Annotated in this window: 43 protein-coding genes (1 of these 43 only partly in view); 7 read left to right on the forward strand and 36 right to left on the reverse strand. The window is 71.5% G+C overall.

Features of this window, described 5'->3' with window-relative positions; translation table 11 throughout:
* Positions 1 to 262 precede the first annotated feature (262 nt).
* The 18 genes from ABZ477_RS15680 to ABZ477_RS15765 form a co-directional block, all read right to left on the reverse strand.
* Positions 263 to 4,006, reverse strand: coding sequence for a carboxypeptidase regulatory-like domain-containing protein (locus ABZ477_RS15680; protein WP_360135063.1), 3,744 nt, complete (start codon positions 4,004 to 4,006; stop codon positions 263 to 265).
* Between the two features lie 234 nt (positions 4,007 to 4,240).
* The gene (locus ABZ477_RS15685; protein WP_360135066.1) at positions 4,241 to 5,761 is read right to left on the reverse strand and encodes an aldehyde dehydrogenase family protein; all 1,521 of its coding nucleotides are present in this window, start codon (positions 5,759 to 5,761) and stop codon (positions 4,241 to 4,243) included.
* 26 nt (positions 5,762 to 5,787) lie between these two features.
* A complete protein-coding gene (locus ABZ477_RS15690; RefSeq protein WP_360135069.1) occupies positions 5,788 to 6,840 on the reverse strand; it encodes a LacI family DNA-binding transcriptional regulator in 1,053 nt (350 codons plus the stop codon).
* On the reverse strand, positions 6,837 to 8,015 hold the full coding sequence (locus ABZ477_RS15695; protein ID WP_360135072.1) for a fumarylacetoacetate hydrolase: 1,179 nt from the start codon (positions 8,013 to 8,015) through the stop codon (positions 6,837 to 6,839). The genes ABZ477_RS15690 and ABZ477_RS15695 overlap by 4 nt, the downstream gene beginning before the upstream one ends.
* 13 nt (positions 8,016 to 8,028) lie before the next feature.
* Entirely contained in the window at positions 8,029 to 8,811 is a 783-nt protein-coding gene (locus ABZ477_RS15700; RefSeq protein WP_360135075.1) for an enoyl-CoA hydratase/isomerase family protein, read from the reverse strand.
* Positions 8,808 to 9,944, reverse strand: coding sequence for an extracellular solute-binding protein (locus ABZ477_RS15705; protein WP_360135078.1), 1,137 nt, complete (start codon positions 9,942 to 9,944; stop codon positions 8,808 to 8,810). The genes ABZ477_RS15700 and ABZ477_RS15705 overlap by 4 nt, the downstream gene beginning before the upstream one ends.
* Before the next feature lie 91 nt (positions 9,945 to 10,035).
* Positions 10,036 to 11,646, reverse strand: a complete 1,611-nt coding sequence (locus tag ABZ477_RS15710) for a helix-turn-helix domain-containing protein (protein WP_360135081.1) — start codon at positions 11,644 to 11,646, stop codon at positions 10,036 to 10,038.
* 16 nt (positions 11,647 to 11,662) lie between these two features.
* A complete protein-coding gene (menC, locus tag ABZ477_RS15715; RefSeq protein WP_360135084.1) occupies positions 11,663 to 12,769 on the reverse strand; it encodes an o-succinylbenzoate synthase in 1,107 nt (368 codons plus the stop codon).
* Positions 12,766 to 13,572: a GNAT family N-acetyltransferase gene (locus ABZ477_RS15720; protein ID WP_360135087.1), complete on the reverse strand. Its 807-nt coding sequence runs from the start codon at positions 13,570 to 13,572 to the stop codon at positions 12,766 to 12,768. Before ABZ477_RS15720 ends, menC begins: the two co-directional genes overlap by 4 nt.
* Positions 13,569 to 14,690 (reverse strand): M20 family metallopeptidase, encoded by a 1,122-nt coding sequence (locus ABZ477_RS15725; protein WP_360135090.1) that lies wholly within the window; start codon positions 14,688 to 14,690, stop codon positions 13,569 to 13,571. Before ABZ477_RS15725 ends, ABZ477_RS15720 begins: the two co-directional genes overlap by 4 nt.
* Positions 14,687 to 18,094, reverse strand: coding sequence for a serine hydrolase (locus ABZ477_RS15730; RefSeq protein ID WP_360135093.1), 3,408 nt, complete (start codon positions 18,092 to 18,094; stop codon positions 14,687 to 14,689). The genes ABZ477_RS15725 and ABZ477_RS15730 overlap by 4 nt, the downstream gene beginning before the upstream one ends.
* Positions 18,091 to 18,861, reverse strand: a complete 771-nt coding sequence (locus ABZ477_RS15735; protein WP_360135096.1) for an ATP-binding cassette domain-containing protein — start codon at positions 18,859 to 18,861, stop codon at positions 18,091 to 18,093. Before ABZ477_RS15735 ends, ABZ477_RS15730 begins: the two co-directional genes overlap by 4 nt.
* Positions 18,858 to 20,789, reverse strand: coding sequence for a dipeptide/oligopeptide/nickel ABC transporter permease/ATP-binding protein (locus tag ABZ477_RS15740; protein WP_360135099.1), 1,932 nt, complete (start codon positions 20,787 to 20,789; stop codon positions 18,858 to 18,860). Before ABZ477_RS15740 ends, ABZ477_RS15735 begins: the two co-directional genes overlap by 4 nt.
* Before the next feature lies 1 nt (position 20,790).
* The gene (locus ABZ477_RS15745; protein ID WP_360135102.1) at positions 20,791 to 21,783 is read right to left on the reverse strand and encodes an ABC transporter permease; all 993 of its coding nucleotides are present in this window, start codon (positions 21,781 to 21,783) and stop codon (positions 20,791 to 20,793) included.
* A 61-nt stretch (positions 21,784 to 21,844) separates the two neighbouring features.
* Positions 21,845 to 23,443 carry an ABC transporter substrate-binding protein gene (locus tag ABZ477_RS15750; protein WP_360135105.1) on the reverse strand — a complete coding sequence of 533 codons (1,599 nt, stop codon included), beginning with the start codon at positions 23,441 to 23,443 and terminating at the stop codon, positions 21,845 to 21,847.
* A gap of 79 nt (positions 23,444 to 23,522) precedes the next feature.
* Positions 23,523 to 24,914, reverse strand: a complete 1,392-nt coding sequence (locus ABZ477_RS15755; RefSeq protein WP_360135108.1) for a serine hydrolase domain-containing protein — start codon at positions 24,912 to 24,914, stop codon at positions 23,523 to 23,525.
* A 222-nt stretch (positions 24,915 to 25,136) separates the two neighbouring features.
* Positions 25,137 to 26,021, reverse strand: a complete 885-nt coding sequence (locus ABZ477_RS15760; protein ID WP_360135111.1) for an EamA family transporter — start codon at positions 26,019 to 26,021, stop codon at positions 25,137 to 25,139.
* On the reverse strand, positions 26,018 to 27,289 hold the full coding sequence (locus ABZ477_RS15765) for a serine hydrolase domain-containing protein (RefSeq protein ID WP_360135114.1): 1,272 nt from the start codon (positions 27,287 to 27,289) through the stop codon (positions 26,018 to 26,020). Before ABZ477_RS15765 ends, ABZ477_RS15760 begins: the two co-directional genes overlap by 4 nt.
* An 81-nt stretch (positions 27,290 to 27,370) precedes the next feature.
* Here ABZ477_RS15765 and ABZ477_RS15770 point away from each other — a divergent pair, with 81 nt between their 5' ends.
* Positions 27,371 to 27,682: a DUF2470 domain-containing protein gene (locus tag ABZ477_RS15770; protein ID WP_360135117.1), complete on the forward strand. Its 312-nt coding sequence runs from the start codon at positions 27,371 to 27,373 to the stop codon at positions 27,680 to 27,682.
* A gap of 46 nt (positions 27,683 to 27,728) precedes the next feature.
* Positions 27,729 to 28,382 (forward strand): biliverdin-producing heme oxygenase, encoded by a 654-nt coding sequence (locus tag ABZ477_RS15775; RefSeq protein WP_360135120.1) that lies wholly within the window; start codon positions 27,729 to 27,731, stop codon positions 28,380 to 28,382.
* 2 nt (positions 28,383 to 28,384) lie between these two features.
* Here the strand turns inward: ABZ477_RS15775 and ABZ477_RS15780 are convergent, their stop codons facing one another.
* Positions 28,385 to 29,767, reverse strand: a complete 1,383-nt coding sequence (locus ABZ477_RS15780; protein ID WP_360135123.1) for a DEAD/DEAH box helicase — start codon at positions 29,765 to 29,767, stop codon at positions 28,385 to 28,387.
* Between the two features lie 108 nt (positions 29,768 to 29,875).
* On the opposite strand from ABZ477_RS15780, the gene ABZ477_RS15785 reads away from it, so the two are divergent.
* Both ABZ477_RS15785 and sulP read left to right on the forward strand, forming a co-directional pair.
* A complete protein-coding gene (locus ABZ477_RS15785; protein WP_360135126.1) occupies positions 29,876 to 31,072 on the forward strand; it encodes a hypothetical protein in 1,197 nt (398 codons plus the stop codon).
* Between the two features lie 161 nt (positions 31,073 to 31,233).
* Positions 31,234 to 32,988 (forward strand): sulfate permease, encoded by a 1,755-nt coding sequence (gene sulP, locus ABZ477_RS15790; protein ID WP_360135129.1) that lies wholly within the window; start codon positions 31,234 to 31,236, stop codon positions 32,986 to 32,988.
* Between the two features lie 109 nt (positions 32,989 to 33,097).
* On the opposite strand, the gene ABZ477_RS15795 is transcribed toward sulP, so the two are convergent.
* From ABZ477_RS15795 to ABZ477_RS15805, 3 genes are all read right to left on the reverse strand, one after another.
* Positions 33,098 to 35,074 (reverse strand): cytochrome c oxidase assembly protein, encoded by a 1,977-nt coding sequence (locus ABZ477_RS15795; RefSeq protein WP_360135132.1) that lies wholly within the window; start codon positions 35,072 to 35,074, stop codon positions 33,098 to 33,100.
* A gap of 214 nt (positions 35,075 to 35,288) precedes the next feature.
* The gene (locus ABZ477_RS15800; protein WP_360135135.1) at positions 35,289 to 35,576 is read right to left on the reverse strand and encodes an HU family DNA-binding protein; all 288 of its coding nucleotides are present in this window, start codon (positions 35,574 to 35,576) and stop codon (positions 35,289 to 35,291) included.
* A 196-nt stretch (positions 35,577 to 35,772) separates the two neighbouring features.
* Positions 35,773 to 36,360 (reverse strand): TetR/AcrR family transcriptional regulator, encoded by a 588-nt coding sequence (locus ABZ477_RS15805; protein ID WP_360135138.1) that lies wholly within the window; start codon positions 36,358 to 36,360, stop codon positions 35,773 to 35,775.
* Positions 36,361 to 36,560: 200 nt separating this feature from the next.
* On the opposite strand from ABZ477_RS15805, the gene ABZ477_RS15810 reads away from it, so the two are divergent.
* The gene (locus ABZ477_RS15810; RefSeq protein ID WP_360135141.1) at positions 36,561 to 37,391 is read left to right on the forward strand and encodes an alpha/beta hydrolase; all 831 of its coding nucleotides are present in this window, start codon (positions 36,561 to 36,563) and stop codon (positions 37,389 to 37,391) included.
* A 146-nt stretch (positions 37,392 to 37,537) separates the two neighbouring features.
* On the opposite strand, the gene ABZ477_RS15815 is transcribed toward ABZ477_RS15810, so the two are convergent.
* From ABZ477_RS15815 to rpmB, 4 genes are all read right to left on the reverse strand, one after another.
* Entirely contained in the window at positions 37,538 to 38,650 is a 1,113-nt protein-coding gene (locus ABZ477_RS15815; RefSeq protein WP_360135144.1) for an alpha/beta hydrolase, read from the reverse strand.
* A gap of 172 nt (positions 38,651 to 38,822) precedes the next feature.
* On the reverse strand, positions 38,823 to 39,128 hold the full coding sequence (gene rpsN, locus ABZ477_RS15820; RefSeq protein ID WP_360135147.1) for a 30S ribosomal protein S14: 306 nt from the start codon (positions 39,126 to 39,128) through the stop codon (positions 38,823 to 38,825).
* 3 nt (positions 39,129 to 39,131) lie between these two features.
* Positions 39,132 to 39,302 carry a 50S ribosomal protein L33 gene (gene rpmG / locus ABZ477_RS15825; protein WP_091485856.1) on the reverse strand — a complete coding sequence of 57 codons (171 nt, stop codon included), beginning with the start codon at positions 39,300 to 39,302 and terminating at the stop codon, positions 39,132 to 39,134.
* Positions 39,302 to 39,538 (reverse strand): 50S ribosomal protein L28, encoded by a 237-nt coding sequence (gene rpmB, locus ABZ477_RS15830; protein WP_228179498.1) that lies wholly within the window; start codon positions 39,536 to 39,538, stop codon positions 39,302 to 39,304. Before rpmB ends, rpmG begins: the two co-directional genes overlap by 1 nt.
* A gap of 345 nt (positions 39,539 to 39,883) precedes the next feature.
* On the opposite strand from rpmB, the gene ABZ477_RS15835 reads away from it, so the two are divergent.
* A complete protein-coding gene (locus ABZ477_RS15835) occupies positions 39,884 to 44,800 on the forward strand; it encodes a hypothetical protein (protein ID WP_360135151.1) in 4,917 nt (1,638 codons plus the stop codon).
* Between the two features lie 189 nt (positions 44,801 to 44,989).
* Here the strand turns inward: ABZ477_RS15835 and ABZ477_RS15840 are convergent, their stop codons facing one another.
* The 8 genes from ABZ477_RS15840 to ABZ477_RS15875 all read right to left on the reverse strand — a co-directional run bounded on the left by ABZ477_RS15840 (position 44,990) and on the right by ABZ477_RS15875 (position 51,991).
* On the reverse strand, positions 44,990 to 45,652 hold the full coding sequence (locus tag ABZ477_RS15840) for a DNA-3-methyladenine glycosylase (RefSeq protein ID WP_360135379.1): 663 nt from the start codon (positions 45,650 to 45,652) through the stop codon (positions 44,990 to 44,992).
* A complete protein-coding gene (locus tag ABZ477_RS15845; RefSeq protein WP_360135153.1) occupies positions 45,652 to 47,106 on the reverse strand; it encodes a hypothetical protein in 1,455 nt (484 codons plus the stop codon). The genes ABZ477_RS15840 and ABZ477_RS15845 overlap by 1 nt, the downstream gene beginning before the upstream one ends.
* 25 nt (positions 47,107 to 47,131) lie before the next feature.
* Positions 47,132 to 47,848: a TIGR03943 family protein gene (locus ABZ477_RS15850; protein WP_360135155.1), complete on the reverse strand. Its 717-nt coding sequence runs from the start codon at positions 47,846 to 47,848 to the stop codon at positions 47,132 to 47,134.
* Positions 47,849 to 47,861: 13 nt separating this feature from the next.
* The gene (locus ABZ477_RS15855) at positions 47,862 to 48,800 is read right to left on the reverse strand and encodes a permease (RefSeq protein ID WP_360135381.1); all 939 of its coding nucleotides are present in this window, start codon (positions 48,798 to 48,800) and stop codon (positions 47,862 to 47,864) included.
* A 70-nt stretch (positions 48,801 to 48,870) separates the two neighbouring features.
* Positions 48,871 to 49,287, reverse strand: coding sequence for a transcriptional repressor (locus ABZ477_RS15860; RefSeq protein ID WP_360135157.1), 417 nt, complete (start codon positions 49,285 to 49,287; stop codon positions 48,871 to 48,873).
* Positions 49,288 to 49,296: 9 nt separating this feature from the next.
* The gene (locus ABZ477_RS15865) at positions 49,297 to 50,220 is read right to left on the reverse strand and encodes a metal ABC transporter permease (RefSeq protein ID WP_360135159.1); all 924 of its coding nucleotides are present in this window, start codon (positions 50,218 to 50,220) and stop codon (positions 49,297 to 49,299) included.
* Entirely contained in the window at positions 50,217 to 51,044 is an 828-nt protein-coding gene (locus tag ABZ477_RS15870) for an ATP-binding cassette domain-containing protein (protein ID WP_360135161.1), read from the reverse strand. Before ABZ477_RS15870 ends, ABZ477_RS15865 begins: the two co-directional genes overlap by 4 nt.
* Positions 51,041 to 51,991, reverse strand: coding sequence for a zinc ABC transporter substrate-binding protein (locus ABZ477_RS15875; protein WP_360135163.1), 951 nt, complete (start codon positions 51,989 to 51,991; stop codon positions 51,041 to 51,043). Before ABZ477_RS15875 ends, ABZ477_RS15870 begins: the two co-directional genes overlap by 4 nt.
* Before the next feature lie 119 nt (positions 51,992 to 52,110).
* Between ABZ477_RS15875 and ABZ477_RS15880 the strand changes: the two genes are divergently transcribed.
* Positions 52,111 to 52,749 (forward strand): hypothetical protein, encoded by a 639-nt coding sequence (locus tag ABZ477_RS15880; RefSeq protein WP_360135165.1) that lies wholly within the window; start codon positions 52,111 to 52,113, stop codon positions 52,747 to 52,749.
* A gap of 55 nt (positions 52,750 to 52,804) precedes the next feature.
* Here the strand turns inward: ABZ477_RS15880 and ABZ477_RS15885 are convergent, their stop codons facing one another.
* Together ABZ477_RS15885 and ABZ477_RS15890 are read right to left on the reverse strand one after the other, a co-directional pair.
* Complete coding sequence (locus ABZ477_RS15885; protein WP_360135167.1) at positions 52,805 to 56,239, reverse strand: alkaline phosphatase family protein; 3,435 nt, start codon at positions 56,237 to 56,239, stop codon at positions 52,805 to 52,807.
* 146 nt (positions 56,240 to 56,385) lie between these two features.
* Positions 56,386 to 57,671, reverse strand: the 3' portion of a protein-coding gene (locus tag ABZ477_RS15890) for a dihydrolipoamide acetyltransferase family protein (RefSeq protein WP_360135169.1). Its footprint extends 97 nt past the window's final position; 1,286 of the gene's 1,383 nt are visible here — the last part of the coding sequence; its start codon lies beyond the right edge, outside the window; it ends in the stop codon at positions 56,386 to 56,388.

Below are 57,671 nucleotides of genomic sequence, written 5' to 3' on the forward strand. Positions count from 1 at the left end.
CGCTCGCGGGCGGTCCCGCTCCGCCAGAGGCTCCGCGCGACGACGAAGTCGGCGCGTGGAGGGGCGGAGTGGCCGATTCCCGTCATCCCCTCCAAATGCCCAGACGCGCCGACGAAGTCGGTGCGTGTGGGCATTTCGTGCGGATGCCGTAGGAACCGCTCCCGCTCGCGGGCGGTCCCGCTCCGCCAGAGGCTCCGCGCGACGACGAAGTCGGCGCGTGGAGGGGCGGAGTGGCCGATTCCCGTCATCCCCTCCAAAGCCCCTACGGGACCGCTTCGACTGCGAGCGTGACCTTCGGTGTGCTCGTGCTGAGCCTCGACACGGTGGGGTAGCCCGAGAGCCTGCCGGTGACGCGCACCGTGAGCTCCTTGTTGACGTGTGCCGTCGTCACCGTGAGGCTGCGGGCCGTGGCGCCCGTGATCGCGACGCCGTCGGCGTACCACTGGTACGTCAACGCAGTGCCGGTGGTCCACACGCCGGGTGACGCGGTCATCGTCGAGCCGACGGCCGGGGTTCCGGAGACGGTGGGTGAGCCCACGAGCGCCGACTTCGCCGTGGCGGCGCTGACCTTGGAGACCTTTCCGTAGCCGGATTGCGTGCCAGTCACCTTCACCGTCAAGGACCTGCCGACGTGGTCGGGCGCGACGCGAAGAGTCGGACTCGTGGCGCCGGGAACCGCGGCGCCGTTCGCGTACCACTGGTAGGTGAACGTCGTGCCTTTCGACCACGTGTTGGGCGAGGCGGTCAAGGTGGACCCCACGGCCGGGGTGCCGGAGATGGTCGGCAGCGCCCACCGGGTGACCCTCAGCGTCGGCGCGGATGTGCGCTGCGTCGTCGGGTATCCGCTGAGGCGACCCGTGACACGCACGGTGATCTGCTTGTCGGCGTGCGAACCGGTGAGGGTCAGGCTCGTCGATGTGGCACCGCTGATCGCGACGCCGTTCGCGTACCACTGGTACGCGTACGTGGAGCCGGTCGTCCACGTCCCCCGGACCACGGTCATGGTCGACCCGACGGCCGCGACGCCGGAGATCGACGGGGACGGCGAGCGATAGACCCGGGCGGTGCCCGACGACATCTTGGTGAGAGTCGAGTAGCCCTCGAGCGATCCCGTCACCCTCACCGTCATCGATGAGCCCGCCTGCACCGACGTCAGGAGGAAGGTCGACCGCGTCGCCCCGGCGACCGCAGTCCCGTTCGCGTACCACTGGTAGGCGAACGAAGTACCAGGCGTCCAGATCCCGGGATCGGCCCTCAGCGTCGCGCCGGTGGCAGCGGCTCCGGTGATCCTGGGGGACCCCACGGTGGCGATCTTCAGGGTCCGCGCCGAATCCCGAGTGGCTGTCGGGTAGTCGGGCGCGGTTCCCGTCACCCGTACGCTGATCTGCCGACCGGCGTGCGCGCTGGACAGCTTGAGTGTCGTGGCGGTCGCACCCCGGATCGCAGTGCCCGATGCGAACCACTGGTACTTCAGAGCGGAACCTGTCGCCCATGCCCCGGGCTTCGCGGTGAGGGTCGACCCGACCGCGCGCGTACCTGAAACGGTCGGCGTGCCCGTCAGGTAGACCTTCGAGGTCTGCGCCGAGCTCCTGCTCGTCGTCAGGTGCCCCGGTTTGGATCCCGTGACGCTCACACTGATCCTCTTGCCTGCCTGCTCGGCGCCGAGCACCAGCGCGGCGTCCGTCGCACCGTCGATCGGCACCCCGTTCGCATGCCACTGGTACTCGAAGACGGTGTCGGCGGTCCACGCACCCGGGTCCACGCTGAGCGAAGAGCCCGTGGCCGCGGATCCGCTGATCTGCGGCGTCGCCGACGCGAGCACAGCGGCCGCCACAGGAGCCGAGGCGGCGGATTCCCGCGAACCCGGCGCATAGCCCGGCGCGGTCGCCGTCACTCGCACCGAGATCGTCTTGCCCACCTCAGCGGGACCGAGCACCAGCGAGCTGCTGGTCGCGCCTTCGATGATCGAGCCGTCAGCTCGCCACTCGAACCCGAGCGTGGCGTTCGTCGGAGAGGTCGAAACGCTCGTGCTGAGCGTCGATCCGAAGGCGGCGGTGCCGGACAGTCTGGGAACGCCCACGCTGACCGGCTTGGGCTGAAGCTCGGCGTCTATCCCGGTCGCCGGCTCCCCGTCGGCGATCGTGATCGCCTGCGCACCTTCGGCGCTCGGGCTGTCGTTCCACCACTCCTCCGCGAGGGCTGTCGCCGACGCCGAGAACCTCACGGTGTACACGCCTGCGGTGAGACCGCCGAGGTAGTACCTGCCGGAGTCGTCTATCCCCCGGTTCGTGAAGTAGACAGGGCCGGTCGGCGTGACCTTGTAGAAGAACGCGACGGCTGATCGCACGGGCGCGCCGTCGGGCCCGGTGACGGTCCCGCCGATGGATGCGCCGGCCGCGAGCGCAGCATCCATCCCCGTCAGCGACTCTCCCGTCGCGACCTCGAAGGTCTCGGCGAGACCCTCCTCCGCGGCGCCGCCCCACCATTGGTCCAGGTGGTTCGACTCGGTGAACTTGAGCGTGTAGGTCCCGGAGCGCAGCTCATCGAGCCAATAGCGGCCGTCGTCGAGGACGTAGGCCGACTCGATGAACGTGTGCCTCCCGTCCTCGACGGAGTAGAGCCGAACACCGGCTTGAACGCCGTCCCCATCTGAACCGGCGACGGTGCCCTGGATCATGGCCTCGGGTGTGAGCGCGGCATCCATGCCGTCGAGATGCCGGCCGGCCTGGATGCTGAACCACTCGCGGCCGGACTTTTCAGGTGAGTCGGGCCACCACTCGGAGAAGTGACCCGGCGGGGAGTTGAAATGCAGCTTGGGCCGCGGTGCGAACTGCAGCGTGTAGCTGCCCCCGGCGAGCCTCGTGAATCGGTATGCACCGGTCTCGTCCGTGTGCGCATCCGCGATCCATCCCTCGCCGTCTCGAGACAACGACACCGTCGCGCCGGCCAGCGGGAGGTCATCGCGTCCGGTCACGATTCCCGAGAGCGACCCACCCGCTTCGAGCGCGACATCCTCCCTGACTGTGGCGCCCGCGCCCAGCGTGAACGAGTCCGACCGGCGCTCGAGGTAGTTCGCTCCCTCGGGGGGCCGGAAGCCGAGATGGTACTCACCCGCCGCGAGGTGGTCGAAGACGTAGTGACCCTGCGCGTCCGTCTGGGCGTAGAGCGTGAACTCGTCGTACGGGTATGCGGGGTCTCCGTCGCCGATGGCCCGGACGAAGGCGCCGATCAGCGGGGCGCCGGCCTCGTCGGTGACGACGCCCTCGATGGCGGCGCCGCGCGGGAGGCGGACGTCGATGCCGGTCATCGTCTGATCGCGCGCGACCGGGAACCGGGTCGCTCCGTCCCGGTACGGCGCATCGGGCCACCATTGGCTCACGAGGTCGGAGCCGGTGGGCGGCGCGGCGAGGACGACGTATGAGCCTGGGTCCAGGGTCGCGAACCGATATCTCCCGGATTCGTCGGTCGGCACGGCGCCCACCAGGCGCCAGGAGCTGATCCCGCTGACGTCATAGAGCTTGACCGCGGAGCCGGGGACAGGTACGCCCGAAGGGTCGGACACGACTCCCGAGACCGAGGCGCCCGCCGAAAGCTGAGCGTCCATCCCCGTGAGGGCGGCGCCGGCCTGGACATCGAAGGTGTCCGCTACGGCCGCGCCGATCTGGTCGTTCCACCACTCGCCCACGTGCCCGGCAACGGGGTAGAACCGGAGGGTGTAGGCGGCCGGTTCGACATTCTCGAAGCGGTACGACCCGCTGGCGTCCGTCGTCGCGTAGGCGGTGTACGCGTGCCCGTTGCCGAAGTCCTCCATCAGATAGACCCCGGCGCCCGCAAGAGGCTGCCCCGCGGAGCCCGTGACGACGCCCGAGACGGAGGCCGCCGGACTCGGATCATCCGCGGCTGCCGGGTGTGCGACCGCGAGCGCGAGGAGTGCCGCGAGGACGACGGCGAGCGTGGTTCGGAGCAGGCTGCGAACAGGGATGCCGGGGGCGCCGGTGCCGGGCAAATCGGGTCTCCGCGGGGTGACGATGGCGGGGGGGTCAGGCGATCGTCGCGACGGGGGGATTCGGACGAGGCGACACGATCACATCACATGCCGGTCCACAACCGATAATCGCGCGCGGCGTGCGGTCGCTGAGCTGTCGAAGCGTCGAGGTCGAGTAACCGCACCCGTCGGGTTCCGACCCCTCGACACGCTCGGGGACCGGACCCTTCCGCCGCCTCGAGCGATGTGCGGGACCTAGGCGGTCGGGACCTCCAGCACCCCATCCACCCGCCGGACAATCCCTCGGTAGTCGTCGCGCAGCTCGGCGGGCAGGAGCTCCGCCGGGGCGTTCTGCCAGGCCAGGGGTCGGAGGAAGCGGCGCATCGCCGTGATCCCGACCGATGTGTGGAACGAGTTCGTGGCGGGCCAGGGGCCGCCGTGGTGCTGGGCCCACGAGACGCGGACGCCCGTCGGGTAGCCGTTGAACACGATGCGGCCCGCGGCCTCCGAGATCCTCGGCAGGAGGCCCGAGACCAGGGCGTAGTCATCGGGGTCGGCGTGGAAGGTCGTCGTGAGCGAATCCGGGACCGCCTCGAGCGCCTCGAGCAGCTCCGATGTGTCCGTGTAGTCGACGAGCAGCACGAGCGGGCCGAAGGCCTCGACGGTGTGATCCGGCGTGAGCTCGCCCGCGGGCACCCGCAGCACGCGCGGCGCGACCGAGAACCCGTCGCCGGCCCCGTCGCCGGTCGCCCCCAGGAGGGACGAGACTCCGGGTGCCTCGCCCAGCTCGCGCTCCGCCTCGCGGAAGGACGACAGGACGCGGTCGTTGAGGAGCACACCCGGATCGGCCGCGCCCATCGCGGCGACGAGGTGCTCGGCGAACGCGTCGGCGGCCTCACCCGCCGGCAGGAACGCGATGCCGGGCTTCGTGCACAGCTGCCCGCCCGAGCCCGTGACCGAGCCCGCGAGTCCCGCGGCGATCTCGGCGCCGCGCGCGGCGAGGGCCGCCTCCGCGACGATGAGCGGGTTGACGCTCTGCAGCTCGCCGTAGAACGGGATCGGCCGCTCCCGCTCCTCGATGACGGCCCGCAGGTGGTTCGCGGCCCCGAGCGAGCCTGTGAACCCGACCGCCGCGACACCGGGATGCCCCACGAGCTTCGAGCCGGCCGCCTGGCCGTAGACGATCCCCACGGTCCCATCCGGAGCGCCCGCGCGGCGAGCACCCTCGCTCAGCGCCTCGAAGCTCGCCCGCGACGTCAGGGGGTGGGCGCTGTGCGCCTTGGCGATGACGGGGTTTCCCGCCGCGAGCGCGGACGCGGTGTCGCCGCCGGGGACGGAGAAGGCGAACGGGAAGTTGCTCGAACCGAAGACGGCGACGGGGCCGATGGGGACCAGCATCCGTCGGACGTCCGGCTGCGGCCCCATCGGCGTCTCGCCGGCGTGATCGATCGCCGCCTCGAGGAAGCCGCCGTCGCGGACGGCCTCGCCGAACAGCCGGAGCTGGTAGGTCGTGCGGGTGAGCTCGCCGTTGAGCCGGGCCGACGTGAGCCCCGTCTCGGCGGCCGCCGTGTCGACGAGGTCCTCGCGGCGCTCCTCCAGGGCGTCGGCCAGCGCGTCGAGCAGGTCGGCGCGCCACGGTCGCGGCCGCTGCTCGATCTCCTTCGCGGCGCCGAGCGCGCGCTGGACGATCTCGGCGACCTCGGCGTCTGACGTCGCCTGGATGTCGGTGTCGGTGCGCACGCCCGTGCGCGGGTCTGTCGTGGTCAGCGTCGACATGGGTCCTCCATGGGTGGTCTTCAAGGTCACGCGCTGTCGCGCACGATGGGGGTGAAGCCGAGGTCGAGCGAGACGGGCGCGGCATCCGGATCCGCGATGCGCTCGAGGATGAGCTCTCCGGCCCGCCGGCCGATCAGGTCGTCCGGCGTCTGGACGGTCGTGAGCGCGGGGTGCAGGTGCCGGCTGATCTCGAAGTCGCCGAAGCCCGTGATCGCGATGTCTCCCGGCACGGCCAGTCCGCGCCGCTGCGCCTCGAGGATCGCGCCGGTCGCGAAGATGTCGCTCGCGCAGACCAGGACGTCGGACTCGGGATGCTGCTCCCGCACCTGCCCGAGCAGCCACGCACCCGCCTCGACGCTGATCCCATGCTCCGCCGTGTCGAGCACCCGCACGGGCTCACCGGGCAGCAGGCGCCGAACAGCATCCTCGAAGCCGTCACGCCGAGCGCGGGCGCGCGAGTCGACGCCGGTGAGCCAGCCCGCGAAGGTGGGATGCCGGTATCCGGCCTCGACGATGTGTTCGACGATCGCCGTCAGGGCGTCGCGATTGGAGAAGCCGACGATGCAGTCGATGGGGTCGTCCGACCAGTCCCACGTCTCGACGACCGGGATGCGCGCGCGACGGAGCATCTCGCGCGTGCCCTCCGTGTGCGACGCGCCGACCATGACGATCCCGTCCGGCCGGCGTCCGAGGAACGCGCGGACGATCTGCTCCTCGCGCGCCTCGTCGTAGCCCGAGGTCCCGAGGAACAGCTGCACGCCGGCGGCCGACAGCTCGGCCTCCAGCGCATGGACGGTGTCGGCGAACACGGAGTACGACATCGCGGGCATGACGGCCGCGACGGTGCCGCTGCGGTTGGAGGCGAGGTTGCTCGCAGCGCGGTTCGGGACGTAGTTCGTCTCGTCGACGGCGCGCATGACGGCCTCGTAGGCGGCGAGCGAGACCTGCTCCGGATCGCGGATCGCGCGAGAGACCGTCGAGGGCGAGACGCCGGCGAGCGCGGCGACCTCGTCGAGCGTCACCGTGCCCGTGTTGCGGCGCGTGAGCCGTGGCGGCGCGGACGGCTCGGCATCCGTCATAGAAGCCCTCTCGCCGCGAGGTTGGTCATGAGCGCCGTGACCCCGAACGTCCACGGCTCGCACTCTTCGCTGTGCCGCACGACGTTGCTCAGCGTGCCGAGTGCCCGCGAGCGGATCGCGACGATGTCGTCCAGCCTATGCGTGAAGCCCTTTCCGGGAGCGTCGCGGTCGTCGATGGGCGCGAAGAGCGTCCCGAGCATCAGCACGGCCCCGTCGGGGTACTGGTGGTGGGGCCCGATGAGCTGCGCGACGAGGTCGAGCGGGTCGCGGCTGATCTGGCGCATGTCGGATGCCGCGCGAAGCGCGAATCCGTCGGCGCCCTGCACCTCGACGCTGACCTCCATGGCCCGGACCTCGTCGATGCCGAAGCCGTCGTCGAACAGGCGGATGAACGGGCCCGTCGCGCAGGACGCGTTGTTGTCCTTCGCCTTGGGGAGGAGGAGCGCGCTCCGGCCCTCGATGTCGCGGAGGTTGACGTCGTTCGCGAGGGTCGCCCCGACCGCGACGCCCGTCGACGAGACGACGAGGGCGACCTCGGGCTCCGGATTGTTCCACGTGGAACGCGCGAGCACGCCGATCTGCTCCCCCGTGCCGCGCGACGACAGCGGCAACGCCTTCGTGAAGATCTCGGCATCCGGACCGATCCCCACCTCGAGATACTGCGACCAGAGGCCCTCGTCCATGAAGAACCGCTTGAGCTCGGCGGCGCGCTCGGATCCCGGCACGATGCCCCGGAGATCGCCGCCGATCCGGTCGGCGATGACGGCGCGCAGCGCCGCGGCCGCCTCGAGGTCGCCGCGCGCCCGCTCCTCGATGACGCGTTCGATCATCGACACGGCGAAGGTCACGCCGGCGGCCTTGACGGCCTGCAGGTCGTGGGGTGCGAGCAGCCACGGGGACGCGGCATCCCGCCGGTCGAAGGCCGTGTTGGCGTAGATCTCCTCGAGCGACCCGAGCACCTCGCCCGCGGCATCCCGAGCCGCCGCGGCGGGGTCGGCCTCCTCCGCGAGCGCGCTCACGGTCGCGAACGCCGGCGCGAGGGAGCGGATGGAGTCACCCTCGACGACGACGGGCGTGGGGCCGCCCACCTCGGGCTGCCAGATCCGGCCGATCAGGAGGGCATCGCCGGCATCGGCGGGCAGGGCATCGGCGAGGGCGGGGAACCAGTCGGTCATCGTCGTCTCCGGATCAGCGGCCGTGGAAGACGGCCGGACGCTTCTCGGCGAAGGCGGCGCGCCCTTCGGCGGCGTCCTCCGTCGCGAAGCAGATGGTCTGCAGGTCGCGCTCGTAGCGCATGGCGTCATCGAACGGCATCGTGTAGACGGCCCGCAGATTGGCCTTCGCCGTCTGCGCCGCGATGGGCGGCCGCGACGCGATCACCGTCGCGAGCTCCCACGCCCGCTCGAGCAGCCGCTCGCGCCCGTGCACCTCGCTCACGAGGCCCCACTCCTTCGCCGTGGCGGCGGGGATCGGGTCGCCCGTCAGCAGCATGAGCGCCGCGTTGCTCGGCCCCGCGCTCTGCGCGAGGAAGGCGCTCATGCCGCCCCCGCCGATCCAGCCGAGCTTGATCTCGGCCGCCGCGAGCTGCGCGTTGTCGGACGCGAGCCGGATGTCGCACAGCATCGCCGTCTCGACGCCGCCGCCGAAGGCGTAGCCGTTGATCGCGGCGATGAGGGGCTTGCGCACCTCCCGCAGCGCGTCGCAGTAGTCGCCGCGATTGCGGAACTGCCACGGCGTCGCGTACTCGTCGAGGGTCCGGATGTCGGACCCCGCGCAGAACGCGCGCTCACCGGCGCCCGTGATGATGCCGACGCGGACGTCGTCGTCGTCGTTGATGGCGTGGGCGAGGCGCGCGAGCTCCTTCGACATCTCCGGGGTGACGGCGTTGAGCTTCTCGGGCCGGTTGAGGGTGACGAGCACGACGTGCCCGTCGGTCTCGACCATTACCTCGTCGATGCGGCTGCTGATCATCGTGCGTGCTCCTCCGCGGTCGCGTTGACCGCTGTGCGCTGGATCTCGGTGAGTCGTGCGAGCACGCCTGCAGGCGCGCTGCGCTCGCGGACGGCGTCGCGCACGACGCGGGACATCTCGGTCTGGGCCGCGGTGAAGCCGGGGAACCGTGGCCGGGTCCACGCGGCCTCGATCGTGCTGCGCGTGCGCCGGTAGAAGTCGCCCGATCGGGCGTTGACGGCCTCGCTCTCCCACGCGGCGCGCACGGCGGGCTGTCCCTCGTGCGCGGGGATGAACGACACCTGCGCCTCGTCCGAGAGGAGCCAGGCGAGGTGGGCGCGCAGGGCGGGCGTCACCTCCGCCCGCTGCGTCACGGCGATCCCCGTGCCGCCGATCGTCGAGCCGACTCCGCCTGGTCCCGTCGGGCTCGGCCCGAACGTGACGGCGCGGGCGCGGGCCGGGTCGGCGTACCCGACGTAGCCGTACACGAGCGGGATGTACGCGATGTCGTCGGTCGCGGTCATGCGCTCGAGGAGCGCGATGGGGTTCTGCGCATCGCTGCCGCCGGGTGCCGACGCGGCGAGCTCGCTCAGGATGCCGAGCGCCCGCTCGCCCGCGTCCGAGGCGACGATCTCCTCGGCGGCGCCGAGCGCGAGCGGTGCGCCGAGACTCGCGCACACCGAGGCGAAGGTCAGATACGCGTGCGGCCCGGAGAGCGACAGGGCGACCGGTGCGCGACGCGCGGTCTCGAGCACGTCGTCCCACGTGACCGGATCGGAGCCGAGGAGGTCCGCGCGGCACGCGGCGACCTGCGTCGCGGCATCCAGCGGCAGCGCCCACGTGCGGCCGTCCAGCTGGTACGTCGCAAGGGATGGGCCGACGGCGCGAGCCGCGACATCCTCGACGAGCGCCGCACCGAGCACCTCCTCGACGGCCTGCAGGCACCCGGCCGCGAGAGCATCCCCGAGGTGCGGGTGGTCGAGCACGATGAGGTCGTAGCGTTCGGCGAGCTCGCCGATCGGCGCGGATTCGAAGCCCTCGAGCGAGTGCACGTCCCACGTGATGTCGAGATCAGCGGCACGGAAGCGCTCGGCCGCCGCCTCGAGCGCGGCGCGTCCTCGAGGGTGATCCCACGTCAGTCCGGCAAAGCCCACGTCGCCCCCTCGCGATTGATGTCACGGCGCCGCTGACAGCGCTGTCATTCATCATATGTTTGCCAGGAGCTGAGCGTCAACTCGCGAGGGATCAGCGCGGCGCGAGCATCCGGAGCTGGAGCATCGCAGCGAAGCGCTGCTCGGCATCGGCGAGATCGAGGCCGCTCACCTCCGACGCGCGTCGCAGGCGGTAGCGGAGCGTGTTGGGGTGCACGAAGGTCGCGGATGCCGCGGCCGAGACGTCCCCGAAGGCGTCGAGCCACGCCTTGAGCGACTCGACGAGGTGGCTGTCGTGGCGGAGGTCGTACTCGATGAGGGTCGTGACGGGGCCCGTCGGCTCCTCCCCGCGCGCCGCGATGACGTCGTGCAGCTCCAGCAGGAGCGACTCCGTCTGGACCTCGGCGATCGACGCGACGCGCCGCGACGACGTGCGATGGCGGATGACGCGCAGCACGCGGTCGGCCGTCGCCTTCGACTGCGCGATCGACGTGACGTCGTGCGCGGGCGATCCGACGGCGATGACCGCCGGCATCCGCCCCCCGACCCGGTCGAGGAAGTCCTGCGCGACCGCCGTCGTGCGGTCGTGCGTGTCGCCCGCGGGCAGGATGCCGTACGCGACGTCGCCGACGAGGGCGACGGCCGACCCGGGGAGGACCGCCGAGAGGTGCACGGCGAGAGCATCCGCGAAGCGCTCGCGGTCGGTCACGAGGAGCTGATCGTCGACGGAGTCGTCGCCGATGAGCGATCCCGCCACGACGACGACGTCATGCCCCGACAGGCCGAGACGGCCGAGCGCTTCGCGCGCGCCGACGCCCCCTTCCAGCGCCGTGCCGACGAGCTCCGCGCGGAGCCTGCGCTGCACGTCGGCGCCGGCCCGCACGCGCAGGAGGTGGAGGGCGACGAGCTTCGCGGCATCCCGCAGCGTCGCGGTGCGCTCGGCCGTGAGCGGGCCCTCCATCGCCGCCCAGATCGAGCCGAGCACCTCGTCGCCCGCGCGGACGGCGATCGCGATGCGCTGCGTCGTGACACCCTCGCCGAGATCCATCGGATCGACGACGACGGGCCGGTCGTACCGATAGAGGTCGCGGAAGACGCCGAGCTCGGTCAGGGCGCGCGAGTAGCGCTTGGGAACCTGCCGCCCGACGATCGTCTCGGCGCGCGACGCGTCGGCCTCCTCCTGCCGCCCCGAGAACGCCAGGACGCGCGACGAGCGGTCCTCGATCGTGATGGGCGCGTCCAGGAGCGCCGCGATCGCGTTCGCGACCGCGAAGAGGTCGCCCGACGGGATGCCGCCGAGGGATTCGTCCTCGACCTGGGCGATGTCGTCCTCCGCCAGGAGGGAGCGCAGGAGCGCCGCGAGCTGCGTCCACGTCGCACCGCGCGCGAGTCCCACGACCGCGACGCCGTGGGTGTCGCTCGCGACGCGGACGGCGTCGGTGAGCGGGACCGGCGAGCGGACGATGACGGCCGCGGCGCCATGCGCGCCGAGGTCGGCGATGAGGGCGGCCAGCTGCGCGGCATCCGTCACCCCCACCGCGAGCACCACGGCGCTGTCGGGATAGACGGGCTCGTCGACGGGGTCGAAGATGACGACCCCGCCGACGTCGAGCGCGGCGTCGACATCGCCGTGCTCCAGTTCGAGGAGCGTGACCCCCAGGTCGTCGAGCACGCGGCCGAGGCTCGACCTCGGACGCGTGCTCATGCTCGGGAGCATAGCCTCAGGCCGGAATCCATTCGACGGAGGTCGTGAGCTCGTCGAGCACCGACGGCACGGGCGCGACGCCGAGCCCCGGCCCGGCCGGAACCGCGAGGTGGCCGTCTGTCATGACGAACGGCTCGGTGATGTCGGTCTCGTAGAACCGCCCGCTCGCCGACACGTCTCCCGGGAGCGTGAAGCCCGGCAGCGACGCGAGCGCGACGTTGGCCGCCCGCCCGATGCCCGACTCGACCATTCCGCCGCACCACACCGGCACGCCGTGCGCGGCGGCGAGGTCGTGGATGCGCCGCGCCTCGAGGTAGCCGCCGACGCGTCCCGGCTTGATGTTGATGATGCTCGTCGCGCCGAGGCGGATCGCGGCGGCCGCCGTCTGCGCCGACGTGATCGACTCGTCGAGGCAGATGGGCGTCTGCACGATGCGCGCGAGGTCGGCGTGGCCGAGGACGTCCTCCTCCTCCAGCGGCTGCTCGATGAGGAGCAGGTCGAAGTCGTCGAGCTTCGCGAGGTGCCGCGCGTCGCGCAGCGTGTACGCCGTGTTGGCGTCCACCTGCAGCAGCACGTCGTCGCCGAACCGCTCGCGCACGGCGCGGACGGGCTCGAGATCCCAGCCGGGCTCGATCTTGAGCTTGATGCGCACGTACCCCTCGGCGAGGTAGCCGTCGACGGCGTCGAGCAGCTGCGGGATCGAGTCCATGATGCCGACCGAGACTCCGCACGGGACGGTGTCGCGCACGCCGCCGAGCTCACGCGCGAACGAGCGGCCCTCGGCGCACAGCTCGGCGTCGAGCACGGCCATCTCGAGCGCACCCTTGGCCATGCGGTGGCCCTTGAACGGCTTCAACGTCTCGCCGACGCCGTGCGCGTCGCCGATCGAGGCCGACGCGAGCGCCGGGATGAAGAACCGCCGCATGACGTCGGCGGCGCCTTCGACGTACTCCGGCGAGTACAGCGGGTCGAAGAGCGTCACGCACTCGCCCCAGCCCTCCGCGGCATCCGTCACGGCCTTCACGAGCAGGATGTCGCGCGCCGTCTGCGTCGAGAAAGACGTGCGGAAGGGCGACACCAGCGGCATCGCGACGCGGCGCAGCTCGAATCCCATGAGCTTCATGAGGCGCCCCCCGTGCGCACGAGGTAGCCGGCGGTGCGGTCGAACCCGACGACCCGCCCGCCCCCGGCGAGGGCCGCTCCGAGGCGCTCGCGCACATCGAGGCGCCACTGCCGGGCGAGCGCGAGGTCGGTCGTGCGCAGGCGCTCGATGTCGGCGGGCACGCGGACGCATTCGATCCCGGGCGCCTGCGGGTCGACGACGGGAGCGATTCCGGATGCCGCGGCCACGACCTCCGGCTCGCGCAGCGACCAGCGCACGAGCAGGCGGTCGGTCTCGTCATCCCCGTTGATGACGTCGGGCATGACGCCGTAGAAGTTCGTCAGGTACTCGACCGGCATCGCGCGCAGCTTCATGACGTTGAAGTAGGCGTTGCGGGCCACGAGCGGATCGAACGTCCACTCGATCGCTTCGATGCCGCGCGAGAGCGCCCAGGCGCGCTGGTGCTGCTTCATCGCGAAGCCCACCGAGCGGCCGGCCAGCTGCGGCCGGACGCCGGCGATGTGGCTGTGGAGAGCGTGCTTCTCGGGCGTCGAGTGGAACCCGATCGTCGCGCCGACGATCTCGTCGTCGACGAACGCGGCCGAGATGTAGTTGCCCGCCTTCGCGAAGGCGCGCAGCAGCTCGGGCGGGACGGGCGGGTTGTCGAGGCTGCGTCCCCAGATCTCGGACAGCAGCCGCACGACGGCGGCCTGCTCCTCGATCGTCGTCACCTCCCGGACGACGACACCCGCGGCGACGGCGGCCGCGACGGAGTCGGCGAGCGCCGCGGCGGTGAGGTCGTCGGTCTGCACGAGCTCGGTCATGGCGTCTCCTCCGACAGGACCTCGGCGACGAGCCGCGCGAGCAGCTGGGTCCGGGGCGCGAGCTCGGCCACGAGGACGTGCTCGTCCTCCGCGTGGGCTCCGCCGCCGACGGCGCCCAGGCCGTCGAGCGTCGGCACTCCGATGCCGGCGGTGAAGTTGCCGTCGCTCGCTCCGCCGACGGATGTGCCTTCGACGGGACCGAGGCCCAGCTCGGCCGCGAGGCGCTCCGCCGTCGCGAAGAGGCCGGCGGATGCCGACGCCTCCAGCGGCGGGCGGTTGATGCCGCCCCGGAGGTCGAGGCCCGCGCCCGGGATGACGGGCTGCAGGGCCCGCATCGCGGCGTCGACCCGCTCGAGCTCGGCCATCGTCGTCGCCCGCACGTCGACCGTGAACGACGACGACGCCGGCACCGTGTTGGTCGTAGAGCCGGACTGCGCGACGGTCGGGGTGACGGTCGTGCCGAGTCCGGTCTTCGCGAGCGCCGCGACGGCGAGCACCTGTCGCGCGAGCTCGACGGTCGCGTTGACGCCCTTCTCGGGTTCGAGTCCCGCGTGCGCGGCACGGCCCGTGATCGACACCTCGTACCAGGACGTGCCTTTGCGCTCGAGCTTGAGCGCCCCGCCGTCGGCGGAGGCTTCCAGCACGAGCGCGGCATGGGCGTCGCGGGCCGTGGACTCGATGAGTCCTCGTGACGAGGGCGAGCCGAGCTCCTCGTCCCCCGTCACGAGGAGAGTGACACCGTCGCGGTCGTCGAGCGACGCGACGGCGTGCAGCGCCATGACGAGCCCGGCCTTCATGTCGAAGCATCCCGGCCCGGTCAGCCGCCCGTCGACGACCTCGAACGGCAGGCGCGCGAGGGTGCCGAGCGGCCAGACCGTGTCGTGGTGGGCTACCAGCAGCACGCGCGTCTGCGCACCGAACCGCCACCGCATGTGGGGCGTGCCGTCGAGCGTGATGCGCTCCGGCGCGACGCCGAGGAGCTCCTCGCCGAGCGCCGCCACCTCGTCGGCGGAGCGGGCGAGGGCGACAGCATCCGCCGACGGTGACTCGCACTCGACGAGCCTGCGCACGTGGTCGATCAGCGTGTCGACCCCCACGTCGGGGGCAAGGGTCGTCATGCGGGCTCTGCGACCTTCTCTGCGTCCGCCGGCTCGGCGGCGGCCTCGGGCTGCGAGACCTCGCCGGAGATCTTCGGGGTCGCACGGGCGCCGAAGTGGATGTACTCCTCGCCCGTCGGCAACGCGTAGAACGTCACCGTGATCCAGGTCTGCGTGCCGGGTGCGCGGACGGCGAAGAGGCGCTCATCGAGCGCGACGAGGTCGTAGACGTCGACCGGGTTGGGCTCGAGCTCGGCGAGCGGTCCGAGGACCGTGGTGCGCAGCTTCCCACCGTCCTCGGCCTGGAAGATCTCCATGCGCACCGACGCCCGCTCGTAGGTGCCCACGAACGGCGCGAGATCGATCTCGACGGGCACCTCGGGGACTGACACAGGCTGCTTCATGTGGATGTCGGCGAGCTCGGCGAAGATCTCGCGGTACAGCGCCTCGTACAGGTCTCGGGTGTTGCCGCCGTTGGTGAGGAGCGTCACGGCGATGCCGGATTCGGCGTGGATCCGCAGGAAGGCTGCCTGGCCGATCGTGTTGCCGTCGTGGCCGTAGAGGCGGTCGCCGTTCCAGTCGAAGCGGATCCAGCCGAGGCCCCACGAGTCGCCCAGGACGTGCTTGTCCGGCACTTCGGCCTGGAAGGCCTGCATGTCGGCGGTCGACTGCTCGGAGAGGAGGCGCGTGCCCTCCGACGTGAGCCCTCCCGTCATGTGCAGCCGCGCGAAGGCGAGCACGTCCTCGGCGCGCGCCGTGATGAGACCCGCGGGCCCGACCGAGCGCATGAGGCCCCACGCGGGCGTCACGATCTGCTCGCCCGCGACGTCGACGTGTCCGACGGCGGCGCCGAAGAGGATGGCCTCCTCGGGCAGCGTCACGGTGTGGGTCAGGTGCAGCGGCTCGAAGAGGAGCTCCGCCATCGCGGCATCCCACGTCTTGCCGGTGACTTTCTCGATGACCCGACCCAGCAGCGAGTAGCCCGAGTTGCAGTACGACCAGGTCGCGCCGAGCGGGTGGTTGCGGCCCGCCGTCGACAGCTCAGCCACGTACTTCTCGAGGCAGTCGTCCCCGCGGCCCGTGTCGGTGAAGACGTCGCCGTCGATTCCGCTCGTGTGGGTCAGGAGGTGCCGGATGGTCACGCCGTCGGTCAGCTCGTCGTCCGAGAGGCGCAGCTCGGGGATGACGTCCTTGACCTTCGTGTCGAGCGACAGCTTGCCCTCGTCGACGAGCCGCATGATGACGGTCGCCGTCCACACCTTCGAGATCGACCCGATCTGGAAGACGGAGTCCTTCGTGACGGGTGCGCCCGTCGCGATGTTCTTGTTGAGGGTGCCGTGGGCGGCGGTCACGACCTCGTCGTCGCGACCGCCGAGCCGGAGGATGCCGAGCTGCGCGCCGGGCACCTTGTGGACCGCCGCGAGCGCCTCGAGGCGGCGCTGCCAGTGCGCCGCGTCGATCCTCGCGGGACGCGCACCTGCGGCATCGCCCGCGTACTGCTCGACCCAGTCGACGACGCGCCGCGCGTAGTCGACGCGGTGGCTCGGCTTGCCCAGCAGCGGGAAGATGTGGCTGCCGCCGGGGTAGACGACCAGGCGGGTCGGGATGTCGCGCTCGCGCAGGGCGGCGTACCACTGCTGCGCCTGCCCGACGGGGCAGCGGACGTCGTTCTCGCCGTGCAGCACGAGCGTCGGCGTCTTGACGTTCTCGACGCGCGTGTAGGGCGACATCGCGGCGAGGCGCTCGCGCCCGGCGGCATCCCACGGCATGACGCCGATCTCGTGGATGTTGAGCAGGTGCGAGTCGTCGCTCGTCCCGCCCATGCTCGCGAGGTCGCTCACGACGCCGCCCGCGACGGCGGCGGCGAAGCGGTCGTCGATGCCCGTCAGGTAGCAGGTCATGAAGCCGCCGTAGCTGTAGCCGGTGACGGCGAGGCGTGCCGGGTCGGCGATGCCCTCCGCGACGAGCGCATCGACGGGATCGAGGAAGTCCTTCGCGTCGGCCTCGCCCCACGCGCCGTTGACGCCCTTCCAGAACTCCTCGCCGTAGCCGTCGCTGCCGCGCGGGTTGATCGTGAGGATCGTCCATCCCTTGGCGGCGAGCTCCTGGTGGAAGATGTGCATCTCGTCCAGCGCCGCGTTCCAGGCGTTGTGCGGACCGCCGTGGACGTCCACGAGGAGCGGCGTCGGCCCCTCGACGGCGGGGTCGCGCAGGATCCAGCCCTGCACGGTGACGCCGTCGCTGATCGCGAAGTCGCGCGACTCGCGGACGAAGGGCTCGGCATCCGTCGTCACGTGCTCGGCGGCGACCGCCGAGGTCCCGGCGGCGAGGTCGAGACGGAGGATCCGGCCGAACGACGTGGGCGACGACAGCGCGATCGCGGCGGCGGAGCCTGCGACCGAGAGGCCGCTCACGACCTCGCCGTCCGCACCGTGGAGGTGACGGGGCTCGCCGCCGGCGAGCGGGACGGCGTACAGGTGCGTGCAGCCGCGGTCGCGGATCGCGAAGAGCACGTCGCCGTTCGCCGCGAACTGCGGGAGGCCGCCCGGGTACGCGGGCGCGCCCGGCATGACGTTGCGGTCGAGGGATGCCGCGAGCTCGGCGGCCTCGCCGGTCGAGGCGTCGACGCGGTACAGGCGCGCGATGCCGTCGGGCTCGCCCGCCCAGCCGACGACCACGAAGTGCTCGCCGTCCGGCGCGTAGGCGACGGTCGCCGCGACGCCGTCGGCGAAGGCGACGACGCGCGCGGGTGCCGCGGGGTCGGACGGGTCGAGCACCTGGACGGCGCTGCGGTACACGAGGTCGTCGACGCCCGCGGGCTTGCGGACGAAGGCGAGCCGCGTGCCGTCCGGCGACCACGTGGGGCTCGAGGCGTGCTCGTCCCCCGCGGTGAGCTGGTGCACGTCGCCGCCGGCGACGTCGACGACGTGCAGCTGGGAGCGGACGCGACGGATGAAGCCGCTTCCGTCGATCTGGTAGTCGATGACGTCCGCGACGATCGGCGATCCGCCGCGCGTCGAGCGGTCGGCATCCGACTCGTCCGTCGCCGCGTCGCCGTCGACGGGCGCCGCGAACGCGATGCGGTCGCCGCTCGGGCTCCACACGGGGGCGCCGGCGCCGAGCGGGAGGTGCGTGCGCTGGACGGCCTCTCCGCCCGTGAGCGGCAGCGTCCAGAGCTGCCCGTCGCGGAGGAAGGCGACGGTCTGGCCGTCGGGCGAGACGGCGGGAGCCGTGTCGGACGCGCCCCGCGTGAGGCGGCGGCCGGAGCCGTCGGGGCCTGCGAGCCACAGGCAGCTCGTGCCCTTGTCGGCCTCTGTGTCGACGCCGCTCAGGACGTAGACGACACGCTCGCCGTCGGGCGAGATGGCGGGCTGGCTGGGGACGGTGAGGTCGAGGACGTCCTCGATGCGCATCCTGCGGGTCACGATCGGCTCCTTCGCGATACGGGTTCTGCGGACCGGCCGGGTATGGCGGCCAGCAGCTGCTGGGTGTAGGGATCTTTCGGGTCTGCGAGCACCTCGGCCGTCGGGCCCTCCTCGACGATGCGGCCGCCGCTCATGACGGCGACGCGCGAGGCGACGTAGCGGACGACGGCGAGGTTGTGCGAGATGAAGAGCATCGACAGGCCGAGCTCGGCCTGCAGCTCTCGCACGAGGTTGAGCATCGAGCCCTGGATCGAGACGTCCAGGGCGGACGTGATCTCGTCGGCGATGAGGACGTCGGGGCGCCCCGCGAGCGCCCGCGCGATCGCGACGCGCTGGCGCTGGCCGCCGGAGAGCTGTCCGGGGTAGGCCTGCGCGCGCGTGGCGTCGAGGTGGACGAGCTCGAGCAGGCGCGCGACCTCGTCGCGGCGCTCGGCGCGGCGCAGGCCCCGGGGCAGGATCTCGGCGATGCTGGCGCCGATCGTCATGCGCGGGTCGAGCGACGAGTACGGGTCCTGGAACACCATCTGCAGCGGCCGGCGTCCGTGGCGGACGTCGATCGGCGCGCCGTCGAGGAGGATGCGGCCCGCCGCGAGCGGGACGAGGCCCACGGCGGCGCGCGCGATCGTCGACTTGCCCGAGCCGGACTCGCCGACGAGGCCGAGCACCTCGCCGTCGGGGACGGTGAGGCTCACGCCGTCGACCGCGGTGGTCTCGGACCGCCCCGAGCCGAAGCGCACCGTGACGTCCTCGAGTCGCAGCTCGCTCATCGAAGGACCTCCTCGAGGTCGAGCGCGGGCTCCGCCGCGGTGGTCGGGAGCGCCTCCCCCGCGTGCCAGCACGCGACCTCGCCGCGGTCCGTGGGGACAAGGGCCGGGTCGGCGACGAGGCAGTGCGCGTCGGCGAGCGGGCACCGTGCCGCGAAGGCGCAGCCGGCGGGGACGTGGGCGGGGTCGACGGGACGGCCGGGCACGGTCGCCAGCGGCCGGCGGACGTCGGTCGTCATGTCGGGGACGGCCGCGAGCAGCGCGCGGGTATAGGGATGCTTCGCCTCGGCGAGCCGGTCGGCCGGCAGATCCTCGACGATCCGGCCGGCGTACATGACGAGCACGCGGTCGCACACCTCGGCGACGACCGACACGTCGTGGCTGATGAGCAGGATCGCGGTGCCCGTCTCGTCGCGGATCGACGTGAGGAGGTCGAGGATGCGCTGCTGGACCGTGACGTCGAGGGCCGTCGTGGGCTCGTCGGCGATGATGAGCGACGGCGTCCCCATGAGGCCCGAGCCGATCATGGCGCGCTGGCGCATGCCGCCGGAGAACTCGTGCGGGTACTGGCCCGCCCGTCGCGCGGGGTCGCTGATGTGCACGGCCGCGAGACGGTCGATCGCGCGGGCGCGCGCCTGCTTCTTCGTGAGGCCGTGGTGGTGGCGGGATGCCTCGGCGAGCTGCGAGCCCATCTTCTTCGTGGGGTTGAAGCTCGTCATGGGGTCCTGGAAGACGAGCGCGAGCGACGTGCCGAGGAGCTTGCGCCGCGCGGCGGTGTCGCCCGCCAGCAGGTCCTCGCCGAGGAAGCGCAGGCGCTCGGCGTCCACGACGCCGGGGTGCTCGATGAGCTGGGCGACGGCGAGCGCGGTGAGCGACTTGCCCGAGCCGGACTCGCCGACGATGCCGACGATCTGGCCGCGGCGCATCGAGAACGAGACGCCGCGCACGGGCTCGATCGGGCCGTCGGCGCCGGGGAAGGAGACGCGGAGGTCGCGCACCTCGAGGACGGTGTCGTCGGCCGGGGCGACAGCATCCGTCTCCTGCGGCTGCTCGACGGCAGCCTTCTTCTTCGCGCGGCGCGGCTGGACGGCCGCGAGCTTCGCGACGACGGCCGTGGTCCCGAGGCCCAGGGCGCGGGCGGCCGCCTCGCCCGTGAGGTTGAACGCGAGCCCCGCGATGACGACCGCGATGCCCGGCGCGAGGGCCGCGAGCGGGTTGATGTAGATGCCCGAGAGGCCCTCCATCATGAGCCGGCCCCAGTCGTACTCGGGCGGCTGGACGCCCAGGCCGATGAACGACAGGCCCGCGAAGGCGAGCAGCGCCCCGCCGGCGCCGATCGTCGCGTTGACGATGAGCGGCTCGCCGATGTTGGGGAGGATGTGGCGGAAGAGCACGCGCGTGCGTCCTACGCCGCCGACGCGCGCCGCGGCGACGAAGTCGCGCGCCGCGATCCCCGCGATGAGGGTCTGGCAGAGCCGCGCGAAGCTCGGGGCTCCCGCGAGGCCGATCGCCCACGTCGCGCCGACCCAGCCGATGCCGAAGATGACGGCGAAGAAGAGGGCCAGCAGCAGCGCGGGGAAGGCGACGGCGACGCTCACGAACCACGTGACGGCGCGGCCGGCGCGGCCCATCAGGTACGGTGCGACGCCGAGGATGAGCCCGACGACGACGGCCACGACGGTCGCCATGAGGGCGAGCACGATCGACAGCCGCGTCGCGACGAGGACGCGCAGCAGGATGTCGCGGCCCAGCCCGTCGGTGCCGATCGGGTGCTCGGCCGAGGGCGGCGCGAGGATCGCGTCGGTGTCGATGGCGTCGGCCTGGGCGCCCCACAGGATCGGGGCGAAGATCGCCGTCAGCAGGACCAGCGCGAGCAGGATGACGGCCGACAGGCCCAGGGGCGTGCGGACGATGCGGGCGATGGTGCGCATGTCAGTCCTCCGCCGCCGTGCGCGGGTCGAGCACGAGCAGCGCCGCGTCGACGATCGTGTTGATGACGAGCACGCCGACGCCGTAGACGAGCACGACGCCCTGCGCGAGCGGGTAGTCCTTCGTGAGGATCGCCTGCACGATCGTCGAGCCCAGGCCCGGCCACGCGAAGACGTTCTCGACGAGGACGGTTCCGACGACGAGCGATGCCAGGAGAAGACCCGCGAGGGTCAGGGTCGCCGTCACGGCGTTCGGGAGCGCGTGGTTGAGGTGGATGCGCCACGCCGGCAGCCGCTTGGCGCGGGCCGTGCGGATGAAGTCCGCGTCGAGAACGTTCAGCATCTCGACGCGCACGATGCGCGCGAGGACCGCAGCGGGCCCGATCGCCAGGGCCAGCACCGGGAGCACGTAGGAATCGGGTCCGCTGCGCCCGGCGATGGGGAACCACCCGAGCGTGACTCCGAAGACCCAGACGAGGGCGACGCCGATGAGGAAGTCCGGGATCGCCGACAGGAAGACGCTGCCCGACGCGAAGCCGAGCTCGAGTCCCCGCCCGCGGCCGCGGCGCGTGCGGACCGCGACGACGACGCCGACCGGGATCGCGACGGCGATGGCGACGGCGAATGCGAGCAGCGCGAGACTCGCGGTCGCCGGGAGCCGGTCGGCGATGACCTGCGCGACCGGCAGGTTCGAGCCGAACGAGACGCCGAGGCGACCCGTGAGGACCCCCGCGAGGTAGTTCCAGTACTGCAGGAGGAGCGGGTCGTCCAGGCCCAGCTGCTCGCGGCGCTGGGCGACGAGCTCCGCCGAGGCGGTCGGCCCGAGGGCTCCGCGCACCGGGTCTCCCGGCAGCGCGTGGATCATGAGGAAGGATGCTGTCAGCAGCACCCACAGCGAGACCACGAGCCGCCCCGATCGGCGGAGGACGAAGCGCGGCCAGTGGCTGTCGCCGAGGCGGCGCGTCTCCTCGGAGAGCGGGGCGGTCATCGTGGTCATGATGGCGTGGTCCTTCTCCCGGCGGGGCGCTGCGCCCCGCCGGGTGGTGAGGGATCGGTCGTTACTCGGCGAGCATCCGGATGCTGGTCGGGATGATCTGGCCGGTCATCTCGAACTCTGCACCCTTGCCGAAGGTCGGCACCACGCTGTTCGCGAAGGGCACGACGTCCGCCGCCTGGAAGAGCGCGGCCTCGGCCTCGGCCCACGTGTCGCAGCCGTCGGTGCCCTGGATCTGCATCGCCTCGGCGACGCCTTCGTCGTAGTCGGCGTTCTGGATGCCGGCGAAGTTCGTGCCCTCGGGCGCGGCGGGGCCGGACACGAAGCCGACGACCTGGTCGGGGTTGCTCACGTTCAGCGGGACCCACGCGACGTCCCAGGCGCCGGTGCCGAACAGTGCGCCCGTGATGGTCGTGGAGTCGTTCTGCGCGGCGTCGACCTGGACGCCGATCGCCTCCCAGGCCTGCGTGGCGAGCTCGGCGCCGGCGGTGCCGCCCGTGCCGAGGGTGTTGGCGTACAGGAACGTGACGGCGAGCTTCTGGCCGTCCTTCTCGCGGACGCCGTCGGCGCCCGGGGCCCAGCCGGCCTCGTCGAGCGCCGCCTTTGCGCCCTCGATGTCGGTCGCGGGGACGTTGCCGCTCACGGAGTCGTACGTGCAGGCAGACGGCGGGATGACGGTGAGCCGCTTGGCCGGAGCGCCCGCGTTGCTCGTGACGACCTTCTGGAGCTCGGCGATGTCGAGGGCCTGCGTCAGGGCCATGCGGACGGCGGGGTCGCTCGTGACGTGGCCCTCGCCCTGGTTGTACCACTGCTCGCCGAGGAGGGCCTCGATGCCCACCGAGAAGAGCTTGGCCGCTTCGAGGCGCTGCGCGTCGGGTCCCACGATCTGCGCCGCGTTGACCTCGCCCGACATGAGCAGGTTGGCCGACGTCGTCTCGTTCGGGATGATGCGGGCGACGACCGTCGCGGGCAGCCCCTTCTCGTCGGCCGTCGCGCCGCCGGGGCCCCACGCGTAGTCCTCGTTGAGCTCGTACGTGTAGTGGTCGCCCGAGACGGCCTCGGTGAGGACGTACGGGCCCGTGCCGATCGTCGTGTCGGCGAGCTGGCTGCGGTCGGCCAGGCCCGCGTCGCACACCATCGGCACGTTCGCGAAGCCCTGCAGGGCGAACGGCGCGGGCGCGGCGAGCGTGACGGTAAGGGTCGATCCGTCGGCCGTCGCGTCCGAGACCACCGGCATGTACGAGCCGAGGAAGGGGCTCGCGTTCTCGGGGTCGGCGATCCACATGATGTTGTCGGCGGCGGTCTGCGCCGTGAAGTCCGAGCCGTCTGAGCACGTGATCCCGTCGCCGATCGTGAAGGTCACGGTCGTCCCGTCGACCGACCAGTCCGTCGCGAGCTGCGACTGGATCTCGCCGTTCTCGTCGACGGCGACGAGGTTGTCGTAGGCGAACTGCGTGAGCTGGAAGAGGGCGCTCACGGCCGAGAGCTGCGGGTCGAGGGCGCCGGGGTCGGCGACCATCGTCATCGTGAACGTCTTGCCGTCGGCGTATTCGGACGAGGCGGTGCTGCCGCCGCCCGTGCCGGAGGCGGCGCAGCCGGCGAGCGCCACGGCGGTGGCGGCCGTGGCGACCAGGACGAGGGACGACCTCTTCATCGGGATCATGCGGGTCACTTTCTTGAGTGCTGGGACGGGGGGTGCTGGGACGGGTGCTGAGGCGAACGGGATGCTGTGATTCGGGCGGTCAGTCGTTGCGGGCGATCGCGCGGCCGTAGTGGAGGTACTTGCGGCGGCCTGCGCCGTCGTCGCCGAGGAAGGCGTAGACGAGGTGCATCTCCTTCATCGCGGGCTGCAGCGTGATGAGGGTGTCGACGTCGTAGCCGACGAGCTGGTGCCGCTCGGGCTGCTGGCCCATCTCGAGGAGGATGCCCTTGGGCGTGCTGTCGATCCAGAGCAGTCCCTCGTCGTCGACCGTGACGAGCATGTCGAACGTCGAGTTCGAGTACGAGCCGACGAGCGGCCCCGCGTCGACGGCGACCGGCTCGGCCGGCGGCTTCGGGAAGCCGTGCAGCGTGACCCCGGCGAGCTCTTTCACGAGGTGCGCGACGACGTCGTCGAACAGTCCCATGACGTCGCCGCCGTTGGTGAGCATCGCGACCGCGATGCCCAGCTCGGGGACGAGCCGCAGGAACGCCGACTGGCCGATCGTGCCGCCGTCGTGGCCGATGACGACGGGCTCGCCCTTCTGGATGATCTCCCAGCCCAGGCCCCAGGCATCCCCCATGCCTGTGAGCCTGGGCAGGTCGACCTGGATCTCCTGCATCGCGCGAGCGGATGCCTCGGAGAGGACGCGCGTGCCGTCGGGGCCGACGCCTCCGGCGAGGTGCATCTTCGCGAAGCCCACGAGGTCGCGCGGAGTCATGGCGAGCATCGAGCCGGCCGGCTCGTTCGACTTCGCGAGCGCCCACATCGGCGCGGGGGTCTCGACGCCGTCGGCGCCGGGGCCCAGGTGACCTACGGCGGCGCGGAACAGGATCGCCTCGTACGCGCTGGGTGCGACGTGCGTGAGCTGCAGGGGGCGGACGATGTGCTCGACGAGGGCGTCGGACCAGGTCGTGCCGCGCAGCACCTCGACCAGCCGGCCGAGCACGCTGTACGCGGCGTTGTTGTACGAGAACAGCTCACCCGGCGTGAAGAGCTGCGGGAGCTCGGCGATCGCGGCGGTGACGTACTTCTCGATGGCGTCCTCGCCGCGGCCCGTGTCTGTGAAGACGTCGCCCTCGAAGCCGCCCTGGTGGCTGAGCAGCTGTCGCGTCGTGATGGCGCCCGCCGCGGAGTCGTCGGCGAGGCGGAACTCGGGCAGGTACGTGCGCAGCGGCGCGTCGAGGTCGAGCAGTCCCTCGTCGGCGAGCTGCATGACGAGGGTCGCGGTCCACACCTTCGTGATCGAGCCGATCTGGAAGACCGAGTCGGTCGTCGTGTCGACGTGGGTCGCGGTGCTGAGCACACCGGCGGCGGCCTCGACGACCTCTCCGTCGACGAGGACCGCGATCGAGGCGCCGGGCACGCCGCGGGCGGCGACGGCTTCGGCGAAGCGGGCGGACAGGAACGCGGCGACGTCATCGTGGGAGCGCATGGCGACCACCCTAAGAAGATGGCGCCCGGATGCTGTTGTCCGATCCGACGAAGGTCAGTGGTCCCCTTCGTCCGATCCGACTACGCCGGGTCAGCCGAGCGGCTCGGCGGTACACGCACCTCACCGAGATGCCAGAAGTTCTGGCGAATCGACGTCGAGCTGCCAGAAGTTCTGTCATCTCGAGGGACGACCGGCCGGGCACCGGCCGACGCCCGGCATCCGTCAGCCCAGCGGCTCGGCCGTCCCGCGCGCTGCGCGCTGCGACGACCGCACCGCCCCGATGCTCGCGACGATGACGAGACCGATCCCGAGGATCTCGAGCCATGCGAGCTCCTGCCCGAGCAGGAGCCAGCCGGCCAGCGCGGCGGTCGCGGGCGCGAGGCTCATGAGGATCGCGAAGGCGGATGCTGCCAGCCGGCGCAGTGCGATGAGCTCGAGCGCGTACGGGATCGTCGACGACAGCACCGCGACCGCGGCGCCGAGCGCCAGCAGCTGGGGCTGGAGGAGGGCCGAACCCGCCGAGGCGATGCCGAACGGCAGCGAGACGAGCGCGCCGACCGTCATGGCCAGCGCGAGGCCGTCGAGCCTCGGGAACTCCCGGCCGACGCGCGCCGACGCGAGGATGTAGAAGGCCCAGCTCGCGGCGGCCCCGAGCGCGAAGAGCACGCCGAGCGGATCGAGGCGGTCCCACCCGCCGCCGCCGAGGGCGAGCACGCCCGCGAACGCGACGGCGGCCCACACCCACGCCGAGGCGCGGCGCGCGGCGACGATGGACAGGACCAGCGGCCCCAGGACCTCGATCGTGACGGTCACGCCGAGCGGGAGCCGCTCGAGCGCGAGGTAGAAGAGCCCGTTCATGACCGCCAGGACGAAGCCGAATCCGACGACCGCGATCCAGCCGTCGCGCGAGTGCCCACGCACGCGCGGACGCGCGATCAGCAGGAGGATGACGGCCGAGAAGGCCAGCCGGAGCATGACCATGCCGAGCGGTCCCACCTGCGGGAACAGCAGGACAGCGAGCGACGCGCCCACCTCCTGGCACGCGAGCCCTGTGACGACGAGGGCGGTCGCCGTCGCCTGGCCGCCCCGCTGTACGGCAGCGGTCACTGCAGCGGGCAGATCGCGGCTGACGTGATCGCGTCCTGGTACTTCTCAGCCGTCCAAGGCAGGCCCGCCTCCGGCGTGGTCTGGCCCGATGCCGCAGGCGCCTTCGACGCGATCGCGGCCAGCTGCCACGCGAGCATGAGCGCCGACCTGGCTCCCCCGCCGGAGTTGTCGAGGACCACGGCGACCGTGAGGCCCGACGACGGATCCGCGAAAGCCGCGGTGGCGTACCCCGGCACGGAGCCGTACTGGCCGACGAGCGATCCCGCCTGGAACACGCCTCCGCCCGCCGTGAACCACGACGGGGCGTTCTTGCCTGCGGGGAGTGCGCCCTCGAGCCGGTCGGTCCCAGCCGGCACGATCGCGTCGGCGGCGAGCGCCTGCGCGTAGCGGCCGAGATCGTGGATGTCGGTCACGACGCCCGAGTCCGTGAAACCGGTCGACGTCGACAGCCGCGTGATGTCGCGCGGATCGGCGCAGTTCATGACGCCCTTGCTGTCCTTGCGCGAGAGATATCCCTTGAGCATGGGTGAAGGAGCGGCCGCGCTGTTCGAAGGCAGCTCGGTCGCCGTGAGTGCGAGCGGGGTCGTGATGTATTCGTCGATGAGCCGGGCGGCACTGGATCCCGTGGCGCGCTCGAGCGCGAGTCCGAGCAGGACGTAGCTCGCGTCCGAGTTTCGGTACGCGACTCCCGCGCGAACGCGGCCGAGCCCCAGACCGTAGCTCGCGAGCTCATGGGGATTCCAGATGCGCTCCGGGTTCGCCAGCCACGACCTCAGCAGCTGTCCCGAGTACGAGAAGATTCCCGCCGTGCCGTCGCACAGCTGCCCGAGCGTGATGTCGGTCAGGTCAGCGACGCCCGAGACGTACTTCGTGACGGGATCGTCCAGCGCCACGACGTTCTCGGCGACCAGCGAGTAGAGGATGTCGCAGGTCATCGCACGCGTGACCTGAGCGGCCTTGAAATGCAGGTCGGCCGACACCGCGGCGCCCTCGCCGCCCGGCTGCTGCGTGCCCAGGCCCTGGACCCACTCGCCGCTCCACGGCGCCCACACCCCCACGATCGCGGCGGGAGCGCCGAACGCGGCCATCGCGTGGGTGACGGCATCCTGAAGCTGCTCGACGGTCTCGGTCGGCAGTGGGCCGTCCGTCTGCGCGGGCAGATCGATCTCCACGAGAGCGGGCGACGAGCAGGCCGAAAGCGTCAGGGCGAGGGCGAGCGCGCTCGCGACGGCGCCGCCTATGCGACTGCGACGGCGAAGGTGCCTCAACTCTCACCCCCCGATGATCGTCCATAGATTCAAACACACCGGCGGCGATTCTCACGGCGTCGGCGTCCCTAGGCTTGCGGAATGACCTTCCGATTCGACGACGACGTGGTGACAGCCGTCCTGCGGCACATGAACGGCGACCACACCGGCGACAATCTGCTGATCGCGCGCGCGTTCTCCGCCGAGCCCGATCTCGTCGCGGCGACCATGGCCGGCTTCGACGGCGAGGGCGGCCACTGGCTCGCCGAGACGGCCGACGGCGAGCAGGTCGAGGTGCGCGTCCCTTGGCCCGGCGGCGCGATCGACGAGCGTCCGGCCGTGCGGCGCGAGGTCGTCGCGCTGTACGACGAGGCCTGCCGGCGCCTGGGCGTCGAGCCGCGTGAGCACGCGTAGCGAATTCGTAACTTAGGCGATACTTACCTTGAGCTAGTCTGAAGGTATGAGCGACCCGATCCCGTTCTCCGCCGCACTGCGCGAGCGGTCCAGCTCCGCCCATTCGACAAGCGAGCACGCCGGCTTCATGGCGGACCTCATCCAGGGCGAGGGCACCCGCGACGACTACATCGCGCTCGTCGCGCAGCACTGGTTCATCTACGAGGCGCTCGAGGCCGCGACCGAGCGCATGCGCCGCGACCCCGTCGCCTCGGTGTTCATCAGCGACAAGCTGACGCGCCTGCCCGCGCTCGAGGCGGACCTGGAGTTCCTCGTCGGGCCGGACTGGCGCGAGCGCATCACGCCCCTGCCCACGACCCGCAGGTACGTCGCCCGCATCCAGCAGGTCGCCGCGACCTGGCCGGGCGGCTACGTCGCGCACCACTACACGCGGTACCTCGGCGACCTCTCGGGAGGACTGTTCATCGGCCGGCTCATGGCGCGCCGGTTCGGGTTCCAGACGAACGGCATCGGCTTCTACCTCTTCGCCGACATCGCCGACCCCAAGGCGTTCAAGGACGTCTACCGTGAGCAGCTGGATGCTGCGCCGTGGGATGCCGCGGAGCAGGACCGCGTCATCGACGAGGTGCTCCTCGCCTACCGCTTCAACACCGAGCTGTTCGAGGATCTCGCCGCGGCGAAGGCGACCGCCGTCGCCTGACGTCAGCGACCGGCGGCCTCCCGACGGACCCCGGCCATGAACCGCCGCACGTCGGGGTCGACCTGGATGTCGCGGGGGCGCAGCGGCCGCGTGAGGTACAGCCCCTCGAGAGAGGTGAGCCGCGAGAGCGCGACGTACGTCTGCCCGGGTGCGAAGGCGCCGGAGCCGAGGTCGATGATGGCGCGGTCGTACGTCTTGCCCTGCGACTTGTGGATCGTGACGGCCCACGCGAGCCGCAGCGGGAACTGCGTGAACTCCGCCACGACGTCGCGCGAGAGCGACTTCGACGCCGCGTCGTAGGAGTATCGGAACTTCTCCCACACGGCCGGCTCGACGTCGAACTCCTGCCCCTCGACGTCGACGCGCACAGTGCCGCCCGCGATGCGCGTGACGGTGCCGATCGTGCCGTTGACCCAGCGCGGCACCTCGCGGTACTGCGCGAGGTCGTTCCGCAGGAACATGACCTGCGCCCCGACCTTCAGCTGCAGCTCGACGTCGGCCGGGTAGGCGTCGCCGCGCCCGAAGTCGCCGTTGATCTCGGCGGTCGCGGTCTGCGAGCGCCCGCCGAGGGCGTCCAGATGCCGGCGGTTGATGCTGTTGACGATGTCGTTGCGGGTCGCGAGCGTGATGATGGGCGTCTCGCCTTCGACCGGCTCTGGAGGCGTCCGCGCGCCGGTGTCGTTGAGGACCTGGGCGATGTCGGCGGTCACGATGCCGTGGCGGACGGCGTTGAGCATCGCCTTGAAGCCCGGGTCGGACTGGCGGTGGATGTCGACGAGCTCGCGGATGTTGAGGTCGGCCCCGAACGGCCCGAGCTCGGCGAACCCCTCGATTGCCGGACCGTCGGCGAGCGCGTCCCGGCCCCCTGTCCAGACGTGCGCGTCGAAGAACCAGAACGAGCGGTAGTGGTCGCGGACGTACCGCGCCTCGTCACCGCGCGGCGGCACGGGGGCGAGCTGATACGGGTCGCCGAACATCACGATCTGGACTCCGCCGAACGGCTCGCCGCGACGGCCGCGCGCCATGCCCAGCGCGCGATCGATCGCGTCCATGAGGTCGGCGTTGACCATCGAGATCTCGTCGATGACGAGCGTGTCGATCGCGTTGAGCAGCTTGCGCGTCGCATCGGACTGCGGCTCGTCGGTCGATCCGAGGATGCCGAGCGGAAGCTTGAAGAGGGAGTGGATCGTCTGGCCCTCTACGTTGAGCGCCGCGACGCCCGTCGGCGCGCACACCGCGATCTGCTTCGACGTGTTCCACGCGACGTGCTGCAGGAGGGTCGACTTGCCCGTGCCCGCGCGGCCCGTCACGAACACGTGCTCGCGAGTGTCCTCGATGAGCCGGAACAGCGCCTCCTGCTCGGCGGACAGAGGCGGCGCGATCACCGATTCATGCTAACGAGCCGGAGCCCGGGACCGGCCGTGGATTGCACACCGGCGCCGCGCGGCGTCACGTACAGGACTCTCCGGGGCGCACGTTCCTAGACTGTTCGCGTGGACCGGGGGGTTGCGCAGGCGATGCCCGACGGCGCGCCCGCGTCGCCGGACGCGTCGGCGACCCCGCCCGCATCGGCCCCCGCACACGACGGACAGCCGGATGCCACGGCCACCGGCATCCCTCCCTCTCCTCCCCAGACTCCGCCGGCCGGGAGGAAGCGGCGCCGGTCGCTCGCGCTCGACCTGACGCTCCTCGGCGTCGTCGGCGTGCTCCTCGCGGGCGCCGTCGGAGCCGGCGTCAGCGTGCTCTACCGCGAGTTCTACAGCCCCTCCGCCTTCGTCGAGCGGTACCTCGGGATGCTGTCCGACGGCCGCGCCGCGGATGCCCTCGCCGTCGCGGGCGTCGCCGTCGACTCCGCCGAGCTCGAGGCGGCGGGCCTGCCGGTCAGCGCATCCGATGCGCTCCTGCGCAGCGCGGCCCTCGCCCCACTCACCGACGTCCGCGTCGTGTCCGAGACGACCGAGGGTGACGAGACCGAGGTCGTCGTGGAGTACACGGCGGGCGCATACCCCGGGCGCACGACGCTCGAGGTCGAGCGGGACGGCTGGATCGGCGTCGCCCCGACGTGGCGCTTCGCCCGCAGCCCGCTCGCCGTCGTCGACCTGACGGTGCTCGGATCCATGAGTTTCCAGGTCAACGGCTTCGAGATCGACAAGCGGCAGGTCTCCCCCGAAGGCCCCGACGCGGATCCCGTGGCCGCCGTGCCGCTCCTGGTGTTCTCACCGGGGCTCTACTCCGTCTCGGTCGACACGCCGATCGCCGCGAGCCGCGGTGTCGCGGTGCTGTCCGACAGCCCGCTGCACGCGACCGACGTGGACGTCCAGGCCGAGCCCACGGCCGAGTTCGTCGGCGTCGTGCAGGACCGCGTCGAGGAGTTCCTGACGGAATGCGCGACGCAGCAGGTGCTCCTGCCGACGGCGTGCCCGTTCGGGTACCCGGTCGAGGATCGCATCGACTCGGCCCCGCAGTGGTCGATCGTGCGGCAGCCGACGGTCCAGGTCGAACCGGACGCGGCGAACTGGAAGATCCCGCCCATCGAGGCGGTCGCGCACATCGAGGTCGACATCCGCTCGCTCTTCGACGGCTCGGTCCGGCACGTGAGCGAGGACGTCCCGTTCCTCATGACGGGGCAGATCACGGTGCGACCCGACGGCAGCGCCTCGATCGTCGTGGGCGGCACCGACACACGCTGACGCACAGCCTCGCCGCTGCGCGCACGAAGCGCCCAGCACCGCGGCAGCGCCGGCGACAGCATCCGGACTCCCCCGCTGCGGATGACGACGGCCGGCGGGATGCCGCGCGCGAGGCGCGCTCGATGCGCCCGTCCGCCAAGATATGTGCGGGAGGCGCGCGCATGGCATCGAAGGGGATCGGCCGGTGGATCCCGGGCATCCGGGTCGCCCGTGAGTACAAGGCGGCCTGGCTGTGGCCCGACGTCCGCGCCGGCATCGTCGTGACGGCGCTGCTCATCCCGGCCGGCATGGGCTACGCCGAGGTCGCGGGTCTCCCGCCCGAGACGGGGCTCTACGCCACGATCGTGCCGCTCGTCGCGTACGCGATCTTCGGGCCGTCGCGGATCCTCGTGCTGGGCCCCGACTCCTCGCTCGCGCCGATCATCGCGGCGGCGATCCTGCCGCTCGCCCTCGGCGACGGGCAGCGCGCGATCGCCCTCGCGGGCCTGCTCGGCATCATGGTCGGCGCTCTGCTGCTGCTCGGAGGCATCCTGCGGCTCGGGTTCGTGACCGACCTCCTGTCCAAGCCCATCCGGGTCGGCTACCTCAACGCCATCGCGCTCCTCGTGATCGTGTCGCAGATCCCGAAGCTCCTCGGCTTCTCGACGGACGCCTCGGGCATCTGGCCCGAGGTCGTCGCGATCGTGCAGGCGATCGGATCGGGCGAGGTGCTTCCGCTCGCGGCCGTGTTCGGCATCCTGTCGCTCGTCGTCATCTTCGTGCTCAAGTGGCTCAAGTCGCCCGTGCCGGGTGTGCTCGTCGTCGTCGTGCTCTCGATGATCCTGACGGGCGTGCTGGGCCTGTCCGAGTCGCTGCCGGTCGTCGGCGCGCTGCCGCAGGGGCTGCCGGCCCCTGCGCTGCAGGGCCTGCAGTGGACCGATGTCGCTGCCCTCGCGGGCCCCGCCGCCGGCATCGCGCTCGTCGCCTTCACCGACAGCGCCGTCCTGTCGCGCACGTTCGCGGCGCGCCGCGGCGAGACCGTGAGCGGCAGCCAGGAGATGGCGGGCATCGGCATCGCCAACATCGCCGGCGGAGCGCTCGGCGGCTTCCCCGTCTCGGCATCGTCCTCCCGGACGCCCGTCGCCGAGCAGGCGGGCTCGCGCACGCAGCTCACGGGGGTCGTGGGCGCCGCGCTCATCCTCGGTTTCATCCTCCTCGCGCCGGGGCTCACGGAGTTCCTGCCGTCGGCCGTGCTCGCGGCCGTCGTCATGGGCGCCGCCACGAGCCTCATCGACGTGCGCGGGTTCCGGTCCCTGTGGCGCATGGACAAGGTCGACGCCTCGCTGTCGCTCGCAGCGTTCCTCGGCGTGCTCGTCTTCGGCGTCCTCGAGGGGATCGTCGTGACGATCATCCTGTCGCTGCTCGCGTTCGTGAACCGCTCGTGGCGGCCGTACAAGGCCGAGCTCGGCCGTGTGAGGGGGCTGCGCGGCTACCACGACCTCTCGCGCTACCCCGACGAGGGCGAGCGCATCCCCGGCATCGTCATCGTGCGCTTCGACGCTCCGCTCTTCTTCGCGAACGGGGCCGTGTTCGACGACTGGGTGCGCGCGCGCGTCGAGGCTGCGCAGCCCGGCGTGCACACCGTCATCCTCGCCGCCGAGCCGATCACCGACATCGACACGACGGCGATCGACGAGCTCGTGGAGCTCGACGAGTACCTCCAGGTCCACGGCATCCGCCTCATCATCGCCGAGATGAAGGACCCTGTGAAGGACACCCTGCGGGAGTACGGCATGGCCGGCCGCTTCTCGCCCGACCGCTTCGCACCGACCGTCGGCGCCGCCGTCGACGAGCTCACGGGCGAGCTGCGCGGCGACCTCGACGGCACGAAGTGGGACGACGACGAGCCCGATTCGGGCACCCCGCCCCGCCCCTGAGTCCGCCCCCGCCCGTCGGCGCCGATCCGCGAGACTTCGCGAATGTCACGCTACGACGCCCGCTCCGTGACATTCGTGAAGTCTCGCGGGCAAGGATGGATGCTGTGCGTCAGCGGCCTGCGCGGGCGTCGCGCTCGGCGAGCGCGGCGAGGCGCGCGTTGTACGCCTCGAGCTCGGCATCCCCCGACCGGTCCGCGTGGCGGTCGCGGCGGCGCTGCTGGCGGTCGTCGGTCCGGCTCCACTGGATCGCGACCGTGACCGCGAGGATGAGCGTCGGGATCTCGCCGATCGACCACGCGACGCCGCCGCCGACGTACTGGTCCTCGAGCGGAGTGGCTCCCCACGTGCGGCCCATCGCGCCGAACCACTCCGACACCATGAGTCCCGTCTGCATCATGAGGACGATGCCGAAGAACGCGTGCATCGCCATGATGCCGATGAGCAGCAGAAGCCGCCCGGGGTACGGCAGGCGGTACGGCACGGGGTCGACGCCGATGAGCGACAGCGCGAACAGGTACCCCGTGATGAGGAAGTGCATGACCATCCACTCGTGCCCGAGGTGGTCGTAGAGGGACCAGCGGAAGAGATCCGTGAAGTAGAACAGCCACAGCGAGCCGATGAACAGCCCCGCCGCGACGAACGGATGCGACACGACGCGTGCGAACGGCGAGTGGACGGCCCACAGGATCCACTCCCGGCCGCCGCGCGTGCCGTCCTCGCGCTTGCGGATCGCCCGCGCCGCGAGCGTTACGGGCGCGCCGGCCACGAGCAGCACGGGCACCGCCATCGACAGCAGCATGTGGCCGACCATGTGCATGCTGAAGAGGTAGTCCTGGTAGACGTTGACCGGACCGCACGTCACCCAGAAGAGCAGCACGAGCCCGAGCACCCAGAGGATCGTGCGATGCAGCGGCCACGCGTCGCCGCGGCGCCGGAGCCGCCAGACGCCGGCGAGGTAGAAGAAGACGCCGAAGCCCGCCGCGAACGCCCACAGCAGGTCGACGTCCCAGGACGTGAGCCACCGCTCGATCGTCAGCTCGGGCGGCAGCGGCGCACCGGTCAGGATCTCCGCCGGCGTGCGGATCTCCGGCAGCGCCGAGTTGGTCGGCGGAGCCGTGCGGGCGAGGGCCGCTGCAGCACCGCTCGCGATGCCCATGAACACGAGCTCGAGGACGATGAGGGACCAGAAGCGCCTCGAGGGGATGGGCTCGTCCATCCGCCCGATCAGCCGCCTGCGGTACCAGGCTGCCAGGACTCCGATGCCGACGAGGGCCGCCGCCTTCACGAGGACGATGACGCCGTAGGGGCTCGCGAGTGCCGCCCACGAGCCGACGCCGATCGCCGCGCGCACCGTGCCCGCGATCGCGACGACGACGAACGAGGCGAGCGCGATGCTCGAGTACCGGGCGAGTGCGGTTGCGATGCGCTCGTTGCCGACGATCGGCCGGATGACGACGAGCAGCACGAGGCCGCCGAGCCACACCGCCGCCCCGATGATGTGCAGCACGAGCGCCATGACGGCGGCCGTGTGGTTCGCCTCCTCGCCGGAGTGGCCCTGCGTGCCCATCGGGACGAGCGACGCGACCGCGAGGAGGGCGACGAAGAAGGATGCTGTCCACCCCCGCACCGCGAAGGCGAGCACCGTGAGCGCCGCCCCCGCGATCATCGTGATGAGCCACGTCCGGCCCACTTCGGTCTCGACGAGGTAGCGGCCGAGCTGCGCGCCGAACTCGGGCGCCGCACTGACCTCGGGGTTGAACGCGTCGAGGAACGTGAGGAATCCGGTCGCGGCCGCCGCGATCGTGAAGACGGCCGCCGAGATCGAGGCGACGTCCAGTGCGGCGTCGAACTCGCGCTCACCGGACTTGAGGGCGAACAGCGCCGTCACGAGGGCGCCCACCATGCCGGCCGCTGAGAGGTTGACGACGAGGCGCGCTGTCGGCAGACCCCAGCGGACGAACGGTCCGGGATCGCCGATCGCGAGGGGGGCCGCTCCCCCGCCGTACGCGAGCCCCCAGACCAGCGCCGCCAGCGCGGCCGCGACGAGGATCGCGGGGCCGGCGGCCCGCAGCGCACGGGGGTTCACCCATCAAGCCTAAGCGGGCCGGGCACCGGGTCCTCCCGGGCCGCCGGCGGGCGGAGCCACCGCGGCCGCCGGGCAGCAAGAAGGGGATGCCGCGAGTGCGGCATCCCCTTCTCGATGAAGTCGGAGAGGTTTCGGTACGGGCGCCTTCGGCGGCCTACTCAACCTGACCCGACTCGCCTCAACGCGGGCTACGCTCGCATTGAGCCGAGACGCGTCACTTCACCGCAGCCTTGAGCTTCGAGCCGGCCGTGACCTTGACGCGCTTGCCCGCGGGGATCTTGATCTCTTCGCCCGTCTGCGGGTTGCGGCCGGTGCGGGCCGACGTGGCGACCTGCTCGACGGCGAGCCAGCCGGGGATCGAGACCTTGTTGCCCTTGGCGACGGCCTCGGCGACGGTGGAGAAGAGCGAGTCGAGCACGCCCGACACCGCGGACTGGCTCTGGCCCGTCGCGCTGGCGATGCTCGCGACGAGTTCGGTCTTGGTGATGGACTTGTCGGCCATGTGGTTGTCCTCCGAGGCGGCGGAACTGCCGCCTTTCATTGCTCGGACCGAGTGGCGCATGCCCCCCGGCTGGTCGGATCGACCGCCTCGAACCTAGCCGAGATGACCGTGGATCCGCGGATTTCTGCGGATTTTCGACGTTCTCACCGGCGTGTCGAGTGGCTGATGTGATTTCTGTGACCGATGTGGCGTCGAATCAGGGGCGATGCGACGCGATGACGCCGCGCGCCGTGCGGGCGAAAGCAGGAGCCACGCGGTCCTCTCCGTCGAGGTATCCGCCCACGAGGGCGGCATCGCGCAGGAGCACGAGGGATGCCGCGACCTCGGTCGGCTCGACGAGTCCCGCCGCCTCTGCGAGGTGCTGCAGCGTCGCCCGGAACCACTCCCGGTGGTCCCCGATGAGCGCACGGACCGGACCCTCGTCGGGGTACTCGGCGGCTGCGTTGATGAAGGGGCAGCCGCGCGTGTGGCGGTCGCGGATGTCGGCCGCGATCCCCTCGATCACGAGCTCGAGCAGGACGTCGGGGTCGTCGGACGCGCCCGCGGCCTGCGCGAAGAGTCCGCGCAGCTGCGAGTCCTCGCCGCGGAGGTACTCCAGGACGAGCCCCTCCTTGCCCTCGAACTGCTTGTACATCGTGGCCCGCGTGACGCCTGCCGCCTCGATGATGCGGTCCACCCCGACCGAGTGGATCCCCTCGCTGTAGAAGAGGTCGGTCGCAGCCTCGAGCAGGCGCTGCCGAGCCGGTGAATTGCTGGATGCAACAGCATCCGTCGACGTGCTCATGTGCTGTCCCCCTGCCCTCCATCGTCTCATCGGCCCTGCGCCGCGAACACGTCCGGAGAGATTCTCAAGATTTTCTGGGAATAGTCTTGCGTAGATAGAACGTTCGGTCTACCATCGGACACATGAGCCGGAGGAACAGGGCTCAGAACCCCGAAGCAACACCCACCGCAACCACCGCAACCCCACTTCAGGAGATCGAAATGACCACCACGACCAAGACCCCCATCGTCCTCATCCACGGCCTCTGGATGACGCCCACGAGCTGGGACACATGGGCCGAGCGCTTCCGCGCTCAGGGCCACGAGGTCATCGTCCCGGGCTGGCCCGGAATCGACGACCGCACGGTCGAAGACATCCGCAGCAACCCCGAGGCGCTGAAGGGGATCGGCCTCAAGCAGATCGCCGACAACTACGAGCGCATCATCCGGGCCCTCCCGGAGAAGCCGATCATCATGGGCCACTCGTTCGGCGGTGTCATCACGCAGATGCTCGCCGACCGCGGCCTCGGCGTCGCCTATGTCGGCGTCGAGCCGGGTCAGACCGCCGGCGTCACGACGCTCCCGCTGTCCACGCTGTGGACGGGCACGCCGATCCTCTCCAACCCCTTCGGCCGCAACGGCGCCAAGCCGCTGTCCAAGCGCCACTTCCACTTCACGTTCGGCAACGACCTGCCCCGCAGCGAGTCCGACAAGATCTGGGAGCAGTACGCCGTCAACTCCTACAACCGGGTCTTCTTCGAGGGCGTCTCGTCGGTGCTCAACGAGAAGGGCGGCGTGACCCACGTCGACTACGACCGCAGCGACCGCGCTCCGCTGCTCATCATGACCGGCGAGATCGACCACGTCGTGCCGCCGGCAATCGGCAAGGCGATCGTGAAGAAGTACCACAAGACGGGCAGCCCCGCGGTCGTCGACTACAAGGAGTGGCCCGGACGCACCCACCGCATCGTCAGCCAGGACGGCTGGGAAGAGGTCGCCGACTACGCCCTCGAGTGGGCGACGTCGCACGCGGTCGTCGAGGCCGCGAAGTAGCATCCGCCCTCCTCGGAGGCCGGATCCGGGGCGAGAGGCGAGAGCGTCTCGCCCGGGGTCCGGTGTCCGCGGTGGGATACGGAGAGGAAGGCCCGGAGCGCACGCTCCGGGCCTTCTGCATGCGCATGCCCTCTGAGAGGGATCCGTCAGCCGTGCAGGAGCCGGAGCGCCGTCACGACGTCGGTATGCCACCTGCGGGCGGCCGGCAGCACCCCCGCGAAGATGGGGGTGTCGTGTGTGACGCCGAGGTACTGGACGGCGCTCGCCTCGACGCCCGATCGGCGGAGGGCTGCGGCGTAGGCGGCACCCTCGCCGCGCAGCGGGTCGTACTCGGCGGTGAGGATGACGGCGGGCGGAAGGCCTTCGTGTGATTCGGCGAGCAGCGGCGAGGCGTACGGTTCGCGCGCCATCCGCGCGCGCGGGAGGTAGGTCTTCACGACGGAGCGCAGCTCACGCCGCGCGATGAAGCTCGGGATGCCGAGCGCCCGCGTGGGCGCGAAGTCGATGTGGGCTCCCGTGAGGTCGACGACGGGCACTTCGAGCACCTGCAGCCGCAGCGGGAGGCCGGTGCGGTCGCGGTTGACGAGTGTCAGGGCAGCCGCGATGTTGCCGCCCGCGGAGGTGCCCAGGATCCCGATGCGGTCCGGATTGATGCCCAGCGACGTGGCATGCCGGAAGAGCCATACGAGCGCCGCATGCGCCTGCTCCACCTGCGTCGGGTACTGATGCTCGGGTGCGAGCGCGTAGTCGACCGCGACGATGGCGACACCCGAGTCCGCCGCGCGACGCCGGTAGCCGGCATCCGTCGTCGGATAGTCGATGCCGCCGATGCGGAACGCGCCCCCGTAGAACGCCAGGCATCCCGGCACGAGGCTTCCGTCCTGCTCCGGCGGATGATAGATCCGCACACGGAGAGCAGGCAGCCCCTCCACCTCCACCTCATGCTCCGTGATGGGGATGCCGGGACCCCGCACACCGACCGTCTTGAGCTCTCGGCGGTCCCAGGCGACCGCCGCCGCGCGCTTCTTGGCCCGCGCGCGAGCGCGGGGCCCGGGTCGGGGCGACGCGCCGTGCGCGCGGTCGAGCTGCTCGGACACGCCGTCTGCGGGCGGTCGCTCAGCGGCGGCCGGAACGGCGGCCCGCCCGAAGGGCAGCATCGTCGTCAATCGCGCGCGCATCGCCGAGACCGCCTTGTCGCGCAGATGCCGACGGTGGACGCGAAGCCTGTCCGCGAAGAACGGATCCAGCGGCATCCCCATGATCATTTCCTTTCCCCGCCGGCGAGTGTAATCCGCGCACCGTCACCAGGCGTGGGGGTTGCGCATCGGTCGACGGAGGCTCTCAGGTCGACTGCCGCGGCATGCGGAAAGGGCGGGAGTTCCGAGGAACTCCCGCCCTTTCGCGGATGCTTCGATCAGCAGCCGGTGATGCTCACCAGGACGACTTGGTCACGCCGGGCAGCTCGCCACGGTGCGCCATGTCGCGGAAGCGGACACGCGAGATGCCGAACTTCGAGAGGTGGCCGCGCGGGCGACCGTCGATGACGTCGCGGTTGCGCAGACGCACGGGCGACGCGTTGCGGGGCAGCTTCTGCAGGCCCACGCGAGCGGCCTCGCGCTCCTCGTCGGTCGACGTCGGCGAAACGAGCGCCTTCTTCAGCTCGGCGCGCTTGGCGGCGTAGCGGTCGACGACCTCCTGGCGCTGCTGGTTGCGCGCGATCTTGCTCTTCTTAGCCATGGATCAACGCTCCTCTCGGAATTCGACGTGCTTGCGGATCACCGGGTCGTACTTCTTGAGCACGATGCGGTCGGGGTTGTTGCGGCGGTTCTTGCGCGTCACGTACGTGTAGCCCGTGCCGGCGGTCGAGCGCAGCTTGATGATCGGACGGATGTCCTGTGCCTTCTTGGCCATCAGAGCTTCACACCCTTCGCGATGAGGTCCTTCACGACCGACTCGATGCCACGCGCGTCGATCACCTTGATGCCCTTGGCGGACACGTTGAGGGTGACCTTACGACCGAGCGAGGGCACGTAGTAGGTCTTCTTCTGCACGTTCGGGTCGAAGCGGCGCTTCGTCCGGCGGTGCGAGTGCGAGATGTTGTGACCGAAGCCGGGAACTGCTCCAGTCACCTGGCACACTGCTGCCATAGTGATGTCTCCTTAGTACCGTGAGGCCGGACGGCCTCACCCAAGATCCCTTGTCTGCATTTCGTGACGCGCGTCACCGACGCCCGGATGCACCGGTCGTTGAGCGAGCGAAGCGAGACGAAACGCGAACTGCGTGCTGGAGTGCGCGCAGACAAAGAGTCAGTCTAGCATGCGCGACCCCTGTCCTCTGAACGGTGGACAGGCCGTGGCCATTGGCCGATCTGAACAGGCGACACGCGAAAACTGTTATCAACAGTCCACAACAATTCCGGGTCGCTCGGCAGCTCAACTGCCATCATGGACGCCTTCCCTGGGGGGACGAAGACGTCTGTGGAAAGAGGAGCGATGTCTGATTCGCCGGAACGGCCGCGCCTGTGGCCGCCATCTCCCTACCAGCTCGCCGATGCCGAGCGGTGCCCCTCCTGCTTCACGCCCGTGTCTCCACCTGTCTGCGGCAACTGCGGCCTGCTGCTGGATGATCCCCGCGTCTACCGAGTGACCGAGCTGGGCGGCGACATCCTGATGCTCGAGCTGAAGCGGCAGGAGATCCTGGACGCGATCCGCCTGACGCAGCTCCGGGCCGCAGCCGCCGTGTCGGCCGGCCGACCCGCCGATCTGGTGACCGTGGCGCCTTCGGCTGTGGAGGAGAGGGATGCCGGCATCCCCGCGTCGCTCGCGACCCTTACGACCGAGCCTGAGCCGGCGGCCGTGTCGGCGCTCGTCGTCGCGCCTGCGCCCGTCGCGGAGACCCCGCCTCCGCCGGCCGCTCAGAGCTCTCCGCGACGCGACGCCGGCGAGCCGCCGAGCGCGGCATCCGTCCCTGCGGCGCCCCCGCGCGCACCGCGCCGCCGCCTGTCTGTGCCGATCCTCCTGCTCATCGTGGGTGTGACGCTCGTCGGCGTCGCGGCGATCTTCTTCCTCGTCTACGCGTGGTTCGTGTGGGGCATCCTCGTCCGCGCGCTCATCATCGGCGGCATCACGCTCGCCTCGATGGTCACCGCATCCTTCCTGCGTCGCCGCTCGCTCACCGCGACGGCCGAGGGCATCGCGGCCCTGGGCGTCCTCCTGCTGGCGCTGGACGCCTGGGCGCTGCGTGCCAACGACTTCTTCGGCACGGGCGACAGCGACCCGGCTGTGTACGCGGGCGTCTCAGCGCTCGCCGTCGGGGCGATCTGCCGCGTGTGGGCCCGCGTGTCACGCCCGCGCGGCCCGGACCTCGCGGCCGCACTCGCCCTGCCCGCGGGAGCGGGACTGCTGGTCGGGGGGATGCTGTCCCTTCCGCCGGCCGAGTCGATCGTCGCCGGGCTCCTCGGCGCGTCCGCGGGAGGGCTCCTGCATGCGCTGCCCGCTCCGTGGTCGTCCGCCCGGTCCGGTCGTGACGGGATGCCGGAGCGCATCGTGCTCGCCTCGATCGGCGTCGCGTCTCTGACGGCGGCGTTCGCGTGCGCGGCGGTCCTCACCACCGGAACGGCCGTCGTCGTGTGGTCCACGGCGGGGGTGGCGCTCCTCGGCGCCGCCCACGCGCTCCTCCTGACGCCCCGCGGCCAGGCGGAGCCCCTCCCCGGTGCCCGCGTCCTGGGCGGGATCGCCTCGTCTGTCGCCGTCGCGAGCATCGCCGTCGTGGCAGCCCAGCTGGCGTACCGCACGGGCGAGCCGGTGTACGACGTGCTCGTTGCACCCGTCATCGCGGTCGCCGTCGCCGTCGCGGTCGATGTGCTGCGTCATCGGCGTGGCGGACTGGTGCCGGCGTGGATCACGTCGGGTGTCATCGCCGGCTTCACGGTGCCGGCAGCGATCGTCGTCTGGCTCGCGCAGGGCGGGCGGACGATCTCGTCCGAGTGGATGCTGTGGCACACCGAGCCGTTGGCGCTTCCGGTCTCCGACACCGCGGTGCCGTTCCTCGCTCTGCCGGCCGCCGCCGCCATCTCGGTGCTGCTCTTCTTCGCACCGACCCTCGCCCGGCCGGTCCTCCGCGACGTGCGGGTCGTGGGTGCGGCTCTCCTCGTGCTGGCCGCCGCCGTCCGCACTGCCGTGCCGGGCCTTGTCGTTGGCGCAGGCGTGCTCGTCGCGGCGGCGGCCGTCCTCGCGCTCCTGCGCGCACGCTCCAGGGCCGGATGGGTCGCCTCCGCGGGCATCGGTGCGACGACGGCTTATGCGGCGGGCCTCGCGACGCCGTGGCTGTGGCTCGTCGGCATCGCGACGGCTCTCGCCGTGCCGATCGCCCTCCTGCTCATACTGCGCCCGACGGGCGCGCGGTCGGTCGCGCTGGTCCTCACGCCGGTGGGCGTCGCGAGCGTGTCGGCCTTCATCGCACCGGGCGCGCTCGCCGCGGCCACGGGAGCCATGGGCGCCGAGTGGCTGGTGACCGTCGCACTGCTGCAGTGGATCGGCCTCGCCGCGGTCGGTCTCGCGGTCCTGCTCCCGATCACGGTCGCCGCACGGACGGCGCTCGCCGTCTCGTCGTACACCGTGGTCGCGATGACGCTGGTCTGGATCTACGGCGATGCGACGATCAGGCACCTCGTCTCGGCGGTCGGGATGCCGTTCCTCGTCGACGGCTCGGACGCCGCGGGGACGCTCCGGGGCGTGATCGGCGATCCGGTCCTTGCGATCGTCCGCGGCGCGGCCCTGGTCGGTGCGTTCGCGATCGTCGCGTTCGGCCGCACGCCGCTGCGGGGCAGGACGGTGTACGCCGCCGCAGCGCTCGTGGCTCCGACGCTCGGGTATACGATCCACGAGGTGCTCGGCATCCTGGGCGCGCGCGATTTGGACGCCGTCCCGATCATCCCGCTCGCGGGGGCCGTCGCGGTCGCCGGCGTGGGCGCCTGGGCCGGCCTGGCCATGGAGGACACCGCCGAGCTGCGCGCCACGCGCGTCGCAGCCGATGCGGGAGCCGTCGCGACGGCGCTCGTCGTGATCTGGCCCCTCGGCGCCGAGCACGTCTGGCAGGCGTGGGGACTCGTCGCGATCGGGTTCACCGCCCTCGCCGCCTCGACGGGCTGGGCGGCGCCGGCCACGACGCCGGAGGACGACGTCCTCGCGACCCGCGCGCCGGGGGTGCCGCTGCGGTCGGCCTGGCGACGGCTCCTGCTGTGGCCCGCCGTCATCGCGCTCGTGCTCTCGTGGGTGTCGCTGCTCGGCGACGGGACGCCGCAGGCGGTCTTCACGGTCGAGGTCGAGGCGGTGCCCGTCGGCGTCGTGTTCGTCGCGTTCGCGGCGCTGCTCGTGTGGCTGCGCCGACGCGGAGAGGCCGCGATCGCCCTCGCGCTGGGCCTCGCCTCGGCTCTGTGGCTCCCCGCCATCGAAGGGTGGACCGGCACCCCCTTGCGCGGCACCCTGGTCGCCGTCGCTGCGGCGCTCGTGGCCCTCGCGCTCGCGCTGCCGCCGGTGCGCAGCATCCGCCCCACGGCCGTCGTCGGCGCGACCGCCGCTGTCGTAGGCCTCGGGCTCGGCACAGTCGAGCGGGCGCTCGACGAAGCTCCGCTCGGTGCCCTGTGGCTGGTGCTCCTCGTGGCCGTCGCGTACGCCTCGGGCTTGGGAATGACTCTCGCGCGCCCCGAGAACGAATGGTCGAGGGCGTACGCGCTCGTGGTGCCGCCCGCGGCGCTCGTCGCGGCGGTCCTGGGCTTGCTGTCGTCGTCCGACGAGCCGGTCGCGGTGATGGTCGCCCTCGGCGTTCTCGGACTGCTCCACCTCGGTGCGGCCGCGGCCCACCGCCTGCCGCTCACCGACGTGACTCGCTGGACGGCGTTCGCAGGCGCCCTCGTCGTCGCCGGCGCCGGAATCTGGCAGGGCGGCGTCGAGGAGATCGAGGCTGTCTCGCTGCCGGCCGCCGGTATGGTCCTCGCGGGCGTCGTGCTCGCGACGCTGCGCCGGCGCCGCGACGGCGACCCATGGCCCGGCGGCGAGTCGTACGCGTGGCTCGGCGGCCTCGTCCTCGCGACCGCTCCCAGCATCGTCGCTCCAGCCGAGCCCATCCGCGTGTGGGCCGTCATCGCCACGACGCTCGTCGCGGCGGGAGCAGCATCCGTCTCCCGTGTCCCCGAAGCGTGGCGGGTCCGGGTGCCGAGCGTCCTCGTCCTGGCTCTCGCAGCTGTCGCGATGGGTGTGCGGGCGCTCGCGGATCCGGCCTTCGCGTCGGCGGTGGCCGCGGCCACGACCGCCGCGTGCGGCGCTGGCGCGGTCGCCGTCCTGCTCGTCGCAACCTCGCGCGAGGAGCGCCCTGCGTGGCCCCCGACGGTGCTCGCCGCCGTCGGTGCGGCGCTGCTCGTCTTCGTCGTGCTGGATCGCTCGGGCGGCGGTCTGGGCACGACCGCGGTGACGGCAGTGCTCGGCGGCGCAATCGGGGTCGTGGGCGCGGCGCTCCTGGGCATCCGCCGGTGGAGCGGAGTGGCGGGAGTCCTCTCGATCGCGGGGCTCGTCGTCGCCGCTTCGGCGTGCGGCGTGCGCTTCGTGAGCCTCCTGGGGCAGCCGGGGCTCGAGGCGGACTTCTGGGCACTCGTCGGCGGCGCGATCGCGGTCGCGGTCATCCTCACCGCGGTGCGGGCCGTGCCGGCGCGCTGGATGGGGTCTGCGGCCGGGGTCGTGCTCGGTCTCGCGGCGATCGCGTTCGCGCTCGCGGAGTGCCTCGTCATGCAGGCGCAGTCCGCGCTCGGCGTGGCAGACGCCGACCAGGACGTGCGCACGGTGCTCACCATGGCCCTTCTCACGGCTGCCGCCGTCGCCGGGGCCGTGTGGCGATCGAGGTTCGACTGGACGCTCTTCGTCGTCGCCGCGGGGGCGTCGGCCGTCTTCGGCCTCGTCGCGATCCTCCGGTTCGGCGTGAGCCCCGTGGAGCTCGTGACGGTGCCCCCGGCGCTCGGTGGCCTCGCCTACGGGTCGGTGCGGCTCGCCCGCAGCGCATCGACGCGCACGTGGCCCGCGCTCGGACCGTGGATCGCACTGCTGACGATCCCGTCGCTGCTGCACGACTTCGGCGAGTCAGACCTCTGGCGCGTCGTCGCGCTGGGCGTCGTGGGCGTCGGACTCGTCGTCGTCGGTGCGGTCTTCCGCCTCCAGGCGCCGCTCGTCCTCGGGTCGATCGTCGTCATCGTGCACGGCATCGCGCAGCTGTGGCCGTGGCTGTCGGCCGCGTACATCGCGGTCCCGTGGTGGCTGTGGCTCGGCATCGGCGGCGCGCTGCTCATCTTCCTCGCCGCGACGTACGAGCGGCGCATGCGGCAGATGCGCTCGGCCGTCGTCGCGGTGACCTCGCTGCGCTGACACCGCGGACGGGACCGGCGCCGGAGACGGATGCCGGTCCCGTCGGCGTGCCCGCCTCGGGAGCCGCGGCGCCGAGATGCGACGTCTTCGGGCTCATCGCGAGCACAGGTCAACCACGCCACGACAGGTCCAGTCCGCGGCGATCGTCCTGTTTCCGCGTGGTTGACCTGTTTCCGCCCCGAAGCGAGCTCAGCGGTCGGGACCCGCGCCCCGTCCCCAGCGGAAGGCCGAGACCGTCGGATCGCCCGTGATCCAGAACCGCCACGGGAACGCGGCGGTTCCCGCGGCTCCCGCGACCCCGACGCGGGGCCCCGTCGCGATGTCGACCAGCGGCTCGGCGCGCAGTTCGAGCCGCGCGACGGCGCCGTGCCTCACCTCGCCCGTGATCGCGTCGATCCCGTCGTGGAGCGGGTGGCGCAGACCCAGCGCGTCGCCGAGACGTCCGGGCCCGCGGGCGAGGTCGCGATCCGCGCGGGCCGCCGGGCGGCGGCCGCGCGCAGCATCCGTTCCCTCCACGATCTCGCCGGCACGCAGGAGGATTCCGCCGGCGACGCCGTCGGGACCGCACACGACGTTGACGCACGAGTGGATGCCGTGGCTGAGGTAGACGTACAGGTGGCCGGGCTCGCCCCACATCGTGGCATTGCGGGCCGTGGGGCCCATGCGGGCGTGCGAGCCGGGGTCGGGCATGGGACCGGTGCCGAGACCGTGGTACGCCTCGACCTCGGTGAGTCTCACCGCGACGGTCTCGCCGCCCACCGTCGCGCGGAGGACGCCGCCGAGCAGGAGCGGCGCGACGTCGGCGGGAAGGCCGACGAGATCCTCGCGGCGCGCGGGCCGCACGCCGTGCATCACTGCGGAGGCACCCTGCACCACGAGCTGTCGAACCCGGCGAGCGCGACGACCTCTTCGCCGGTGGCGAGCTCGACGATGTGGGTCTCGGACCGCTCCGGCATCGGCAGCAGGTAGGTGTCGTAGGAATTCTCGACGATGTCCGGTGCGATGACGCTCGAGGCGTAGCGCCCGCTCGGCGAGACGCACGTGCGGATGAGGGCGTCCGAAGCGGGCACCTCCTGGACGATGTTCGACGTGCCGTCGTCGCCGACGAAGACGACGACGGAATCGGCCGGGAGGCCGTTGTCGTCCAGGACCGCGTAGAGACGCAGTGTGCCGCCGCCGGGCACGCTCTGGACGGCGCGCAGCTGACCGTAGTCGGCGTCGGCGCTGACGAGCGGCGCCTCGGTGCCGTCGGTGAGGTCGAGCAGGACGGGCCCGTCCGCCCGGTCCACGACAGCGGTCGACGCCGTGACGTCGTCGAGGGTGAGGGCGGTTCCGAGGGCCGCGGCGTCCGCACCGGTCGTGTCGCTCAGCCACAGCGTGCCGTCGAAGCCGACGAACAGCACACGGTCGGTGTCGGGCACGAATCGCCATTGCACGACGCGGCTGTCGGCGCCGTCGACGTCGAGGGGCTCAGGCTCGGCGTCGGGCTGCTTGAGCGACAGCGTGAAGAGGATGCTCTCGCGACCGCCCTCGGCGCTGAGCGAGTCGTCGGTGAAGGTGTAGCCGATGAGCTCACCGCGGTCGGCGCTCTGCAGGTTCGTGATCGAGCCCTCGCCAGGCAGCGGCAGGCTGCGCTGATCCGTGCCGTCGAGGTCCGCCACGATGAGCTCGGCGGGGCCGAAGGCGTCCGAGCCGCCGCCCGATCCGTCGCCTTCGCCGCGCACCGAGACGACGAGGTGCGACGCCGTCGCCCGGAAGTCCTCGATGTGCGCGTGCCGGAACACCGGTACGGCCTTCTCGCCCGTCAGGTCGGTGCGGAAGATCGTGTCCTCGTCCTCGCCGCGCTGCAGCAGGAAGAGCTCGGCGGCGCCCGTGCGGAACGTCTGCTCGATCGTCGTGGCGGGCCCGCCGCCGACGCTCTCGACGTCTTCGATCCGGACGGTGTACTCGGTGTCGTCCCACAGCGGATTGGCGAAGCGGATCCCGACGCTGCGCCCCGACGTGTCGACGGCGAAGGGCGTCGCGGGGGTGACCGTCACTTGCGTAGGGTCGACCTCCCGCAGCGCCTGCGACATCGTCACGATCAGACGGGCGCCGGATGCCGCAGCCGCCGCCGCGGGATCCACCTGCACGTCGGTGACACGCGGACCCTGCGCCGTCATCGCGGCGGCACCCGCGACGCCGACCACCGCGAGCGCCGCCACGACACCGGCGAAGGCGAGCGAGAAGGCGCGGCCGCGGCGCTTGCGGGACTGCGCGCGCCGCGTCGCCGGCGCGGCGCCGCCCGCGGGAGTGTCAGTACTCATAAGGGGTCAGTACACATTCGCAGGCTCAGTACTCATACGGATCACCCGGCTCGTCGATGCGCTCGATGCTCTCGGCGACGATCGACAGCTGTCCGTCGGCGCTCGCACGCACGGTGCCGGTGATCTCGACCCATTGCCCGGTGTCGGGAGCGGCCTCACCCGCCTCGACCGGGATGCTCGCCGGCTGCGCGTCGATGACGCAGTGCGTGATGACCAGGCGCGTGAGGTCGAAGCTCGTGTCGCCGGGCGTCACGAAGCCCGTGAGCGTCACGGGATCTCCGTCATAGGCGTCGGGGTTCGTCGAGGTCGCGAAGACCGTCGCCCACTCGCCGACGCCGAAGGACGCCGTGTCTCCCGTCGTGGCGAGGGCGACAGCATCCGCTCCCGCGAACAGGGGCGGCGCGTCGATGTCGCGCGACATCGCGAGCTCGGCCGACAGCGAAGCCGGCGGTGTGACGAGCGCCGTGAGGACCAGGACGGATGCCGCGATCCCGCCGATCGCCGTCACCGCGGCCCCGATCGGCCGTCGCCGGTGGGTGCCGTGGTCGTGTCCGTGCTCGTCCTCGGCGCCCAGCGGGAGCGCGAAGGTCAGGATCGCGCCGATGAGCACCACGACCGCCATCGCGACCGCGAACCACGTCGAGTCCGGGTTGAGGTACAGGCCGAGCCGGCCCGTCGCCGCGAGGGTCAGGGTCATGGCGGCCAGGACCGCCGCGAGCCCGACACCGAGCCAGCGGTTCACCAGGGAGCGGGATCTAGACAAGGAGATTCACCGCCGTCCCGATCGCGAACGCCGAGAGGACCACGACGACGACGAGTCCGACGAGGACGCGGGTCGTGAAGGTCGTGCGCAGGAGGGCGAGCATCTTGACGTCGACGAGCGGGCCGACCAGGAGGAACGCGACGATCGATCCCGGCGTGAACGTCGAGGCGAACGACAGCGCGAAGAACGCGTCGACGTTGGAGCAGATCGAGACGACCATCGCCAGGACCATCATCGCGATGATCGAGAGCGCCGGGTCCGACCCGATCGCGAGGAGCGCGTCGCGCGGGATGAGCACCTGGACGGCTCCGGCGAGCGCCGAGCCCACGACGAGCGCGGGCAGGACGGCGCGCAGCTCGACGACGAACTGCGCGAGGCTGCGCCGGCCCCGGCCGCCGGGCTCGTGCAGCACGACGTCGCACGTCGCCTTGAAACGGTCGGTCAGCAGGGCGTCGGGGTCGGGATGCCGGCTGTACAGCCAGCCGATGAGGTTGGCGATCGCGTAGCCGCCGAGCAGTCGCGCGATGAGGATGCCGTCGTCGAACCCGAACGCCTGGTGCGTCGTGATGATGACGATGGGGTTCACGATCGGCGCCGCGATGAGGAACGTGAGCGTCTCGGGAACCGTGAACCCGCGCATCAGGAGACCGCGCGCGAAGGGGACGTTGCCGCACTCGCACACCGGCACGACCATGCCCAGGAGCGACAGGACCGCACGTCGCGCCCACGCGCGGCGCGGCATCCATCGCTCCAGCACGCCGGGCGGCACCCAGACCTGCACGACGATGGACAGGACGACGCCGAGCACGACGAACGGGAGCGACTCGATGAGGACGCTCAGGGCGAGGGTCAGACCGTCCTGCACGCGCGTCGGCAGCTCCACCGCGTAGAGCGACGGGGCGAACGCGTCGATCGCGAAGAGCAGCCCGATGAGGGCGGCGCCGATCAGCAGCCAGACGATCGCGCGGCCCGTGCGGGGGCGTGCGGCGACCGCCGGCGGCTCAGTCCGCGTCACGCTCGCTCGCTCGAGCGGCCGCGCACGAGGCGCACAGCCCGAAGATGTCGACGACGTGCTCCGCCTCGATGAAGCCGTTCGCGGCGGCCGTCGCACGCGCCCACTGCTCGACATCCGTCGCCTCGATCTCGACGGCGAGTCCGCACGAGCGGCAGATGAGGTGGTGGTGGTGGCCGCGGGTCGCGCACGCGCGGTAGAGGCTCTCGCCTTCGGGGCTCTGCAACGAGTCGGCGTCGCCCTGAGCCGCGAGTCCCGCGAGCGCGCGATAGACCGTCGCCAGGCCGATGCCCGTGTTCTCGTCGCGCAGCGTCGCGTGCAGGCTCTGCGCGCTCACGAAGCCGCGGGCGTCGGCGAGCGCCTCGCGCACCCGCTCCCGCTGCCACGTGTTCCGCTGCACGACCATGGCCGGAGTCTACCCGCGGGCCATGGGAGCGGCCTGGGCGGGACCGGTCGCCGCAGGCAGTCCGGATGCCTCTCCCCGCGCCCGCTCGACGCGTCCGCGCCGCCCGCCGACGAGGCGGCACACGACGTAGATGAGGAACGAGATCGTCGTGATGTACGGGCTCACCGGCAGGGTGCCGGCGATCGCGATGAGGATGCCGCCCACCGCCGAGACGAAGCCGAAGACCGCCGACAGGACGGGCACCGAGACCGGCCCTGACGCGACGCGCATCGCGGCGGCGGCGGGCGTGACGAGGAGGGCCATGACGAGGAGCGCGCCGATGATGTGGACGCTGACGGCGACGATGAGGCCGAGCACGACCATGAAGGCGAGCGAGATCGTCGTCGTCGGCACGCCGCGCGCCGCCGCCGACATGGGGTCGAGCGAGTCGAAGCGCAGCGGCCGCCACATCAGGACGAGGGCCAGGAACGCGGCGGCGCTGATGACGATGAGAAGGCCCAGCTGGTCGTTCTGCACCGACACGATCGAGCCCGTCAGCAGGCTGAACTGGCTCGCGGAACGGCCCGGATACAGCGAGAGGAACAGGATGCCGAGACCCATGCCGAACGGCATGAGCACGCCGATGATCGAGTTGCGGTCGCGCGCGCGGGCGCCGAGCCACCCGATGAGGAGCGCGGCCGCGAGCGACCCGACGATCGAGCCGGTGACGACGTCGAAGCCGAACAGGAGCGCGGCGGCGGCGCCGGCGAACGAGAGCTCGCTGATGCCGTGGACGGCGAAGGCCATGTCGCGCTGCATGATGAAGACGCCGACGAGGCCGCCGACGAGCCCGAGCACGGCACCGGCCCACACGGAGTTCGAGACAAGGGCGAGGATCTCGCCGTAGACGGGGAGACCGCCGAACATCGCGTTCCAGATCTCCTCCCCGCTCATGCGTGAGCCCCCGCATCGCCGTCCTCGTCCTCGTGATGGTGGTGCTGCTCCTCCGCGTCCGGCGCTCCGACCACGACGAGCCGGCCGCCCGCCTGCAGCACGTACACGGGTGCGCCGTAGAGGTCGCTCAGCACCTTCGAGTCGAGCACCTCCTCGGGACGCCCGAGCATGAAGCGCCCGCCGGCGAGGTAGAGGATCCGGTCGACGCTGGACAGGACCGGGTTGACGTCGTGCGTCACGAACAGGACCGCGGCATCCGTCCGCCTGCGGTGGCTGTCGATGAGCGACACGACGGCGCGCTGGTTGGCGAGGTCGAGGCTCGTGAGGGGCTCGTCGCACAGGAGGAGGCGCGGCTCGTCCGCGAGCGCCTGCCCGATCCGCAGCCGCTGCTGCTCGCCGCCGGAGAGGAGCCCGACGGGCTGGTCGGCGAAGCGCTCGGCCCCGACCGAGCGGACGAGGGCGTCGACGCGCGCGCGGTCGGCGCGCCGCGTGATCGGCAGGCCCCAGCGGTGGCCGTCGACGCCCAGCGCGACCAGGTCGCGTCCCCGCAGCGACGTCTCGCGCGGGAGCGGTCGCGACTGCGGCACGTAGCCGATCCGGCGGTTGCCCTTCGCGCGGACGGGGGCGCCCAGGGCGGTGATCGTGCCGGAGGTCAGCGGCTCGAGGCCCAGGATCGCGCGCAGGAGCGTCGTCTTGCCCGAACCGCTCGGGCCCAGGACGGCGATGAACTCGCCCGGGGCGACGGTGAGGTCCAGGCCCGCCCACAGCTCCCGCTCACCACGGCGCAGCGAAGCCCCCTCGATCCGCAGCAGAGCCTCGCTCACTGCTCGAGCGCGTCCTGGATCGCCGCGATGTTCTCCTGCATCCACGAGATGTAAGTGTGGTCCTCGGGGAGTGTCTCGGCGAACTCGACGACGGGGATGCCGGACGCCTCCGCCTCGTCGACGACCTGCTCGGTCTCGGCGCCGCCCGTCTGCGCATTGACGAACACGACGCGCACATCGCCGCCCTCGAGGAGCTTGATGGATTCGAGCAGGACGGCGGGAGCGACATCCAGTCCCTCCTCGACCGCCTCGGCGAAGGCCGCAGGCGTGACGTCGGACAGACCCGCCGCCTCGAGGAGGTACAGCGGCACGGGCTCCGTGACGAAGACGTCGTCGCCGGCGTACTCGGCCTCGAGGTCGGCGAGGGACGACTCGAGCCCCGTGATCTGCTCGGCGAGCGCATCCGCGGCCGTCGTGAAGGCGTCCGCGTCGTCGGGGCTCAGCGCGATGAGCTTCGACGCGATGCCCTGCACGAGGTCGGCCATCGCAGTCGGGTCGTACCAGACGTGCTCGTTGAAGCCTTCGACGTGCTCGTGGCCGTGGTCGCCCTCGCTGTCGTCATGGGCTGCACCGCCGGGCCATTCGTGCGAGAACTCGACGGCCGTGAGGACCTGCGCCTCCGTGCCGCTCGCCTCGATGAGCCCGTCGATGAACGGGTCGTAGCCGCCGCCGTTCTCGATCACGAGGTCGGCCTCGGCGACCGCGAGCTGGTCCTGCGCGCTCGGCTCGAACGAGTGCGGGTCCTGCGCGCCCGACGTGATGATGGACGTCACGTCGACGAGGTCGCCGCCGATCTCCTCCGCGAGCTGCCCGTAGACGTTCGTCGACGCGACGACGTCGATGCGCCCGTCGTCCTCGGCGGCAGTCGACTCGCCGCTCGCGCAGCCCGCGAGCAGGAGGGCGGATGCCGCGGCCAGCGCAGCGACGGACAGTCGTCGGGAGGTCATGCTCCGACTCTAGCGGTACTGATAATCGTTCTCAACTTGACGCCCGCCTCCTCGATGGGGCCGGAGCATGAGGCTAATGTTTCGCCATGCGGTCGCCCGAACCGCGGAGGAGCAGACGGATGACCGTGAGCACGAGCGGAACAGCATCCGTCCCGACCCTGCGCGAGCGCCTGCGCGCCTCGGCGCTGCTCGCGCTGCCGTTCCAGGTCGGCTCGATCGTCGTCGCGATCGCGCTGGGGATGCTGGGCGCCGAGGTCGAGCTGCCGCTCACGCTCCTGCTCGTCTTCGCGTACGCGGCGCCGCTCCTCGTCGAACTCGTGTTCCGCACGACGCTGCCGTGGACCCTGCAGCTGAGCTATCTCGTCTTCATCGCGGCCGGGTCATTCGCCGGGAGCGCGCTGCACGTGTACTGGTACTTCCCGCTGTGGGACGTGATCGTCCATTTCTACTCGGGGATCATGCTCGCGTGGCTCGGGATGCTGCTGGTCCGCCGCGCCGAGGAGCGCACGGGCGTCGGGCTGCCGATGTGGTTCTCGCTCACGGTGATCCTGCTCACGCCGATGGCGTTCGCGGCGGCGTGGGAGCTCTGCGAGTTCGCGAGCGACATCCTCATCGGCACGGCATCCCAGCACGGCAACACGGACTCCATGACGGACCTCCTCGCGGGCACCGCCGGCGGCGTCGCCGCCATCGTGCTCCTGCTGCTGACCCGCCGCCCGCGGACGCTCGCGCCGGCGTCGCTGCTCACGCGGAGCTGACCTCCGCGGCGCGTTCGATCCTTCGTTCGATGTGAACGAAGGTCCGGGCTTCGGCTCACCGCCCCAGCAGCATCCGAGCGACCCAGCCCGAGAGGTCGTGATAGTCGACGCCTTCCTCCCTCATCCGTCGCCGGGTGAGGGGCGGAGTGTCGATGAGACTGGCTCCGGGCCAGGTCAGGCTCCGTACCGTTGCGGGAAGGACCTCCGGCTCGTCCGGCGCAGGGACGTCGAGGCGGGGCTCGGCTTCCGTGAGGTACGACTCGAAGCTGTTGGCCGCGGTGACGCGCTCGCTCAGGAAGGGTCTGCGGTCCTGCGCGAACCGGGCGAGCACGGTCTTCGTGATGGAGCAGTGATCGAGGATGATGCGTGGTCCCCGTCCCGGCGAGACCCACGGCGACACGACGAAGGTCGGCACCCGCAGGCCGTACGGGATGAGGGTCTCGATGGGCTCGGGCTCCGGCTCGTCCTCGTCCTGTGCGAACACCCCGTCGAGGGGCAGTCGTGCGGCATCCAGGATCCGCCCTCCCAATCCCGTCCGTCCGGGACCGCCGGTGGCCGTGCCCGGTCCCTCACCTGAGACGCCGAGACCGGACCCTCCGCCTGTGGTGAACGAGCCGCCGGGTGCGGCGCCGGGTGCCACGAACCCGCCGGTCGTCCCGGACCCGCCGGTCGTCCCGGACCCGCCGGTCGTCCCGGACCCGCCGGTCGTGGCGGACCCTACGCCCTCGATGAGATCCGGCGCACCGTCGACGAGGACCTCGGCGACGGGAGGCACCACGTGGTCGTACAGCCCGCCGTGCTCGTCGTACGTGATGATGAGCAGCGTCTTCCGCCAGAGCGCGGGATTGGACCGCAGCGCCGTGTACACCCGCCAGATGAAATGCTGCCCGCGCCACATGTCGGCATCCGGGTGGTCGTCGTCCTGCGGACTGTGGTGCATCGCGGGTTCGATGGACGTGAACGACGGCAGGTCGCCCGCTGCGACGTCCGACTCGAGGTCGTCGAGCGGACGGATGCGCACGTCGTCCGTCGCGTAGCGCGCGAACAGGCGGAGCATCGTCACCGAGGGCGCGGATTCGTACACCCGCCACGAGACGCCGAGCTTCTCGAGCTCGTCATAGACCGTCGGCTGGCGCGAGAGCCGGAAGTTGTCGCCCTCGTGGTTGTGGAGCATGGGCGTGTCGAAGCGGTCGTGGTCGACATCCCCGGTCAGCAGGTACATGCGGTTGGGAAGAGTCGGTCCCGGGTGGGAGCAGTAGTACCGGTCGGCGTAGCCGTAGTGCTCGGCGAGGAACGCATAGACCGGCAGATCCTGCTCGTCGTAGAAGCCCAGGACGTCCTCGGGGAGCGTGGGCTCCGGCGTCGTCGGCTCGTTCTTGAGCCCGTTCTTCTTCCGGAAGTTGTTCACGAACCCCTCGGGGGCGTTGATCGTGCGCCCTCCCGGCGTCTGGATGCGGCGCTCGAGCTGCTCGTCGACGTCCTTCACCTCGTGCCCGACGCCGTGCGGGAGCCTTGTCCGCTTGCCCGCGAGATTGAGCGGGAACTGCGCGTCGCGCAGCCGCCGGACCGTGAAGTCGGCAGAGGTGCTCTCCAGTCCCGCGATGATGTCGTCGGTGAGTCCGTTGGCCTCGTCGGGTGCGACACCGCCGTCCGGCAGGGAGCGGTAGCCGAGCACGTGGTCGTACGAGCGGTTCTCCATCATGACGACGACGATGTGGTCGATCTTCTCGAGCAGCTTGTCGGCCTTCCATGTGTCGCCGATCTGCGGAGGGATGAAGCGCACCATTCCCGGACCGATGTGCTGCCGGCTGCGCCCGCGTGCCTGCTTCCAGGTGGGGCGCGGCTTCCGATCGGGCTCGAGGGGCGCGATGTATTCGAACAGGATGCGATCGCCGTCGAACCCGATCCGGCGGTACTGCAGGTGCGCGCCCATGATCGTCATCAGGATGCGGGGGGCGAGCGTCGGGTCGTCGATGAAGTCCTTCACGGCATCCACGACAGCGCCGTTGATGCCGTCCTCGATGAGCTCCTCCACGACGGCGACGCTGATCGCACCGGCGAGCCCCGCCAAGGCGATCGCGGTGATGATCGCCGACGTGCTGATGTCGACGTCGAACGCCTCGTCGCTCACCGCGGAGATGAGGCGCGGAGTGCCGTCGGGGTCGAGTCGAATGCCGATCTCGACCGTGATGCTGCCGCCGTCCGGTCTCGCCGACGCGAGGTTCACGCCCTCCCATTCGACCCGTACGCGGCCCGACGTGCGGACCGTGAGCCGCACGGCGGGCGTCTCCTCGCCGAGGAGCCTCCCGTGGCCGACCGTCAGCTCGATGCTCTCCAGGCGGAAGCCCGAGACGTCCAGCTCGATGCCGTGGCCGAGGTCGCGCAGACGGCGGTATACGGTGAACTGCCGCCCCGTCACGATGTCGGTGGAGGTGCCGGCTTTCTTGAGGAGACCGTCCAGAAGGCCGTACATGTCGATCGTCTCGGCGGCGATCGGATCGGTGATCGTCATGCGCGCCTCGACGTGCGTCGCGGTGTTGCGGCCTTCGAGTTGGATGAAGTCGCCGTCGGGCCCGAGGAGGGCCTCGATCCGATCATGCAGGACGTCGGTGGTCACCCGGCTGCGGCCGAGGACCGTCGCGCTGACCCTGGTGGCGAAATCGACCGCACCATCCGGAACCACCGAGAGCGTCCACATCCGCGGCGCGCCGGCGGCGTCGCGCGACTTGGCGAGAGTCGTCAGCGGAATGTCGACCGTGAGGACTCTTGACGTCGAGCGACCCATGACCACGCCGTTCGGATCCCGCAGGGTCATGCTCCCCGACCAGCGCGTCAGGAAGAGGATGCCGTCGATCCGGGCTTCGAAGATGCCCTCGCGGTGCAGGTCCAACGTGAAGTCGCGCCGGGCGAGGATCGGCGTCCTCGGCACGAGGGACGGCGCGCTCTCGGAGCGCACCGTCTCGAGGAGCGACACCTCCCAGCGGGCCTGCTCGTCGGAGAGGGAATCGCCGAGCGACTCGTTGATCCGGATGGGCGGAGTGCGGCCCCGCAGGTGATACGACCAGCGGCCCTTGGGCAGTCCCCGGCGGTCTCGGTAGCGATCCAGATCCGCGCGCGTCACGACCGACGCCGCGAACGGCCTGCCGTCGGGATCCCGGATCGTGAGGGTGCACGGGATCGAGAACTCGGTGATGTCGAACCCCTTGTCACCGCCCGGGATCTGCGGGGAGCCCGGATCCCCGATCCCCCCTGGCCCTCCTCCGGGGCCGTCGATCCCCGTCGGGACGTCCGGCAGGTCGCCGCCCGGGTCGGGGAATCTCGTGAGCCGACGGTATGACGCCTCGACGGTCCGCGTGAGCGCCCCTGTGTGCAGCACCTCGAAGGTCCCGTCCACCGAGATCGTGAAGGTGGTGCTTCCATCGGCGTTGGTGAGGCGATCGGGGGGAAGCCCATCGAAGACCAGGACATGGCGCAGCTGGAAGGGCATCATCGCACCTCGGCTCTTCGTGGCCGGCCCCGAGTCTCCCCCAGGCTCCGCGCCGATCCGAGACCCGGTGTAGCACCGCGCCGCGGTCACGGCAAGGGCCACCGTCAGGCCTCAGCGAGCGTCGGCAGCCCGGCTCGAAGACGGCGTCATCAGTCGAGGAGCAGGGCGGGCTCCTCGAGGATCGAGGCGACGTCGGCGATGAAGCGCGACATCCCGTCGCCGTCGACGACGCGGTGGTCGAACGAGCCGGCGACCGTCGTGACGTAGCGGGGACGCACCTCGCCGTCGACCACCCACGGCTTCTGACGGATCGTCCCGAGCGCGACGATGCCCGCCTCGCCCGGATTGATGATCGGGGTACCGGCGTCCATGCCGAACACGCCGATGTTGGTGATCGTGATCGTGCCGCCGTGCTGGTCTGCGACGGTCGACTTGCCGTCGCGCGCCGTGATGGTGAGCTTCTCGAGGGCCCGGGCGAGCTCTCGCAGCGAGAGGTCCTGCGCGTCCTTGATGTTGGGCACGAGCAGGCCCCGCGGTGTCGCCGCGGCGATGCCGAGGTTGACGTAGTGGCGCACGCTGATCTCGGCGCCCTGATCCGTGTCGATCCAGGCGGCGTTGACCATCGGCGTGCGTCGCACCGCCCAGATGACGGCGCGCGCCATGATGAGCAGCGGAGAGACCTTGATGTCGGCGAAGTCCGGCGAGGACTTGAGCCTGCGGACGAGCTCCATCGTGCGGGTCGCATCGACGTCCGTCCACACCGAGACGTGCGGCGCCGAGTACGCGCTGCTCGTCATGGCGGTCGCGGTGGCCTTCCGGACGCCCCGCACGGGGATCGACTCCTCGCGCTCGCCGGTCGCCTCCGCGGCGGTCTCGGCGGGAGGACGCGGAGCCGTGACGGCGGGCGCCGGGGCAGGTGCCGGGACGGCGATCGTCTCCTCGCGCACGGCGGGCCATTCGGGCGTCTCGATGTTGCGGAACACGCTGGCCTGCGATGCGTGCTTCACGACGTCGTCGCGGGTCACCTCGCCCGCGGCGCCGCTCGGCGTGACGGCGGCGAGGTCGACGCCCAGATCACGCGCGAGCTTGCGGATCGGGGGCTTCGCGATGACACCGACGGATGCCTCGACACGCTCGTGCGCCGTGACGACGGGCTTGCGACGCCGCGACTGGACGTGTCCGCCCGTGCCGTAGCCCACGAGCACGGCACCGCCCTCGGGCTCGGCGGGGGCGCCGTGCTCGGTCTGCCCCACGACGGACGGGCCGCTGGGCGCGGCATCCGTCCCCTCGGCCCTGGGGGTGATCGTGATGATCGGGGAGCCGACGTTGACGGTGTCGCCTTCAGTCGCCAGGAGCTCGCCCACGGTGCCGGCGAAGGGCGACGGCAGCTCGACGAGGGACTTCGCGGTCTCGATCTCGACGAGGACGTCGTTGA

It is taken from the genome of Microbacterium sp. NPDC019599, assembly GCF_040632175.1.
Classification (GTDB): Bacteria; Actinomycetota; Actinomycetes; order Actinomycetales; family Microbacteriaceae; genus Microbacterium.

Bases quoted from the DNA above. Each gene is read 5' to 3' on its own strand.
- ABZ477_RS15880 (WP_360135165.1), top strand. From the start codon at position 52,111: ATGACCGTGAGCACGAGCGGAACAGCATCCGTCCCGACCCTGCGCGAG.
- ABZ477_RS15840 (WP_360135379.1), bottom strand. From the start codon at position 45,652: ATGCACGGCGTGCGGCCCGCGCGCCGCGAGGATCTCGTCGGCCTTCCC.
- ABZ477_RS15700 (WP_360135075.1), bottom strand. From the start codon at position 8,811: ATGATCAGCAGCCGCATCGACGAGGTAATGGTCGAGACCGACGGGCAC.
- rpmB (WP_228179498.1), bottom strand. From the start codon at position 39,538: ATGGCAGCAGTGTGCCAGGTGACTGGAGCAGTTCCCGGCTTCGGTCAC.
- ABZ477_RS15865 (WP_360135159.1), bottom strand. From the start codon at position 50,220: ATGAGCGGGGAGGAGATCTGGAACGCGATGTTCGGCGGTCTCCCCGTC.
- ABZ477_RS15745 (WP_360135102.1), bottom strand. From the start codon at position 21,783: ATGACCACGATGACCGCCCCGCTCTCCGAGGAGACGCGCCGCCTCGGC.
- menC (WP_360135084.1), bottom strand. From the start codon at position 12,769: ATGAAGCTCATGGGATTCGAGCTGCGCCGCGTCGCGATGCCGCTGGTG.
- ABZ477_RS15695 (WP_360135072.1), bottom strand. From the start codon at position 8,015: ATGACCGACTGGTTCCCCGCCCTCGCCGATGCCCTGCCCGCCGATGCC.
- sulP (WP_360135129.1), top strand. From the start codon at position 31,234: ATGGCATCGAAGGGGATCGGCCGGTGGATCCCGGGCATCCGGGTCGCC.
- ABZ477_RS15815 (WP_360135144.1), bottom strand. From the start codon at position 38,650: ATGGGGATGCCGCTGGATCCGTTCTTCGCGGACAGGCTTCGCGTCCAC.
- ABZ477_RS15770 (WP_360135117.1), top strand. From the start codon at position 27,371: ATGACCTTCCGATTCGACGACGACGTGGTGACAGCCGTCCTGCGGCAC.
- ABZ477_RS15775 (WP_360135120.1), top strand. From the start codon at position 27,729: ATGAGCGACCCGATCCCGTTCTCCGCCGCACTGCGCGAGCGGTCCAGC.
- ABZ477_RS15690 (WP_360135069.1), bottom strand. From the start codon at position 6,840: ATGACGGATGCCGAGCCGTCCGCGCCGCCACGGCTCACGCGCCGCAAC.
- ABZ477_RS15750 (WP_360135105.1), bottom strand. From the start codon at position 23,443: ATGATCCCGATGAAGAGGTCGTCCCTCGTCCTGGTCGCCACGGCCGCC.
- ABZ477_RS15800 (WP_360135135.1), bottom strand. From the start codon at position 35,576: ATGGCCGACAAGTCCATCACCAAGACCGAACTCGTCGCGAGCATCGCC.
- ABZ477_RS15720 (WP_360135087.1), bottom strand. From the start codon at position 13,572: ATGACCGAGCTCGTGCAGACCGACGACCTCACCGCCGCGGCGCTCGCC.
- rpmG (WP_091485856.1), bottom strand. From the start codon at position 39,302: ATGGCCAAGAAGGCACAGGACATCCGTCCGATCATCAAGCTGCGCTCG.
- ABZ477_RS15860 (WP_360135157.1), bottom strand. From the start codon at position 49,287: ATGGTCGTGCAGCGGAACACGTGGCAGCGGGAGCGGGTGCGCGAGGCG.
- rpsN (WP_360135147.1), bottom strand. From the start codon at position 39,128: ATGGCTAAGAAGAGCAAGATCGCGCGCAACCAGCAGCGCCAGGAGGTC.
- ABZ477_RS15755 (WP_360135108.1), bottom strand. From the start codon at position 24,914: ATGCGCTCCCACGATGACGTCGCCGCGTTCCTGTCCGCCCGCTTCGCC.
- ABZ477_RS15835 (WP_360135151.1), top strand. From the start codon at position 39,884: ATGTCTGATTCGCCGGAACGGCCGCGCCTGTGGCCGCCATCTCCCTAC.
- ABZ477_RS15740 (WP_360135099.1), bottom strand. From the start codon at position 20,789: ATGCGCACCATCGCCCGCATCGTCCGCACGCCCCTGGGCCTGTCGGCC.
- ABZ477_RS15685 (WP_360135066.1), bottom strand. From the start codon at position 5,761: ATGTCGACGCTGACCACGACAGACCCGCGCACGGGCGTGCGCACCGAC.
- ABZ477_RS15725 (WP_360135090.1), bottom strand. From the start codon at position 14,690: ATGACGACCCTTGCCCCCGACGTGGGGGTCGACACGCTGATCGACCAC.
- ABZ477_RS15845 (WP_360135153.1), bottom strand. From the start codon at position 47,106: ATGAGTACTGACACTCCCGCGGGCGGCGCCGCGCCGGCGACGCGGCGC.
- ABZ477_RS15735 (WP_360135096.1), bottom strand. From the start codon at position 18,861: ATGAGCGAGCTGCGACTCGAGGACGTCACGGTGCGCTTCGGCTCGGGG.
- ABZ477_RS15885 (WP_360135167.1), bottom strand. From the start codon at position 56,239: ATGATGCCCTTCCAGCTGCGCCATGTCCTGGTCTTCGATGGGCTTCCC.
- ABZ477_RS15875 (WP_360135163.1), bottom strand. From the start codon at position 51,991: ATGACCTCCCGACGACTGTCCGTCGCTGCGCTGGCCGCGGCATCCGCC.
- ABZ477_RS15810 (WP_360135141.1), top strand. From the start codon at position 36,561: ATGACCACCACGACCAAGACCCCCATCGTCCTCATCCACGGCCTCTGG.
- ABZ477_RS15710 (WP_360135081.1), bottom strand. From the start codon at position 11,646: ATGAGCACGCGTCCGAGGTCGAGCCTCGGCCGCGTGCTCGACGACCTG.
- ABZ477_RS15805 (WP_360135138.1), bottom strand. From the start codon at position 36,360: ATGAGCACGTCGACGGATGCTGTTGCATCCAGCAATTCACCGGCTCGG.